The 56,342-nt window shown below is 71.9% G+C and carries 51 protein-coding genes, 3 tRNA genes and 1 pseudogene; 21 read left to right on the top strand and 34 right to left on the bottom strand.

Annotation, left to right across the window (positions count from 1 at the left end):
- Window positions 1-60: 60 nt before the first annotated feature.
- Window positions 61-228 (top strand): hypothetical protein, encoded by a 168-nt coding sequence (locus CLV28_RS15645; protein WP_170062633.1) that lies wholly within the window; start codon window positions 61-63, stop codon window positions 226-228.
- A 20-nt stretch (window positions 229-248) separates the two neighbouring features.
- On the top strand, window positions 249-1,154 hold the full coding sequence (locus CLV28_RS06365; RefSeq protein ID WP_203968303.1) for a PH domain-containing protein: 906 nt from the start codon (window positions 249-251) through the stop codon (window positions 1,152-1,154).
- Between the two features lie 332 nt (window positions 1,155-1,486).
- Here CLV28_RS06365 and CLV28_RS06360 read toward each other — a convergent pair.
- From CLV28_RS06360 to CLV28_RS06345, 4 genes are all read right to left on the bottom strand, one after another.
- Window positions 1,487-1,559 (bottom strand) — tRNA-Glu (locus tag CLV28_RS06360).
- A gap of 64 nt (window positions 1,560-1,623) precedes the next feature.
- Window positions 1,624-1,696, bottom strand: a tRNA-Glu gene (locus tag CLV28_RS06355).
- An 87-nt stretch (window positions 1,697-1,783) separates the two neighbouring features.
- Window positions 1,784-1,855, bottom strand: a tRNA-Gln gene (locus tag CLV28_RS06350).
- 170 nt (window positions 1,856-2,025) lie between these two features.
- A complete protein-coding gene (locus CLV28_RS06345; protein WP_100422496.1) occupies window positions 2,026-2,937 on the bottom strand; it encodes a LysR family transcriptional regulator in 912 nt (303 codons plus the stop codon).
- 69 nt (window positions 2,938-3,006) lie between these two features.
- On the opposite strand from CLV28_RS06345, the gene CLV28_RS06340 reads away from it, so the two are divergent.
- Window positions 3,007-4,119: a YeiH family protein gene (locus tag CLV28_RS06340; protein WP_100422495.1), complete on the top strand. Its 1,113-nt coding sequence runs from the start codon at window positions 3,007-3,009 to the stop codon at window positions 4,117-4,119.
- An 84-nt stretch (window positions 4,120-4,203) separates the two neighbouring features.
- Here CLV28_RS06340 and CLV28_RS06335 read toward each other — a convergent pair whose 3' ends face one another.
- From CLV28_RS06335 to CLV28_RS06320, 4 genes are read right to left on the bottom strand one after another with little or no spacing between them, the layout of a single operon-like run.
- Window positions 4,204-4,947 (bottom strand): HAD family hydrolase, encoded by a 744-nt coding sequence (locus tag CLV28_RS06335; RefSeq protein ID WP_100422494.1) that lies wholly within the window; start codon window positions 4,945-4,947, stop codon window positions 4,204-4,206.
- The gene (gltX, locus tag CLV28_RS06330; protein WP_203968321.1) at window positions 4,947-6,443 is read right to left on the bottom strand and encodes a glutamate--tRNA ligase; all 1,497 of its coding nucleotides are present in this window, start codon (window positions 6,441-6,443) and stop codon (window positions 4,947-4,949) included. The genes CLV28_RS06335 and gltX overlap by 1 nt, the downstream gene beginning before the upstream one ends.
- 45 nt (window positions 6,444-6,488) lie before the next feature.
- Entirely contained in the window at window positions 6,489-7,268 is a 780-nt protein-coding gene (locus tag CLV28_RS06325) for a fumarylacetoacetate hydrolase family protein (RefSeq protein WP_100422492.1), read from the bottom strand.
- A 34-nt stretch (window positions 7,269-7,302) separates the two neighbouring features.
- A complete protein-coding gene (locus tag CLV28_RS06320) occupies window positions 7,303-8,175 on the bottom strand; it encodes a methyltransferase domain-containing protein (RefSeq protein ID WP_100422491.1) in 873 nt (290 codons plus the stop codon).
- 139 nt (window positions 8,176-8,314) lie between these two features.
- On the opposite strand from CLV28_RS06320, the gene CLV28_RS06315 reads away from it, so the two are divergent.
- Entirely contained in the window at window positions 8,315-9,091 is a 777-nt protein-coding gene (locus CLV28_RS06315; protein WP_157802542.1) for a class I SAM-dependent methyltransferase, read from the top strand.
- Window positions 9,092-9,243: 152 nt separating this feature from the next.
- On the opposite strand, the gene CLV28_RS06310 is transcribed toward CLV28_RS06315, so the two are convergent.
- The 3 genes from CLV28_RS06310 to CLV28_RS15465 all read right to left on the bottom strand — a co-directional run bounded on the left by CLV28_RS06310 (window position 9,244) and on the right by CLV28_RS15465 (window position 11,696).
- Window positions 9,244-9,591, bottom strand: a complete 348-nt coding sequence (locus CLV28_RS06310) for a DUF6881 domain-containing protein (RefSeq protein ID WP_203968320.1) — start codon at window positions 9,589-9,591, stop codon at window positions 9,244-9,246.
- A 100-nt stretch (window positions 9,592-9,691) separates the two neighbouring features.
- Complete coding sequence (locus tag CLV28_RS15470; protein ID WP_157802541.1) at window positions 9,692-10,159, bottom strand: hypothetical protein; 468 nt, start codon at window positions 10,157-10,159, stop codon at window positions 9,692-9,694.
- 1,051 nt (window positions 10,160-11,210) lie between these two features.
- The gene (locus tag CLV28_RS15465; protein WP_157802540.1) at window positions 11,211-11,696 is read right to left on the bottom strand and encodes a hypothetical protein; all 486 of its coding nucleotides are present in this window, start codon (window positions 11,694-11,696) and stop codon (window positions 11,211-11,213) included.
- A 458-nt stretch (window positions 11,697-12,154) separates the two neighbouring features.
- Between CLV28_RS15465 and CLV28_RS06300 the strand changes: the two genes are divergently transcribed.
- Genes CLV28_RS06300 through CLV28_RS15805 form a run of 3 tightly spaced genes read left to right on the top strand, consistent with a single transcriptional unit; the run spans window position 12,155 to window position 14,306 of the window.
- Window positions 12,155-13,165, top strand: coding sequence for an aldo/keto reductase (locus CLV28_RS06300; protein ID WP_100422488.1), 1,011 nt, complete (start codon window positions 12,155-12,157; stop codon window positions 13,163-13,165).
- A 56-nt stretch (window positions 13,166-13,221) separates the two neighbouring features.
- Entirely contained in the window at window positions 13,222-13,566 is a 345-nt protein-coding gene (locus CLV28_RS06295; protein ID WP_239073385.1) for a CHY zinc finger protein, read from the top strand.
- Window positions 13,563-14,306: a DUF952 domain-containing protein gene (locus CLV28_RS15805; RefSeq protein ID WP_211281466.1), complete on the top strand. Its 744-nt coding sequence runs from the start codon at window positions 13,563-13,565 to the stop codon at window positions 14,304-14,306. Before CLV28_RS06295 ends, CLV28_RS15805 begins: the two co-directional genes overlap by 4 nt.
- Before the next feature lie 91 nt (window positions 14,307-14,397).
- On the opposite strand, the gene CLV28_RS06280 is transcribed toward CLV28_RS15805, so the two are convergent.
- On the bottom strand, window positions 14,398-14,940 hold the full coding sequence (locus tag CLV28_RS06280; RefSeq protein WP_157802539.1) for a hypothetical protein: 543 nt from the start codon (window positions 14,938-14,940) through the stop codon (window positions 14,398-14,400).
- Between the two features lie 682 nt (window positions 14,941-15,622).
- On the opposite strand from CLV28_RS06280, the gene CLV28_RS15800 reads away from it, so the two are divergent.
- The 3 genes from CLV28_RS15800 to CLV28_RS06265 are packed head-to-tail and all read left to right on the top strand — an operon-like array spanning window position 15,623 to window position 17,764.
- Window positions 15,623-15,877 (top strand): DUF952 domain-containing protein, encoded by a 255-nt coding sequence (locus CLV28_RS15800; protein WP_211281465.1) that lies wholly within the window; start codon window positions 15,623-15,625, stop codon window positions 15,875-15,877.
- A gap of 38 nt (window positions 15,878-15,915) precedes the next feature.
- Entirely contained in the window at window positions 15,916-16,881 is a 966-nt protein-coding gene (locus CLV28_RS06270; protein WP_100422485.1) for a 3-methyladenine DNA glycosylase, read from the top strand.
- Window positions 16,882-16,888: 7 nt separating this feature from the next.
- Window positions 16,889-17,764: an aminoglycoside 3'-phosphotransferase gene (locus CLV28_RS06265; RefSeq protein WP_239073379.1), complete on the top strand. Its 876-nt coding sequence runs from the start codon at window positions 16,889-16,891 to the stop codon at window positions 17,762-17,764.
- Here CLV28_RS06265 and CLV28_RS06260 read toward each other — a convergent pair.
- A complete protein-coding gene (locus tag CLV28_RS06260) occupies window positions 17,737-19,191 on the bottom strand; it encodes an alanine/glycine:cation symporter family protein (protein WP_100422484.1) in 1,455 nt (484 codons plus the stop codon). The genes CLV28_RS06265 and CLV28_RS06260 overlap by 28 nt on opposite strands.
- A gap of 178 nt (window positions 19,192-19,369) precedes the next feature.
- Between CLV28_RS06260 and CLV28_RS06255 the strand changes: the two genes are divergently transcribed.
- The 3 genes from CLV28_RS06255 to ybaK all read left to right on the top strand — a co-directional run bounded on the left by CLV28_RS06255 (window position 19,370) and on the right by ybaK (window position 23,531).
- On the top strand, window positions 19,370-20,278 hold the full coding sequence (locus tag CLV28_RS06255) for a YhjD/YihY/BrkB family envelope integrity protein (protein ID WP_157802538.1): 909 nt from the start codon (window positions 19,370-19,372) through the stop codon (window positions 20,276-20,278).
- On the top strand, window positions 20,265-22,937 hold the full coding sequence (locus tag CLV28_RS06250; protein WP_203968311.1) for a DEAD/DEAH box helicase: 2,673 nt from the start codon (window positions 20,265-20,267) through the stop codon (window positions 22,935-22,937). The genes CLV28_RS06255 and CLV28_RS06250 overlap by 14 nt, the downstream gene beginning before the upstream one ends.
- 93 nt (window positions 22,938-23,030) lie before the next feature.
- Window positions 23,031-23,531, top strand: coding sequence for a Cys-tRNA(Pro) deacylase (gene ybaK, locus CLV28_RS06245; RefSeq protein WP_100422483.1), 501 nt, complete (start codon window positions 23,031-23,033; stop codon window positions 23,529-23,531).
- 189 nt (window positions 23,532-23,720) lie between these two features.
- Here ybaK and CLV28_RS06240 read toward each other — a convergent pair.
- Window positions 23,721-24,116, bottom strand: a pseudogene (locus CLV28_RS06240) (YccF domain-containing protein); the annotation flags it as partial.
- Window positions 24,117-24,183: 67 nt separating this feature from the next.
- Between CLV28_RS06240 and CLV28_RS06235 the strand changes: the two are divergent.
- The 3 genes from CLV28_RS06235 (at window position 24,184) to CLV28_RS06225 (ending at window position 26,255) form a co-directional block, all read left to right on the top strand.
- A complete protein-coding gene (locus CLV28_RS06235; protein ID WP_100422481.1) occupies window positions 24,184-24,924 on the top strand; it encodes a YggS family pyridoxal phosphate-dependent enzyme in 741 nt (246 codons plus the stop codon).
- Window positions 24,925-25,038: 114 nt separating this feature from the next.
- On the top strand, window positions 25,039-25,566 hold the full coding sequence (locus CLV28_RS06230) for a GNAT family N-acetyltransferase (RefSeq protein WP_100422480.1): 528 nt from the start codon (window positions 25,039-25,041) through the stop codon (window positions 25,564-25,566).
- 131 nt (window positions 25,567-25,697) lie between these two features.
- Window positions 25,698-26,255, top strand: coding sequence for a GNAT family N-acetyltransferase (locus CLV28_RS06225; protein WP_100422479.1), 558 nt, complete (start codon window positions 25,698-25,700; stop codon window positions 26,253-26,255).
- 21 nt (window positions 26,256-26,276) lie between these two features.
- Here the strand turns inward: CLV28_RS06225 and lplAB are convergent, their stop codons facing one another.
- Window positions 26,277-27,326 (bottom strand): lipoate-protein ligase LplAB, encoded by a 1,050-nt coding sequence (lplAB, locus tag CLV28_RS06220; protein ID WP_100422478.1) that lies wholly within the window; start codon window positions 27,324-27,326, stop codon window positions 26,277-26,279.
- Between the two features lie 14 nt (window positions 27,327-27,340).
- Complete coding sequence (gene cimA, locus CLV28_RS06215; RefSeq protein ID WP_100422477.1) at window positions 27,341-28,948, bottom strand: citramalate synthase; 1,608 nt, start codon at window positions 28,946-28,948, stop codon at window positions 27,341-27,343.
- Between the two features lie 507 nt (window positions 28,949-29,455).
- Between cimA and CLV28_RS06210 the strand changes: the two genes are divergently transcribed.
- Window positions 29,456-29,998 carry a DUF6069 family protein gene (locus CLV28_RS06210; RefSeq protein WP_100422476.1) on the top strand — a complete coding sequence of 181 codons (543 nt, stop codon included), beginning with the start codon at window positions 29,456-29,458 and terminating at the stop codon, window positions 29,996-29,998.
- A 96-nt stretch (window positions 29,999-30,094) separates the two neighbouring features.
- Here CLV28_RS06210 and CLV28_RS06205 read toward each other — a convergent pair whose 3' ends face one another.
- Entirely contained in the window at window positions 30,095-31,231 is a 1,137-nt protein-coding gene (locus CLV28_RS06205) for a branched-chain amino acid aminotransferase (protein ID WP_100422475.1), read from the bottom strand.
- A gap of 185 nt (window positions 31,232-31,416) precedes the next feature.
- On the bottom strand, window positions 31,417-32,460 hold the full coding sequence (locus CLV28_RS06200) for a 3-isopropylmalate dehydrogenase (protein WP_100422474.1): 1,044 nt from the start codon (window positions 32,458-32,460) through the stop codon (window positions 31,417-31,419).
- Window positions 32,461-32,713: 253 nt separating this feature from the next.
- Between CLV28_RS06200 and CLV28_RS06195 the strand changes: the two genes are divergently transcribed.
- Window positions 32,714-33,874, top strand: a complete 1,161-nt coding sequence (locus CLV28_RS06195) for an ROK family transcriptional regulator (protein ID WP_157802537.1) — start codon at window positions 32,714-32,716, stop codon at window positions 33,872-33,874.
- Window positions 33,875-33,940: 66 nt separating this feature from the next.
- On the opposite strand, the gene CLV28_RS06190 is transcribed toward CLV28_RS06195, so the two are convergent.
- The 9 genes from CLV28_RS06190 to ilvD (CLV28_RS06150) all read right to left on the bottom strand — a co-directional run bounded on the left by CLV28_RS06190 (window position 33,941) and on the right by ilvD (CLV28_RS06150) (window position 43,738).
- Window positions 33,941-34,582 carry an ASCH domain-containing protein gene (locus tag CLV28_RS06190; protein ID WP_100422472.1) on the bottom strand — a complete coding sequence of 214 codons (642 nt, stop codon included), beginning with the start codon at window positions 34,580-34,582 and terminating at the stop codon, window positions 33,941-33,943.
- 7 nt (window positions 34,583-34,589) lie between these two features.
- Complete coding sequence (locus CLV28_RS06185) at window positions 34,590-35,129, bottom strand: GNAT family N-acetyltransferase (RefSeq protein WP_239073378.1); 540 nt, start codon at window positions 35,127-35,129, stop codon at window positions 34,590-34,592.
- 172 nt (window positions 35,130-35,301) lie between these two features.
- Entirely contained in the window at window positions 35,302-36,327 is a 1,026-nt protein-coding gene (gene ilvC, locus CLV28_RS06180) for a ketol-acid reductoisomerase (protein ID WP_100422470.1), read from the bottom strand.
- Window positions 36,328-36,420: 93 nt separating this feature from the next.
- Window positions 36,421-36,945 carry an acetolactate synthase small subunit gene (gene ilvN, locus CLV28_RS06175; protein WP_100422469.1) on the bottom strand — a complete coding sequence of 175 codons (525 nt, stop codon included), beginning with the start codon at window positions 36,943-36,945 and terminating at the stop codon, window positions 36,421-36,423.
- Window positions 36,946-36,965: 20 nt separating this feature from the next.
- Complete coding sequence (locus CLV28_RS06170; RefSeq protein WP_100422468.1) at window positions 36,966-38,861, bottom strand: acetolactate synthase large subunit; 1,896 nt, start codon at window positions 38,859-38,861, stop codon at window positions 36,966-36,968.
- 309 nt (window positions 38,862-39,170) lie between these two features.
- A complete protein-coding gene (locus tag CLV28_RS06165) occupies window positions 39,171-40,292 on the bottom strand; it encodes an ABC transporter permease subunit (protein ID WP_100422467.1) in 1,122 nt (373 codons plus the stop codon).
- On the bottom strand, window positions 40,289-41,284 hold the full coding sequence (locus CLV28_RS06160) for an ABC transporter ATP-binding protein (protein ID WP_100422466.1): 996 nt from the start codon (window positions 41,282-41,284) through the stop codon (window positions 40,289-40,291). Before CLV28_RS06160 ends, CLV28_RS06165 begins: the two co-directional genes overlap by 4 nt.
- 82 nt (window positions 41,285-41,366) lie before the next feature.
- Window positions 41,367-41,978 carry a pyridoxamine 5'-phosphate oxidase family protein gene (locus CLV28_RS06155; RefSeq protein WP_100422465.1) on the bottom strand — a complete coding sequence of 204 codons (612 nt, stop codon included), beginning with the start codon at window positions 41,976-41,978 and terminating at the stop codon, window positions 41,367-41,369.
- Between the two features lie 50 nt (window positions 41,979-42,028).
- Window positions 42,029-43,738: a dihydroxy-acid dehydratase gene (ilvD, locus tag CLV28_RS06150; protein WP_100422464.1), complete on the bottom strand. Its 1,710-nt coding sequence runs from the start codon at window positions 43,736-43,738 to the stop codon at window positions 42,029-42,031.
- A gap of 130 nt (window positions 43,739-43,868) precedes the next feature.
- On the opposite strand from ilvD (CLV28_RS06150), the gene CLV28_RS06145 reads away from it, so the two are divergent.
- The gene (locus CLV28_RS06145; RefSeq protein ID WP_203968310.1) at window positions 43,869-44,549 is read left to right on the top strand and encodes a TIGR00266 family protein; all 681 of its coding nucleotides are present in this window, start codon (window positions 43,869-43,871) and stop codon (window positions 44,547-44,549) included.
- A 120-nt stretch (window positions 44,550-44,669) separates the two neighbouring features.
- Here CLV28_RS06145 and ilvD (CLV28_RS06140) read toward each other — a convergent pair whose 3' ends face one another.
- Window positions 44,670-46,532: a dihydroxy-acid dehydratase gene (ilvD, locus tag CLV28_RS06140; RefSeq protein WP_100422462.1), complete on the bottom strand. Its 1,863-nt coding sequence runs from the start codon at window positions 46,530-46,532 to the stop codon at window positions 44,670-44,672.
- A 384-nt stretch (window positions 46,533-46,916) separates the two neighbouring features.
- Here ilvD (CLV28_RS06140) and CLV28_RS06135 point away from each other — a divergent pair, with 384 nt between their 5' ends.
- Window positions 46,917-47,534 carry a DoxX family membrane protein gene (locus CLV28_RS06135; protein WP_203968309.1) on the top strand — a complete coding sequence of 206 codons (618 nt, stop codon included), beginning with the start codon at window positions 46,917-46,919 and terminating at the stop codon, window positions 47,532-47,534.
- A gap of 4 nt (window positions 47,535-47,538) precedes the next feature.
- On the opposite strand, the gene CLV28_RS06130 is transcribed toward CLV28_RS06135, so the two are convergent.
- Complete coding sequence (locus tag CLV28_RS06130; protein ID WP_100422461.1) at window positions 47,539-49,158, bottom strand: peptide MFS transporter; 1,620 nt, start codon at window positions 49,156-49,158, stop codon at window positions 47,539-47,541.
- Window positions 49,159-49,268: 110 nt separating this feature from the next.
- Here CLV28_RS06130 and CLV28_RS06125 point away from each other — a divergent pair, with 110 nt between their 5' ends.
- Window positions 49,269-50,747, top strand: a complete 1,479-nt coding sequence (locus CLV28_RS06125) for a cryptochrome/photolyase family protein (protein ID WP_203968308.1) — start codon at window positions 49,269-49,271, stop codon at window positions 50,745-50,747.
- A 192-nt stretch (window positions 50,748-50,939) separates the two neighbouring features.
- Here the strand turns inward: CLV28_RS06125 and CLV28_RS06120 are convergent, their stop codons facing one another.
- Genes CLV28_RS06120 through CLV28_RS06100 form a run of 5 tightly spaced genes read right to left on the bottom strand, consistent with a single transcriptional unit; the run spans window position 50,940 to window position 55,998 of the window.
- Entirely contained in the window at window positions 50,940-51,515 is a 576-nt protein-coding gene (locus tag CLV28_RS06120; protein ID WP_100422460.1) for a GNAT family N-acetyltransferase, read from the bottom strand.
- A gap of 48 nt (window positions 51,516-51,563) precedes the next feature.
- Window positions 51,564-53,066 (bottom strand): Asp-tRNA(Asn)/Glu-tRNA(Gln) amidotransferase subunit GatB, encoded by a 1,503-nt coding sequence (gatB, locus tag CLV28_RS06115; RefSeq protein WP_100422459.1) that lies wholly within the window; start codon window positions 53,064-53,066, stop codon window positions 51,564-51,566.
- Window positions 53,063-54,580 (bottom strand): Asp-tRNA(Asn)/Glu-tRNA(Gln) amidotransferase subunit GatA, encoded by a 1,518-nt coding sequence (gene gatA, locus CLV28_RS06110; protein ID WP_100423042.1) that lies wholly within the window; start codon window positions 54,578-54,580, stop codon window positions 53,063-53,065. The genes gatB and gatA overlap by 4 nt, the downstream gene beginning before the upstream one ends.
- Window positions 54,580-54,876, bottom strand: coding sequence for an Asp-tRNA(Asn)/Glu-tRNA(Gln) amidotransferase subunit GatC (gatC, locus tag CLV28_RS06105; protein ID WP_100422458.1), 297 nt, complete (start codon window positions 54,874-54,876; stop codon window positions 54,580-54,582). Before gatC ends, gatA begins: the two co-directional genes overlap by 1 nt.
- 9 nt (window positions 54,877-54,885) lie before the next feature.
- On the bottom strand, window positions 54,886-55,998 hold the full coding sequence (locus CLV28_RS06100) for a DUF368 domain-containing protein (protein WP_239073377.1): 1,113 nt from the start codon (window positions 55,996-55,998) through the stop codon (window positions 54,886-54,888).
- Window positions 55,999-56,342 lie beyond the last annotated feature (344 nt).

Genomic DNA, 56,342 nt, shown 5'->3' with positions numbered 1-56,342 from the left:
GACGATGCACCCGGATGGGTACACTTCCAGCGCGCACCTACCCCCGAGCGAGGAGCTCACATGCCTCCCAAGGCCCGCTTGGCCCTGACGTGGATCGTGATCGGCTTCCTCGTCTACGCCGTCGTCAAGAGCCCGGACAAGTCCGCAGGTGTCATCAAGGGCATCTGGGACGTCATCGCGATGGCGTTCGCGAGCATCGGTACGTTCTTCCAGACCCTCATCAGCTGAGCCGAGGGGGCTGAGCGATCGTGCCCGAGACCGCCGAGAACGTCCGGCTGCACCGTCGCATCCTCACGCGCTACATCCTGCCCAACGAGCGCGTGGTGGTCGCCACGCGTCGGCACTGGGCCGTGATCCTCCCAGAGACCGCGCTCGTCGCGGTCTCGTTCGTCGTCGTCGGCCTCGCCGCGACCGCGCTCAGCGGGCCGACGGGCGGGCAGGGCGACGTCATCTGGTTCCTGTGGCTCGCGCTCGTGCTGCACTGGGTGTGGCGGATCTTCGAGTGGCGCACCGAGTGGTTCGTCGCGACCGACAAGCGCCTGCTGCTCGTGTTCGGCCTCATCACGCACAAGGTCGCGATGATGCCGCTCGGCAAGGTCACCGACATGAACTACTCGCGCTCGATCCTCGGGCGAGTGCTCGGCTACGGGCAGTTCCTGCTCGAGTCCGCCGGGCAGGACCAGGCGCTGCGCCAGATCGACTACGTGCGCGCCCCCGACGCGACCTACCAACTCCTGTGCGACACGCTCTTCAACCCCGGCGGATCGCGCAAGGACGACGCCCCCGACGACGAGGACGAGGGCCCGTCGGACCGCGACGAGCCCCGAGACCCCCCGGGCCCCGGCGGCCGCGGCCGGGCGTCCACCCCGGGAGCACCGACCGTGCGCCCCGTGCCCGTCGGCCCCGAGCCGGTCGTCGTGCCCGGACGCACCGGCGGCACACGCGTCGGACGCCGCGAGCCGACCGCCCCGGTCCCGCACGGACCCGTCCACCGGCCGGCGTCCGCCACCCCGCCCGCTCCGCCGCGCCCCGGGCGCCACGTCGGCTCGCCCGCGACCCAGCCCGTGACCGCGGACGACGACGCGCGGGGCTGGGACACGTCGTCCGAGTCCCGCTCGACCTACGTGCACCTGGGCGAGGACCCCCGGCCGTAGCGCGGCCGCCGCGCCCGCAGCTCCACCGCCGGCCCGCCGCCGAGCGCCGGTGCCCCACCGTCGGCAGCCGGTGCCCCACCGCCGACCGCGTCATCTGTCACGGTTTCGGCCGGAAATCCGTTACAGATCGCGCGGTCGGCGGCGGGTTGCGACAGATGGCGCGGTCGGCGGTGGAGCTGCGGTGACGAGCACCGAGAGCCAGGCACTGGGCACCGGGAGTCGGGAGTCGAGGCAGCGAGAGCCGGGGACGACGTCGAGGCAGCTTGAGCCGGGTACGACGAAGGCCCGGCACCTTCGGGTGCCGGGCCTTCGTGCCGCGCGTGCGGCGTACGTACCCCCAACGGGATTTGAACCCGTGTTACCGCCGTGAGAGGGCGGCGTCCTAGGCCGCTAGACGATGGGGGCCAGGACGTCCCGCAGCCGAGGCTGCCGAACGACATGCATCGCGCCACCGAGGTGGAGCGACTCGTACCCCCAACGGGATTTGAACCCGTGTTACCGCCGTGAGAGGGCGGCGTCCTAGGCCGCTAGACGATGGGGGCCTAAGCGCGAACATCCGAGGATGCCGTGCCGGTGAGAACTCTAGCGCAACCGCTCCGGCGGACCGGACGAATGCTCAGCGCTCTGCGCTGGGGTACCAGGACTCGAACCTAGACTAACTGGACCAGAACCAGTCGTGCTGCCAATTACACCATACCCCAATGGTCCGACCTGTCCGGTTCTGACCGCCAACTCGCGGCCGTTTCCGGTGGTCTCACCGAGCGAGAACATTACCGGGTCGGACGCCTGCCACCAAATGCGCGACCGGGGCTGTGACCAGCGACACCTGCCGCACCCTCCGCGGCGGCCGCACGGCACTTCGCTCGGGCGCTCACCGCATCGCCGCGGCCACGATCCGGCGCGCGGTCGCGCTGAGCTCGACGCCGTCACGCCACACGACGCGCAGGCGTCGCACGAGGTCCAGCCCGGGCACGGGCACGCGCACGAACGTGCCGTGCGTGACGTCGTCCGCGACCGTGAGGGACGACAGCACGGCGACCGCTCCCCCGTGCCGCACGGCGGTCTTGACCGCGGCGGTCGAGCCCAGGTACGGCAGGTGGGCGGGCAGCCGGTCACCCGTGGCGACCAGCGCGCGCTCGAGCGTCTCGCGCGTGCCCGACCCGCGCTCGCGCACCACGAGCCCGCCGGCCACGAGCTCGGCGGGCGTCACGGACCGCCGTCGCGCCCACGGGTGCTCGGCGGCCACGACGCACACGAGCTCGTCACGCGCGAACGTGCGCGACCTCAGCCCGCGGCGCACCGTGCCGCTCTCGACGAAGCCCAGCTCGACGTCGTCCGCCACGACGAGCTCCATGACCTCGCGCGAGTTGCGCACCACGAGCTCGACGTCGGGCCGGTCCCCGCCGGCGGCGAGCGACGCGAGCCAGCGGGGTGCGAGGTACTCGGCGATGGTGAGGCTCGCGGCGAGGCGCACGCGCGCGCTCGGCGCGCTGCGCAGGGCCTCGACGCTGTGCTCGAAGCGGTCCGAGGCGTCGATGACGTCGCGCGCCCAGGCCGCGGTCGCGTGCCCGGTCTCGGTCAGGTGGGTGCCGCGCGTCCCGCGCGCGAGCAGGTCGAGGCCGAGCGCTCGCTCGAGTCGGCGCAGGCCAGCCGAGGCGGTCGGCTGCGAGACGCCGAGCGCGCGGGCACCCGCCGAGATCGACCCGTGCAGGTCGGTCGCGACGAGCAGCTCGAGCGCGGCGAGACTGGTCCGCTCGGCACGGGACGACGCACGAGTCTCCATAGACCCAGACTATGGCTCCGAAGGGGATCCGGCCTACCGGACGCGGCGCGCGCCCGGCACGGTGGAACCATGACCGCCACCAGCACCCGCCCCACGACGGCGCCCGCCCACCAGGCGCCGCACCCCGTGCTCCGTCGCCGACTCCCCGGCGTGCTCGTCACCGTCGTCGCCGCGCTCGCCGTCCTGTGGGTCGCGCACCTGACCCCGACGATCTCGCCGCTCGTGCTCTCGCTGCTGCTGGGCGCGGTCATCGGGTCGCTGGTGGGCGCACGCTCGCAGCCGACCGGCCGTCGCGGTGCGTTCCTCGGCGCGACGCGCGCGGGCACCGACTGGGTCGCCTCGACCGTGCTGCGCGTCGCCGTGGTGCTGCTCGGTCTGCAGCTGTCGATCCCGCAGATGCTCGCGCTGGGGTGGCAGGGGCTCGTCGTCATCGTCGTCGCCGTCGGCGCGACGTTCAGCGCGACGCTGCTGATCGGTCGGTGGCTGCGCGTGCCGCGCGTCACGACGCTGCTGGTCGCGACCGGCTTCTCGATCTGCGGGGCCGCCGCGGTCTCGGCCATGAAGGGCGTGGTCGACGACGCTCCCGGCAGCACGGACGACGCCGCGTCGGTCGCCGAGCGCGACGACGCCCTCGCCGGAGCCCTCGCGCTCGTGACGATCTACGGCTCGCTCGCGATCTTCGTGGTGCCGTGGCTCGCCGGGCTGATCGGACTGGACGACCACCAGGCCGGGCTCTGGATCGGCGCGAGCACGCAGGAGGTCGCGCAGGTCGTCGCCGCGGCCGGGACGATCTCGGCGACCGCGCTCGCGACCGCGACGGTCGCCAAGCTCGCGCGCGTCGCGCTCCTCGCCCCGCTCGTCACGGGCGCCGGGATCGTCGCCGCGCGTCGCGCGCCCGTGGCGGACGACGGCGCAGCCCGCCCGCGCGCCCGTGTGCCGTGGTTCGTGGTCGGGTTCGTGGTCGCGGTGCTGGTGCGCAGCACGGGCGTACTGCCCGACGCCTGGGTCACGGGCGCGACGCACCTCGCGACGTGGCTGTTCGTCGCCGCGATGTTCGCGATGGGGCTCGGCGTCGACCTGCCGCACCTGGTGCGCACGGGGCGGCGGGTGCTCGCGCTGGGCGCGCTGTCGTGGCTCGTGATCCTCACGGTCTCACTCACGGGCGTGCTGCTGCTCACCTGAGGCCGACCACCGGCACGACGGCCCGCCCGCACGGCGGCCCGCCTCCCGGCACGATGCCGCCCGATCACGCCACGGCAGCGCTGCTCACAGCCCGAGCGCACCGCCCAGCTCGGCGAGCCCCTCGACGATCGGGATCCCGTCGGCCCGCGCGACCGCGGCGCTCTCGAGGTGCGGACCGCCGCGCCGCGTCCCGGGCCGGTCGAGCCACACGCCCACGAGGCCGGCGGCCCGCGCAGCGCGCGCGTCGACGTCGAGCTCGTCACCCACGTACGCCGTGCCCGCCGGGTCGGTGCCGAGCCGGCGGCAGCCCTCGACGAACACGCGCGGGTCGGGCTTGCCGAACCCCAGGGTGTCGACGCCCACGAGCACCGGCACGAGGTCGGCGAGCCCCGCGCGCGCGAGCTTACGTGTCTGCTGCTCGACGGGCGCGTTGGTCACCGCCCCGACACGCACGCCTGCGGCGAGAAGGTCGCGCACGGCGTCCGCGGCGTCGTCGAAGGCGCGCCACGACGCCTCGAACGTGCCCCAGAACAGGTCGTTCCACGCGGCGTACCCGTCGGCGCCGAGCGGTGCGCCGCCGAACGCGGCCTGGAGCTCCTCCGCGCGTGCCGCGCGCTGCTCGTGCGCCGTGACCTCGCCGCGCGTGTACGCGCGGTAGTGCCCGTGCGGGTCGGCGCGCCACAGCGCGAGCACCTCGCCGTACCGCTCGTGCGGCAGGGCGCGCAGGTGCACGCGGGCGACCGCGTCGATCGCGTGCGCGAACGCCGCGCGGGTGTCGACGAGCGTGTCGTCGACGTCGAGCAGGACGCCGACGACGCGGGCGGGCATCAGAGAGTCGCGCGCAGCGCCGCGAGGCGGGCGAGCGTCGAGGCCTTGCCCAGCAGCTCCATCGACTCGAACAGCGGCGGCGAGACGCGGCGGCCCGAGACCGCCACGCGCAGCGGCGTGAACGCGAACCGCGGCTTGATCTCCATGCCCTCGACGATCGCGGCGCTCAGCGCGGCCTGGATCGGCTCGGCCGTGAAGTCGTCGAGCGCGTCGAGCGCGGCCGCGGCGGCGTCGAGCACCGCGGGCGACTCCTCGCGCAGGGCCTTGCGGGCGTCGTCCTCGACGGTCAGCGCGTCGTCAGCGGTGAACAGGAACCCGAGCATCCCGGTGACCTCGCCGAGCAGCACCATGCGCTCCTGGACCAGGGGCGCGGACGCCGTCAGCAGCGCCTGCGTCGGCGCGTCGAGGTCGGCGAACGACGTCGCGGGCACGAACCCGCCCGCGTGCAGGTAGGGCACGAGCCGGTCGCGGAAGTCCTCGGGCGCGAGGCGGCGCACGTGCGTCGCGTTGATCGCCTCGGCCTTCTTGAGGTCGAACCGCGCCGGGTTCGGCAGCACGTCGGCGACGTCGAACGCCTCGACGAGCTCGTCGACCGTGAAGATGTCGTTGTCGGGCGAGATCGACCAGCCGAGCAGCGACAGGTAGTTGAGCAGCCCCTCGGGGGTGAACCCGCGCTCCCGGTGCAGGAACAGGTTCGACTCGGGGTCGCGCTTGGAGAGCTTCTTGTTGCCCTCGCCCATGACGTACGGCATGTGGCCGAACTCGGGCACCTCGGAGCCGACACCGATCTCGACGAGCGCGCGGTAGAGCGCGATCTGGCGCGGGGTCGAGCTCAGGAGGTCCTCGCCGCGGAGCACGTGCGTGATGCCCATGAGCGCGTCGTCGACGGGGTTGACGAGCGTGTACAGCGGCTGGCCGTTGGCGCGCACGATCGCGTAGTCGGGCACCGTGCCGACCTTGAACGTGATCTCGCCGCGGATCAGGTCGGTGAACGTGACGTCCTCGTCGGGCATGCGCAGGCGCAGCACGGGCTCGCGGCCCTCGGCCCGGAACGCCGCACGCTGCTCGTCGGTGAGCGTGCGGTCGAAGTTGTCGTAGCCCTTGGTCTTGATCCCGGCCGCGGCGTTGCGCGCGTCGGACTCCTCGGGCGTCGAGAACGACTCGTACACGAACCCGCCGGCCACGAGCTTCGCGATGACGTCCTGGTAGAGGTCGGCACGCTCCGACTGGCGGTAGGGCGCGTGCGGGCCGCCGACCTCGGGCCCCTCGTCCCAGTCGAGGCCGAGCCAGCGCAGCGCGTCGAGGAGCTGGTCGTAGCTCTCCTGCGAGTCGCGCGCGGCGTCGGTGTCCTCGATGCGGAACACGAACGACCCGCCCGTGTGGCGCGCGTAGGCCCAGTTGAACAGGGCCGTGCGGATCAGCCCGACGTGCGGCGTCCCGGTCGGGGACGGGCAGAAGCGGACGCGGACGGGCGAGGTGCCGGGTGCAGGGATCACGCCGTGCAGTCTAGCGAGGGCCGCGGACCGCGACGTCCGCGTGCGTCAGCGGCGCACGACCGGGTTGCTGAGCACCCCGAGCCCCTCGACCTCGCACTCGACGCGGTCGCCCGCGTCGATGCGCCCCACGCCCGCGGGCGTGCCCGTGAGGATCACGTCGCCCGGGAGCAGCGTGAACGCCTCCGAGATGTACGACACGAGGAACGGGATATCGAAGATCATGTCGGCCGTGCGGCCGTCCTGCTTGGTCTCGCCGTTGACGCGCGAGCGGACCGCGACGTCCTCGACGTCGAGCTCGGTCTCGATCCACGGGCCGAGCGGGCACGACGAGTCGAAGCCCTTGGCGCGGGCCCACTGCCCGTCGGTGCGCTGCGCGTCGCGCGCGGTCACGTCGTTGGCGACCGTGTAGCCCAGGATGTACGCGGGCGCGGCCTCGGGCGTGACGTCCTTGGTGAGGCGGCCGATCACGATCGCGAGCTCGGCCTCGTAGCTCGCCTCCTGCGTGAAGTCGGGCAGGACGATCGGGTCGTCCGGGCCGACCACCGACGTGTTGGGCTTGAAGAACAGCAGCGGCGACGTCGGGACGTCGTTGCCCATCTCCTTGGCGTGGTCCGCGTAGTTGCGGCCCACGGCCACGACCTTCGAGCGCGGGATCACGGGGGCCAGGAGTCGGACGCCGTCCCCGAGCTCGATCCGCTCGCCCGTCGGCATGGCCGGCTGGTAGAGCGGGTCGCCGCTGAGCACGGCCAGGAACGTGCGGTCCCCCTCGTCCTGGACGAAGGCGTAGCGGGGGTCGTCTCCGGTGGTAAATCTCGCGATGCGCACGGGGTCAGCCTACCGACCCCGTGCGCGTCGGGGCTCAGACCCGCGCGAGCACCTCGCCGTGCAGCACCGCGAACCAGCCCGCGGGCTCGGCCGCCCAGCGCAGCCAGTCCTGCGCGAGCTGCTCGAGCGCGACGTCGTCCGCGAGCGCCGACTCCTTGGCCTGGACGGCGAAGTTCGAGGCGATGCAGCGCTCGGCCCAGAGCCCGCCCCACCACTGGCGGTCGGCGGGGGTCGAGTAGCACCACACGCCCGCGGAGGGGGTGATCTGCTCGGGCGCGAAGCCCGCGTCCTGCGTCCAGGCCAGCAGGCGGCGTCCGGCGTCCGCCTCGAAGCCGTACGCGCGCGTGACCTCGTGGTAGAGCTCGTTCCACTCGGTGAGTCCGTGCGAGTCGGGGTACCACGTCATCGCGGAGTAGTCGGACTCGCGGCACGCGACGACGCCGCCGGGCTTGGCGACGCGCTTCATCTCGCGCAGGGCCGCGACGGGGTCGGACAGGTGCTGGAGCACCTGGTGGGCGAAGACGACGTCGAACGTGTCGTCGGCGAAGGGAAGCTCGTACGCGTTGGCCTGCTGGAACTCGACGTTCGTCACGCCCTTGGTCGTCGCGAGCTCGCGGGCGCTCTCGAGCACCTTCGCGGACGCGTCCACGCCGATCACGCGGCCCCCGCCGACGTGCCCGGCGAGGTCGACGGTGACCGTCCCGGGGCCGCAGCCGACGTCGAGCAGGGTGGCGCCGTCATGCAGCGACGACAGGAGGAACGCGGCCGAGTTCTCGGCGGTCCTCCAGCGGTGCGAGCGCAGGACCGACTCGTGGTGGCCGTGCGTGTAGGACTCGGACTCCTTGGAGGGTGTGCTGCCGTGGGCCCCGGTGGGGGCGTCGAACGGCTCGGTGGGGGAATCGGTCATACCTGAAAGGTAGGTCGCCGGGGCCGTGGGAACGATCTCGTTCTCACATGGTGGCCGGTCGGACGACGCATGGCGGCCCTGGGCGAGGCTCGTGGCGCACGATTCCGCCGACCCGGGCGACGAACGAGACGAGGACGCCGTGCAGGGAACCGACCCGACCGCGTACGACGCGAGCTTCGCGCACCTGTGCGCCGGGACGCACGCCCACCTGCTGGACCGGGTCAGGGAAGTCGTCCGACCGCCCGGGGCGCTGCTCGACGTCGGGACCGGCACGGGGATGCTGGCGCGGCGGGCCTCGGAGGCCGGGTTCCTGGTCACGGGCGTCGACCACGACCCGGGGATGCTGGCCGCCGCGACGGCGCGTGCGCCCGGGGCGCGGTTCGCTCTCGGCACGCTGCCAGCGCTCGCCGTCGCCGACGGGGCGTTCGACGCCGCGGTCGCGAACTTCGTGATCAACCACGTGGCCGACCCGCGCGCGAGCGTCGCCGAGATGCATCGCTGCGTGCGGCCCGGAGGCGTGGCCGCGACCGCGATCTGGGGCACGTTCCCCAACCCGCTGGCGGTCGTGTGGGACGCGATGATCGAGCTGTCCGGGGCGTACCGTCCCGCTCCCGCGACGCTCGACCCGGCGCTCGAGTTCGAGCGCACGCCCGAGGGGCTCGCCGGTCTGCACCGTGCCGCGGGCGCGAGCGACGTCGACGCGGGCGAGCTCTCGTGGACCTGGACCGTCGTGCCCGCGGACGTCTGGCGGGCCGTCGCCGGCGGTGTCGCCGGGATCGGCGCCGTGTACCGCGCGAACACGGCCGGGACGCAGGAGGCCATGCGGGTCGCGTTCGACGCGATCACGAGCGGGCTCGCCGTCGACGGCGCGCTGCACCTGGAGAGCCGGGCGGTCTGGGCGATCGCAACAGCCTGACTGAGGCACTTTCAGCTGTGACATCTCCGGAGCCCTCTCGGCGAGGAACTCGTGTCGAGGGGCGACACGACCCGTGTTCAGCTTCGTCATCGAGCACCTCAAGTTGCCGGAGCAACTCGATCGAAAGAGGCTCATCGCAGATGAGCCACCATTCATTCCATCGAACGATCCTTTACCCATTCCCGTTCGAACTCTTCCGGAGCTATCTCTGCAGCCGAGAACCCCGGCTGGTCAGAGATTTCTCGAAGATCGAGCGGGAAAGCGACTTCAGAGAGACCGACACTTGCTGTCTCATGAAATTTGTCCGCCCACTCGACCTTGCCGTCGCGGAAGAATTGAATCTTCCTATTCTCGCACCCGTCTTCGCCGAGCTCGCTCAGATAGAGGACCGGCTCATCTTCGAGCTCATGGCTCCATGCCACCTTGACGTACCTCACACTCATTCCTTCCAGACCCCACGATGCGGCCTGCCAGATCAAGAGGATCGCTATTTCGAACATTGAGGACCCCTCCCCCTCCCCTCGGAGCGGACTTCGGGACACTTCATTCCCACGAGCCCTCAGAAATGCCCCAATCAAACAATTTGGCGAAGGCGGACGATCAGACCATTTCCTGAGAAACAATCACGCCACTCGGGAGCCTTCTCGACACCAGTCCCCAGATTGGCCCCGACCCGATTTCATCGAGCCATGAGTCGAGCGAGGTGCCGCTCCCCGGGAACCACCAACTCACCCCGCCTCCGACTGCCTCCAGATCGGCATCCATCGGAAATCGATACTCAATCCCAGCCTGCGAGAAGCACTCGTGATCGCCGTCTTGACCAACAATCTCGAACTGTCGAACAAACCCAAATACGAAGGCTGAACCAGGAAGCCACCCCGCGCGGCCATACTGGAAGAGCAGGCCATCGGCATCGTCAGTCGCGGGCACATCAAAGGAAATTTCTGCGAACTTCCGGATCGTACCAATCAGCTCCTCGAATGGAAGATCCCCTCGCCCACCGCTCGCGGACTGCACCAGCCCCCTCAGGGCACCTCCAGCTGCTTCGATGGGCAATCCGTGGCTCATTCTCTGTCCTCCGAGGTACACGGGCCGCCGCGGTGCCGGTTGGGACACAACAGCGGCCATCGTCGAATCATCCAGGTCGTGTGCGATCCGACCGGCTTGCACCGCCGCGGCCATCGTCCTGCTCCACCTACAACGCGGCGGCCGATGAGAGCACTGGTGAGAATACCCCTCAACTCATCTGCCGCGTCACGAGCTACGCCCTCGTAGTCGGACGTCCAAGACGTGATTTCACTGTTCGTCATCCTCCGCTGAAGTTGCCATCGGCGCCGCCGTCAAACGGCGCTACGGAGGACTCTGGGAATCCTCGCCCACAGGAACACGGGCCACAGTCACTACGCCATCGAACGAGTTCTCCACGACTATGCGATCGCGGGGAGAGTATATCCAGAACTCCGGTAAGGATTCGGTTATTTCGGGCAGGAGAGAGATGGACAATTCGTATTCCATCTCTACACTCGGAACCGCCAGGCTCGCCCAGAAGAAGACCAGGCTGCCAGGTCCCGAGGCGAACTGTTGGATTACGGCGGTCAGATCGGCGGAACCCGATTCCATCGAAATGATCACCAAACCATCAGCAACAGCGCTCCACGCGACTGTACCGTCAGATCTCCGCGGGTACCGACTGAGGCTTTCACGCTCGTACTGGAGATGCAGATCCAGGTTCATCAACTGCACGCCCGGCCGCCCGACCCGAGTCACCAGTCTGGCACCCTGCTGACCTGCCCGAACCACTCGAACCATAGAGCCAGGCAGGTGGTCGGGCCTGGTTCCGTATACACCGTCGAGCGTCACGAACTACCGCCAAACATTCTCGCAGGATCTCTCGATGTACCACTCCAAGGCACTGCCCACTCACGTGCAGCGCCACCTTTGTCGATCTTCACGTTAGCATGGTGACCCTTCATCGCCTCGCAATCCATCTCCAACTCCTTGAATTCGCCGATCGCCATGGCGACCCGCCTGCAGAACCCGCCTCCCGCCGACGTTGACATCACCGTTGCCGTCAAGACTCCCTCCATTGCCATTGCGGCTTTCGATGAACGCTTCTTTGCTATGCCCGTGGAGTCAGAAGAACGTTCTTGGCGTGACCTTCCGAGAGCCACTCCTCGGATTCATGAAACTCAACAAGTTCACGGACCGAGACGCGAACGTCCGGATCGGCGGCTCGAATAGCTTCATTGAAGGACTTCACTGCCGCAGGACCAGAACGGATCAGGATTAGCAGGACGTTCCCACTCTGGTCCTGGGGTATGGAAAGGAGTTCTCTGGATGCATCGGCCACTCCCTGACCGAGGTCCGAATGAGGGAAGCGACCCAAAGCCGCATGCGCTGCCTGGTACGCCCCGTAATCCTCCTCAGCTCTCAGGGAGGAAACGATCGCAGCGACGCCGGAGGACCCCTCGCTTCCATTCACAGAATCGGCCAGATCGACGTACCGATTCCAGCGGCGCTCAGCCTCGCCGGGCGGCGTGACCTCGTCGTCGTCTTGCACGAGGTCACCACACTCCACAATCTCTGCTCTCCAGTCTGACGACATGCGAGTCCCATCTCGTTCGTACGAATTCCTACCAAGGGGTCTTGCCCCGACACCTACTTTCAACGAGCCTTGTTCGGGACTGCCCCAAATCTAGTTGACTCGCAGGGTTGAGTGGTTCAGGCCGCGAGGGCCAGGGAGTCGGCCGAGTCGTTCGCGGCGTCGGCGTCGGCGGTAGGTCTTCCCGATCCACGTCCCGATCGCGAGGCGCGGGTCGTCGCGGGTGGTCCGACGCGGACGCAACTTTCCCCTGTACACCTTTGCTCCATCCGTCTCGCGCTCGCGGGCGGACGCCCGGCGGAAGATCGTGGGCGAGCGGAACCCTCGTCATCGGGACGAATCCAGCACGCCAGCAAGATGTAACTATATGACGGATATTTGGTGAAGGACGGTCTCATTCCACAATCTGTCTCGCATAAGTCTGAAATCGTGCGCCCGCACCCAGGTCTACGATCGCTGTCATGCCCACCGCCTCCGTACCCACGCCAGCTCCCCGCCGCGACCTGCGCCGGCTCGGCCGCTCGGGCCTGGCCGTCACGACGGTCGGCCTCGGGTGCAACAACCTGGGCCGGTCCAACGCGGTCACGTCGACGTTCGAGGGCTCGCGCGAGGTCGTGCACGCGGCGCTCGACGCGGGCGTCACGTTCTTCGACACCGCCGACAACTACGGTGCACGGCCGGGCCTGAGCGAGGAGTTCCTCGGGCGCGCGCTGGGCTCGCGCCGCGACGAGGTCGTGATCGCGACCAAGTTCGGCATGCCGGTGCGCGGGCTCAACGGCCCGGACTACCGGGCGCGCGGGTCGCGCCGCTACGTCATGAAGGCGGTCGAGGGATCGCTGCAGCGCATGGGCACGGACCACATCGACCTGTACCAGTTCCACACGCCAGACGACGAGACCCCGATCGACGAGACCCTCGCGGCGCTCGACGACCTCGTGCGTCAGGGCAAGGTCCGGTACGTGGGCCACTCGAACCGGTCGGGCTGGCAGATCGCGGACGCCGAGCACGTGGCCCGCGCGGCCGGCACCACCCGGTTCGTCTCGTCGCAGTCGCACTACAACCTGGTCGACCGTCGGGCCGAGCTCGAGGTGCTGCCCGCCGCCGCGGCGTACGGGCTGGGCGTGCTGCCCTACTTCCCTCTCGCGAACGGCCTGCTGACGGGCAAGTACACGGGCGACGTCCGACCGCAGGACTCGCGTCTGGTGCGCAACAAGCCCGAGCTGCTCGAGACCGCGCCGTGGGAGGCGCTCGCCCGCCTGCACACGTTCTGCCTCGAGCGGGGCGTCACCGAGCTGCAGGTCGCGTTCGGCTGGCTCCTGTCGCACCCGCAGGTCACGAGCGTCATCGCCGGGGCGACGCGCCCCGAGCAGATCGCGCAGAACGCGGACGCCGCGACCTGGGTGCCGTCGTCCGACGACCTCGCCGCGCTCGACGAGATCTTCCCCCCGGCCCCGAAGGTCGCGCTGTTCTGATGGCGGACGACGGTGGGCGCGGTCCCGGCGGCCCCCGCGGTCCCGGCGGACCCGCCGTGCACGGGCCGACCGTCGACGACCAGACCCGGTGCGTGCACTACGCGACCGTGCTCGACGTCGTCGCGCTGCGCTTCTGGTGCTGCGACCGGTACTTCCCGTGCCACCTGTGCCACGCGACGTCGTCCGACCACGAGGCCGTGCCGTGGCCGGTCGCCGAGCGCGCGCGACCCGCGGTGCTGTGCGGCGTGTGCCGGGGCGAGCTGAGCGTCGACGAGTACCTCGGCTGCGGGTCGACGTGCCCGCGCTGCGGCGCCGCGTTCAACCCCGGGTGCGCCCGCCACGCCGACCTCTACTTCGAGCCCGCGCCCACGCCGTGGCCCGCCGGGAGGAGTGTCCTGTGAACACGTGGACCGACGTCGAACGCATCGCGCTGTCCCTGCCCGCGACGAGCGCGCGCACCGAGCACGCGTGGACGGTCCACGGTGCGGTGTTCGTGCGCGAACGGCCGCTGCGCCCCGCCGACCGTGCCGCGCTGGGCGACGCCGCACCCGACGGACCCGTGCTCGCCGCCTGGGTCGCGGACGAGGAGACCAAGCACGAGCTCGTCGCGGCCGACCCTGCCGTCTACCTCACGACCCCGCACTTCGACGGCTACGCGATCGTGCTCGCGCGGCTCGACACGATCGGCACGGCAGAGCTCGCCGAGCTGGTCCTCGACGCGTGGGCCGCCCGCGCTCCGGCGCGGCTCGTCGCGAAGCACACCCCACCGACCCTGTGGCACCTCGCGCTCGCGCACGAGTGGGACGACGCCCTCGACGCCGGGACGTACGCGCGCTCGACACGAGGGCTCAGCCTCGACGAGGTCGGGTTCGTGCACCTGTCGTACCGGCACCAGGTCACCGCTGTCGCCGGGTTCGTCCTCGCCGACGAGACCCGCCCGCTGACGCTCCTGGAGGTCTCGCGCCCGGAGCTCGCCGTCGCGGGCGTCGACGTGCGCGAGGAGCCCGGCGACCCCGCCGACCCGGCGAGCGAGAGGTACCCGCACGCGTTCGGACCGCTCCCGACGTCCGCCGTCGTCACGGCCACGCCCGCCCGCATGGTCGACGGCACGCTCGTGGTCGACGGCGACGTCCTGGCCTGACGTCGTCGGCGCCCGCGCGTGACACCAACCTCACCGTGGCCTCAGGCCGACGCCGATGCCCTCGTCTGCGACGAGCCACTGTGCAGTGACCCTAGCTATCGGGCCGATCAAACGTCTCGATCGACAACCGATACTTCAGATTCGCAGGCGCCGGTGCGATGGAAACAACGAAGTCAGGCAGGGCATCGGGGGCAGGAGCGCCGTCGACCTCAGCACCCGGCTCGCTCATCCAATCGATCAGGCAGACCCGAACTTGATACGCACCGGGAGCGACCGGGACAATCATCAGGTCTTCACCGCCACCGATTCCGATGGAGTCGATTGCGCCCAGACGGAGCTCACCCTTGGAGAGCACGCGATAGGGATCGGATTGGAACGCAGCAAATTTGCGCTCCCTTTCGCTCAAGCTCGCGATGTCATCACAAACCCGAACCACAAACTTGAAGGCACCATCGATCCCGAGGTTGATCGGAACAAGGATCCCCTCTCGGATGCTCGCTTCCAACGCCCCTGGTTCGTTGAAGTCCTCTTCCCAGAGTTTGGCATCTGCTTCCGAAGCGAACGCTCCAGCCTGCCAAAGCGCGAACATCCCGGCATCAGTCCGAGCAACCATCGCACCTTCAAAACTCAACACAGGCCATCCCCCAACATCGACTTGAAGTCACCATCGAAAAAACAACATCGCCAGGCGTGAGTCCCGTGGGTAGGGCCTGAGCTTGAACCTGGCGCCCCAAACTCCGACTCACCGAACGATCGAGCGGGCTCATGCTCGAAGGATCGTCAATGCCCCCCGAGTTGCAGGTCATAAGCGTGATCAATATCCGCAGAAGAGACGCGACCACTCCCCCTGAAATCCAGGCCCTTAGCGCATTCCCGCTCTCTCGAACCGGAGTCGCGACCATTATAGACCCATTGAGCGCCGCAAACCCTACCATCAGCCGCCGCCCGCTGAGCGGGAGTCCATCCCTCAATGCATTTCACGCTCATCGCGACTCCATCGCAATGGTGAACCACCATTGCCAATGCAAGCATCTGCGGCTGTGTCAATCTCCCCTCGCCCGCCAGCAACAACGTCTTACGTGTGCAGGTCTGCAACCGTGAGATTGTCAGCAGTCCCATACGTGCCAGTGGCAGGCTCGGTCGCGTCAACGACGGCGACAGCTCTGCGGTCGGCACTTGCTCACCGGGCGAGAGCTGGTCCGCACGCTCGAGCTCCTGATCCGGCCACTGCAGCACTACTCACTCGCGACGAGACCGCACGCGTCGCCTTCGGAGCATCCGTCCTGGCTGCCGCACTCAGCGATCTTTTCAAGCTCTTGAGCGCCGGTGCGGCGATCTTCCCGAGGGGCTTCGCCGACGAGACCCGCCCGCTGACGCTCCTGGAGGTCTCGCGCCCGGAGCTCGCCGTCGCGGGCGTCGACGTGCGCGAGGAGCCCGGCGACCCCACCGACCCGGCGAGCGAGAGGTACCCGCACGCGTTCGGACCGCTCCCGACGTCCGCCGTCGTCACGGCCACGCCCGCCCGCATGGTCGACGGCTCGCTCGTGGTCGACGGCGACGTCCTGGCCTGACGTCGTCGGCGCCCGGCCGTGGCGCCTACGCTTGAAGCATGCCCCTGCCCGTCGCCCCAGGTCTCCGTGCGCTCGACGCACGCGCATGGACCGAGCACGCGCGGGACCACGCCGACCGGGCCGACGCACTGACCGCCGTCCGCCGCGCCGCCCAGGCCCGCGGCGAGAAGCACGCCATCGAGGACTTCCTCTACACCTACTACCCGACCCGCGTCGCGCAGCTGCGCCGCTGGCACCCGGGCGCGGGCGTCGTCCTGACCGCCGACCCGTCCGACCTCGCAGCGACCGAGGAGATCGCCGAACGCGCACGCTCGCGCTGGCACCGCCAGGTCGAGACGGCGGACGGCGGCACCGGCGTCACGCTCGACGTCGAGGCGTTCCTCGCCGACCGGGGCGACGCCGTGCGGTTCGTGGGTGCGCTCGTGAGCGCGACCGCCGGTCGGCCAGCACAGCTCGGCTGCTTCGGGCTGCACGAGTGGGCGATGGTCTACCAGGACGCCCGGCGCGGGCGCGACCAGCGGCACGCGCTCCCGCTGCGACTCGGGCACGAGGGCACCGACACCGTGGTCGAGTCGCACCGCATCGGCTGCTCGCACTTCGACGCGTTCCGGTTCTTCACGCCCGAGGCGCGCGAGCTCAACCGGCTGCAGCCGACGCGCGCGACGCAGCCCGCGATGGAGCAGCCCGGCTGCCTGCACGCGACCATGGACCTGTACAAGTGGGCGCTCAAGCTCGGGCCCGCCGTGCCGGGCGATCTGCTGCTCGACTGCTTCGAGCTCGCGCGCGACGTCCGCTACCTCGACATGCGGGCCTCGCCCTACGACGTCTCGTCGTACGACGAGCCCGCGGTGCGGATCGAGACTCCCGAGGGCAAGGCCGAGTACGTGCGCCACCAGCGGTCGTTCGCCGAGCGCGGGCAGGCGCTGCGCGCGCGGCTCGTCGCGGCGTGCGACGCGGTCACGAGCACCGGGGCCGGCCATCTCGGCGGCGGCGCCGACGCATAATCGACCGGTGACCTCCGACCTGCCGACCCGTCCCCCGTTCGCCTCCGCCCCGCGCACGCCCGTGCCGCTGCCCGACCCGTTGGCCGAGGTGCTGCGCTCGTGCGACGTCGACCCGGCGGGCGCGACCGCGGTGTGGCGCAACGGCCTGGGCGGCCTGACGTTCCGTGTCGAGGGTCACCACCTCAAGTGGTCGCCCGACCTCGCGGGGGTCGACCTCGACGACGAGGCCCAGCGGCTGGTCTGGGCCGGACGCTGGACCCCGGTCCCCCGCGTCGTCCGCCACGGCCGCGTCGAGGCCGTGCCGGGAATCACGCTGCCCGCGCCCGCCGCGAGCCTTCCCGGGTCGGACGGCGGCACCTGGCTCCTGACCGAGACGATCCCGGGCCGGTCCGCGGTCGAGCCACGGTGGTCGGCCGCGCCGGACGTCGCCGCGCGCGCCGTCGGGGCCGGTCTGCGCGCGCTGCACGACGCGCTGCCGCTGCTCGACTGCCCGTACTCGTGGGCCGCCCCGCAGCGGGCCGCGAACGCGCGCGACCGCATCGACGCGGGCGACGGCCCGGACTCGTGGCACCCCGAGCACCGTGACCTGACGCCGGCCGACGTGCTCGCACGCCTCGCGGACGTGCCCGACCCGGACCTCGTCGTCTGCCACGGCGACGCGTGCGCGCCCAACACCCTGCTGCACGACGACGGGTCGTGGGCCGCGCACGTCGACCTCGGTGCGCTCGGGGTCGCGGACCGCTGGGCCGACCTCGCGGTCGCCGCGTGGAGCACCGAGTGGAACTACGGACCGGGCTACGAGCACCTCGTGTACGACGCGTACGGGATCGCGCCCGACCCCGCGAAGATCGCGTACTACCGGCTGCTGTGGGACGTCTCCTGACCCGACCACACGTCGCCGGGCAGGTCGCCCGGCAGGTGCGGGTTGCCCACCCCGACGAACGGGTCGTCGCGCCCCGCCCGCCGCATCGCCTCGAAGTCGCGCAGTGCGCCGAACGCCCAGCGCCCCAGGAGCGCGATCGCGACGAGGTTGACGATCGCCATGAGGGCCATCGCGACGTCCGCGAGCGCCCAAGCAGCCTCGAGCGCGACGAGCGACCCGACGCCTACCGCGGCGAGCACGAGGGTCCGCAGCGCGGTCAGGGCCTTGCCGTGGATCCCGAGGAACGTGAGGTTGACCTCGGCGTACGAGTAGTTGCCGACGACCGACGAGAACGCGAACACCGCGATGAGGATCGTCATGGGCCAGGTGGTCCAGGTGCCGAGCTCGGCGGCGACCGCGGCCTGGGTGAGCGACGCCCCGGCGGCCTCGGTCGTGGCGCCCGGGTCGTACACGCTCGGGCCGGCGACCAGGATGATGAACGCGGTCGCGGAGCACACGACGATGGTGTCGACGAACACGCCGAGCGACTGGATGAGGCCCTGCTTGGCGGGGTGCGAGACGGTCGCGGTCGCGGCGGCGTTGGGGGCGCTGCCCATGCCGGCCTCGTTGGAGAACAGTCCGCGCTTGACGCCGTTGAGCAGCGCGGCGAGGATCCCGCCCGCGGTGCCCGCGAGCGCCTCGTCGAGCCCGAACGCGCCCTCGACGATCTGGCGCAGCACGTCGGGCACGGCGCCGAGGTTCAGGACGATGATCACGAGCGCGAGCCCGACGTACACGAGCGCCATGACGGGCAGGACGACGCCCGCGAACGTCGCGACGCGACGCACCCCGCCGTAGAGGATGGGCGCGGCCAGGACCATGAGCAGCACCGCCGTCCACCCGGACGAGACGCCGTGGCTCGTGGACAGCACGTCGGAGATCGTGTTGGCCTGCACCATGTTGAACGCGAACCCGAACGCGAAGATGAGCAGCAGCGCGAACACCACGCCCCAGCGTCGTGAGCGCAGGCCCCGCTGGATGTAGTAGGCGGGCCCGCCGCGGAAGCTGCCGTCCTCGGCACGCACCTTGAACATCTGCGCGAGCGTCGACTCGACGAACGCGGTCGCCATGCCGACGAGCGCGACGACCCACATCCAGAAGATCGCGCCGGGCCCGCCGAGGGTCAGGGCGATCGCGACCCCTGCGATGTTGCCGGTGCCGATGCGTGAGGCGAGCCCGACGCAGAACGCCTGGAACGAGGAGATCCCACCCTTGGCCTCGCCGCGCGAGCCGCCGACGAGGCGGAGCATCGTGCCGAACAGCCGCACCTGGACCGCGCGCGTGCGCAGCGTGAAGTACAGGCCCGCGCCGATGAGCAGGTAGATGAGCACGTACGAGTACAGGATGGTGCTCAGGGGGTCGATCACGTGCTCCTGCAGCTGGTCCACGGGCGGGTCTCCTCGTCGTCGGGCCGGGCCCGGGTCTCGGGCGTCCCGACAACCTACGGTCCCGGCGGACCGCGCGCGCGGCAGAGGCCCGGTTCAGGACCGGGCGGCGACTCCACATGCAGCGAGCTCGCGCGCGCCCGCCGTGACACGCGGCGGGCGCGCCTGTCACGCTTGCGCGATGACGACCACGACCTCGCCCGGCAGCGCCGCACGCCAGGGCACCCCGGGCAGCACGCTGCTGCGTCGGGCGCTGCGCACCTGGCCGGGACGCGTCGGGATGCGCACCGCCCGTCAGCTCCAGGAGCTCGAGGTCTTCGACCGTGCGATGACGCTCGCCGCGCAGGCGTTCACGTCGATCGTCCCGGTCCTGATCGCGATCGGCGCGATCCTTCCCCGCGACAGCACCGCGGGGGCCGCGCTCGCCGACCTCCTCGGTCTCGACGACGCCACGCGCGAGACCCTGACCCGGTCCCTCCCGAGCGGTGCGTCGGCGCAGAGCGCCTTCGGGGTCGTCGGCGTCCTCGTCGTCCTCGTCTCGGCGACGAGCTTCTCGCGCGCGCTCAGCCGGACCTACGCCCGCGCGTGGGACCTCCCGCGCCCGTCGGGGCTCGGGATGGCCTGGCGGTGGCTCGCGGTGCTGCTGTCGATCTGCCTCGTGTGCTGGGGCGTCTTCGGGGTGCGGCGGGCCCTCGCGGACGGCGGGCTCGAGTACGTCGAGCCGGTCGTCGTCCTCGCGGTCCACGCGGTGGTCTGGACGTGGGTCCCGTACCTGCTGTTCGCCGGACGCCGGCCCGTCCGCTCGTTCGTCCCCGGAGGCGTGCTCATGGGCGTCGCCGTGGCGGTGCTCTCGGTCGCGGCGAGCATCTACCTCCCGCGAGCGCTCGCGAGCGCGGCGCAGCAGTTCGGATCGCTGGGCATCGCGTTCACGTACCTGTCGTGGCTGTTCGTGCTCTCGTTCGCGCTCGTCCTGACGACGGCGCTGGGCCGTGTCCTGCACGGCGACCCGGGACGTCTCGGGCGGGCCCTGCGCGGGCCCGACCCGGCGCCCGTCGGCACCTGGGACACTGGTGCCGATGACCACCGTTAGCACCCCCGCGCGCGCACCCCGCCTCCTCGACCACCTGCCCGAGTCGGTGCTGGGCATGAAGCCCGACCCGGACGCCCTGTACGAGGGCTTCACGGCATGGGCCGAGGCGCGCGGACTGCCGCTGTACCCGCACCAGGACGAGGCCGTCATGGAGCTCGTCTCGGGCTCGCACGTGATCCTCGCGACGCCCACGGGCTCGGGCAAGTCGCTCGTGGCGATGGCCGCGCACTTCGCGGCGCTCGCGGCGCACCGCAACGCGCGCGGCGGCCGCACGTTCTACACCGCGCCGCTCAAGGCGCTCGTGAGCGAGAAGTTCTTCTCGTTGGTCGAGGCGTTCGGCTCCGAGAACGTGGGCATGATGACGGGCGACTCGTCGGTCAACCCGGGCGCGCCGATCATCTGCTGCACCGCGGAGATCCTCGCGAACATCGCGCTGCGCGACGGCGCCGAGGCTGACGCCGCGCAGGTCGTGATGGACGAGTTCCACTTCTACGCCGACCCGCAGCGGGGATGGGCGTGGCAGGTGCCGCTGCTCGAGCTGCCGCGCACGCAGTTCATCCTGATGTCCGCGACCCTCGGCGACACGTCGCTGTTCGTGGACGACCTGACCGAGCGCACCGGTCGTCCCGTCGCGGAGGTCACGAGCGCCGAGCGCCCGATCCCGCTGACGTTCAGCTACGTCGTCGACCCGCTCAACGAGGTCATCGACGAGCTCGTGCAGACGCACCGCGCGCCCGTGTACGTCGTGCACTTCACGCAGAAGGACGCGATCGACCGGGCGCAGTCGCTGCTGAGCACGACCGTCGCGACCAAGGCCGAGAAGGAGGCGATCGTCGCCGAGCTGGGCGACTTCCGGTTCGGGACCGGGTTCGGCCGGACGCTCAGCAAGTTCCTGCGCCACGGCGTCGGGGTGCACCACGCGGGCATGCTGCCCAAGTACCGCCGCGTCGTGGAGCGCCTCACGCAGGCGGGCCTGCTCAAGGTCGTGTGCGGCACCGACACGCTCGGGGTGGGCATCAACGTGCCGATCCGCACCGTGCTCATGACGTCGCTCGTGAAGTTCGACGGCGAGCGCATGCGGCACCTGACGGCACGCGAGTTCCACCAGATCGCAGGCCGGGCGGGCCGCGCCGGGTACGACACGCTCGGCGAGGTGCTCGTGATGGCCCCCGAGCACGTGATCGAGAACCGCAAGCTGCTCGCGAAGGCCGGCGACGACCCGAAGAAGCTCAAGAAGATCGTCCGCAAGAAGGCCCCGCAGGGCGCGGTCAACTGGACGGACGCGACGTTCGAGCGCCTGCGCGACGCCGACCCGGAGCCCCTGACGAGCCACTTCACCGTGAGCCACTCGATGGTGCTCAACGTGCTAGCGCGCGGCGTCGAGGACAGGTTCACGGGCCGCCCCGCGCAGGACCCGATCGCGGCGATGCGGCACCTGCTGCTCGCGAACCACGACACCGAGGCGCAGCGCGCGCAGCACGTGCGCCAGGTGTTCCGGATCTACCGCTCGCTGCGCGTGGCGGGCATCGTCGAGAAGTACCGCGAGACCGACCCGACGCACCCGCGGGGCGAGCGTTCCGCCGTCCGCCTCGTGGTCGACCTGCCGCGCGACTTCGCGCTCAACCAGCCCCTGTCGCCGTTCGCGCTCGCCGCGCTCGACCTGCTCGACGTCGACTCCCCCACGCACGCCCTCGACGTCGTCTCGGTGCTCGAGGCGACGCTCAGCGACCCGCGCCAGGTGCTCGTCGCGCAGCAGCACAAGGCGCGCGGCGAGGCGATCGGCGCGATGAAGGCCGAGGGCATCGAGTACGACGAGCGCATGGAGCTGCTCGAGACCGTGACGTGGCCCAAGCCGCTCGAGGACCTCCTCGAGCCCGCGTTCGTGCAGTACAAGCGCACCAACCCGTGGGTCGCGGACGCCGAGCTGTCGCCCAAGTCCGTGGTGCGCGACATGCTCGAGTCCGCGATGACGTTCACCGAGTTCGTCTCGACGTACGGGCTGGAGCGCACCGAGGGCGTCGTGCTGCGGTACCTCGCGGACGCGTACCGGGCGATCCGGCAGACCGTCTCGGAGGAGCACCGCACCGAGGACGTGCACGAGGTCACCGAGTGGCTCGGCGAGGTGGTGCGCGGCACCGACTCCTCGCTCCTGGACGAGTGGGAGCGGCTGTCGAACCCCGTCGACGACGACGCGGACGGCGTCGGCGGCGACGGCCCGCTGTCGGGCACGGCCGAGAGCGAGCCCGTGCGCCCCGTGACGGGCAACGTGCGCGCGTTCCGCCGGCTGGTGCGCAACGCGATGTTCCGACGCGTCGAGCTCGCCGCGCAGGAGCGCTACGAGCCGCTCGGGGCGCTCGACGGCGCGTCCGGGTGGGACGCCGACGCGTGGGGCGACGCCCTCGACCCGCTGTTCGAGGCGCAGGGCGACGACGCGATCGGGTACGGGGCGGCCGCGCGGTCGTCGGCGCTCGTGCAGATCCACGAGTCGGGGACCCTGCCCGACGGCACCACGGTCGCACCGGGCACGTGGTTCGTGCGCCAGGTGCTCGACGACGCGGACGGCGACCACGACTGGGCGATCAGCGCCGTCGTGGACCACGCGGCGAGCGACGAGGCGGGCGAGGTCGTGCTGCGGGTCGTGGGCGTCGGGCCGATGTGACCCCCGGCCCCGTGGGGCGCGCCGCGGGCCCGGGGTGGCACGGCGCGCGTCCGGGGTGGCACGGCGTGCGCCCGGTGCGGCAGGATCGTCGTTGTGAGCAAGAAGCCGTCGCATTCCCACGCGGGCACGCCCGCCGTCGCCGCGCTCGAGGCCTCGGGCGTCGCGCACACCCTGCACCCGTACGAGCACGACCCGGCGAGCGACCTCGGCTACGGCCTCGAGGCGGCCGCCGCGATCGGCGTCGGGCCCGAGCAGGTGTTCAAGACGCTGCTCGCGAGCGTCGAGGGTCGGCTCGTGGTCGGCGTCGTGCCGGTCGCCGGGATGCTCGACCTCAAGGCGCTCGCGCACGCCGTCGGCGCCAAGAAGGCGACCATGGCCGACCCCGCCGCGGCCGAGCGCGCGACCGGCTACGTCGTCGGCGGTATCTCGCCGCTCGGCCAGCGGCGCCGGCTGAGCACCGTCGTCGACGCGAGCGCGCTCGAGCACCCGACCGTGTACGTCTCGGGCGGTCGGCGCGGGCTCGACGTGGGCCTCGCGCCGGACGACCTCGTGCGGCTCACCGACGCGGGCACCGCCCCGATCGCGAAGCGCTGAGGCGCGCCGCGCCAGGGACCCCTCGCGCCGAGGTAGAACCCTGCGGCGGAGAGAGAACCCCGCGGCCTCTATCTCGGCCGCTCAGTTCTACTTCGGCGGAACGGGCCCCTGGCCGGGGTACTGCTGGCCGGGGTACTGCTGAGTCGCGTAGCCCTGCTGGGCGGGGTAGGCCTGGCCGGGGTACTGCCCGTACGCCGCGTACCCCCGGGCCGCGTCGACCGGCACGATGTCCTTGCCGAGCGGCAGCAGCGAGACCGGGATCATCTTGAGGTTGGCGATGCCGAGCGGGATCCCGATGATCGACAGGAACAGCGGGATCGACGTCAGCACGTGCCCGATCGCGAGCCAGATGCCGGCGACGACGAACCAGATGACGTTCCCGATCGTCGACCACGCCCCGGCGGTGGGCTTGTCGACCACGGTGCGCCCGAACGGCCACAGCGCGTACCCCGCGATGCGGAACGACGCGATCCCGAACGGGATGGTCACGATCAGCACGCAGCACACGATCCCCGCGAAGACGTACCCGAGGGCGAGCCAGAAGCCCGCGAAGACGAGCCAGATGATGTTCAGCAGGGTCCGCATGCGTCCATGATCGCACCGAGCACCGACACCGGCGGCCCAGCCCTCCCCCGGCTCCTAGAATCGTCGGGTGCCAGCTTCCGCGACGTCTCCCTCCCCCCGCACGATCGCCGACCGGTACGCCGAGGTCGTCGCCCGCGTGTCGGACGCCGCGCACGCCGCGGGCCGTGACCCGGCCGAGGTCCGTGTCCTGGTCGCGACCAAGACGCAGGACGCGGACGCCGTCCGCGAGGTCGTGGCCGCGGGCGCGACCCTGATCGGCGAGAACCGCGTCCAGGAGCTCACCGCGAAGGCCGACGCGATCGCCGACCTCGTCGCCGCCGGCGCCGTCACCGTGCACCTGATCGGCCCGCTCCAGCGCAACAAGGTCAACCCGGTGCTCGCGACCGCGACCGGCGTCGAGTCGGTCGACTCGCTCGCGCTCGCCCAGGCGCTGTCGTCGCGCTGCGTGCGCGACGCCCGCACGCTCGACGTCATGGTCCAGGTCAACGTCTCGGGCGAGGCCACGAAGTCCGGCACGACGCCCGACGACGCCCCCGACCTGGCGCTCGCCGTGGCCACGCTGCCGGGGCTGCGTCTGACCGGGTTCATGACGATCGGCGCGCACACGCGCGACGCGGCGACGGTCCGCGCCGGGTTCGCGCGCCTGCGGGGCGTGCGCGACGCGGTGGCTGCCTCGGGCGCACCGGGCACCGAGCACGCGCGCGAGCTGTCGATGGGCATGTCGAGCGACCTCGAGCTCGCGGTGGGCGAGGGCGCGACGGTCGTGCGCGTCGGCACCGCGGTGTTCGGCGCCCGCCCGCCCGCCTGACCGCGCGCCCCCGCCGTCCGCCCGCCTGACCGCGCCCCCGTCGTCCGCCCCCGCGCGGCCGGCCCCGAACCTCAGCGACAGACCACGAGCCAGCACCAGCACCAGGAGACTCCCGTGACCGACCCGAGCCCCGTCGTCCTGCGCCCCGCGACGCCCGACGACGTCCCCGCGCTCGTCGCCCTCAACGACGCCGCCCACCCCGCCGTCCCGATCACGAGCGAGGCCGAGATGGCGGCGCTGCTCGCGGGTGCCGAGCTCCCGGTCGTGGCGGTCGACCCGGAGCGCCCCGACGTGCCGCTCGCGATGATCCTCGCGTTCGGCCCGGGCGCGGACTACGCGAGCGAGAACTATGCGTGGTTCGAGTCGCGCGGGTACGACCACCTGTACGTCGACCGCATCGTCGTGGGCGAGGGCTCACGCGACCGGGGCCTCGGCCGCCTGCTGTACGCGCACGTGTTCTCCGCGGCCCGTCTCACCCAGCGGGCGGTCGTGACGTGTGAGGTGAATCTCGATCCGCCGAACCCGGGGTCGCTCCGGTTCCACACGCGACTCGGTTTCGCGGCGCAGGGCGAACAGGCCACGAAGGGCGGCAGCGTGCGGGTCGTGATGCTCTCGGCCCCCGCGACGACGACCATCTCCTGACGCTCGGGGCGCGCGGCCACACCATTTCATGACCGAATGCGGGGGTTTCGGTCTCGGAACCATCCGCGTACGGTGGACGACCGTGCCCGCTTCCCCAGGGGCACCGCCCTGTCCCCGACGAGAGGTACCCGATGCCGTGCACGACCGCAGACCTTGCTGACACCGACACCCTGGTCCTTCGACCAGCACGCAGCGAGGACATCGAGCGGATCGTCGAGCTCAACAACGCGTCGACCCCGGCCGTGCCCATGACTCCCCTGGAGGACATGCGCGAGCTGGTCGAGGAGTCGACCCTCACCCTGGTCGCCGCCGAGCCCACGACCGACGAGCCCGTCGGCTTCGTGGTGACCTTCGACTCCGGCGCCGACTTCGACGCCGAGAACTACGCCTGGTTCGAGGAGCGCGACTTCGACCACTACTACGTCGACCGCATCGTGGTCGGCGCGGAGGCCCGCGACCAGGGCCTCGGTCAGCGCTTCTACGAGGAGGTCATCGAGATCGCCCGCCGCGAGGGCCGCGCCGAGGTGACGTGCGAGGTCAACGTCGAGCCCGTCAACCCGGGCTCGCTGCGCTTCCACGGCCGCCTCGGGTTCGAGGACCAGGGCGAGCAGCTGACCAAGGGCGGCGACGTCGTCGTCAAGAAGTTCGCACTCCCCCTCGCGCACGTCGACGCGCTCCAGCCCGCCTGACGCCGCCGGACGGCGTGCGACCTACGGGACGCGCGCCGTCCACTCGGGCGTCGAGAACTTCTCCGCCGCGAGCTGCTCGGCCCGGGCCCGCTCGGTCGGCGAGACCGTGCTCTCCGCTGTGCGGTAGCGGCCCCGGAAGTGCGTCAGGAACGCCTCGATCACGGCCTCGCGCGCCATGCCCGTCTGCGAGCGCAGCGGGTCGACACGCTTGTTGGCGCTCTTGGTGCCCTTGTCGCTCATCTTCTCGCGGCCGATGCGCAGCACCTCGAGCATCTTGTCGGCGTCGATGTCGTACGCCATCGTCACGTGGTGCAGGACGGCGCCCCCGCGCAGCCGCTTCTGCGCGGCCCCCGCGATCTTGCCGGCGGGCGACGCGATGTCGTTGAGCGGCTGGTAGGTGGCCTGGACGCCGACCTCGGCGAGCGCGCCGAGCACCCAGTCGTCCAGGAACGCGTACGAGCGCTCGAAGCTCAGGCCCTCGACGAGCGAGCCGGGCACCGTGAGCGAGTACGTGATCGTGTTGCCGGGCTCGATGAACATCGCGCCGCCGCCCGAGACGCGCCGCACCACGGTGATGCCGTGCTTCTCGGCGCCCTCCGGGTCGACCTCGTTGCGCAGCGACTGGAACGAGCCGATGACGACGGTCGGGTCGGCCCACTCCCAGATGCGCAGCGTCGGGCCGCGGCGGCCCTCGTCGAGCTCCTCCGCGAGCACCTGGTCGATCGCCATCTGCATGGCCGGGCTCTCGGGGCCGTCGTGGATGACCTCGAACACGTGGTCGTCCCAGCCCGTGGCGTGCCCGAGCGCGCGCCGGACGGCGATCGCGACCGCCTCGGGCGTGAACCCGACCATCGTCACGTGGTCCCCGAGGACCGACTCGACGGCGCCCGCGAGCTGCGCCACGTTCGCGGACTCGGGCATCCCCAGCAGGGCGCCGTCGATGTCCTCGAGCGCGTCGTCGGGCTCGAGGAAGAAGTCGCCGCTGACCGCGACGCGCGAGAGCCGCCCGTCCTCGGTCTCGACGTCGACCGCCACGAGCTTGCCACCAGGAACCTTGTACTCACCGCGCATGCGGCAAGCCTACGTCAGCGCGGCGAGACTCCCGCGTGGATGAGCCCGTAGATCGCGGAGTCCGTCAGCGCCTCCCACGACGCCTCGATCAGGTTCGGACCCACCCCGACGGTCGACCACGAGCGCTGCCCGTCGGTCGTCTCGATGAGCACGCGGGTCGTCGCGTCGGTGCCGTGCATCGTGTCGAGGATGCGCACCTTGAAGTCGATGAGCTCGAACTCCTGGATCTCCGGGTAGACGCGCACGAGGGCCTGGCGCAGCGCGTGGTCGAGCGCGTTGACGGGGCCGTTGCCCTCCCCCGTGCTCACGTGCCGCTCGCCGCCCGCGTGCAGCTTGACGGTCGCCTCGGCCGTCGCCTCGGTGCCGCGCGAGCCCGCACGCTCGACGATCGTGCGCCAGCTCTCGACGCTGAAGTACTCCTGCCGCTCGCCGCTGATCTCCTCGCGCAGCAGCAGCTCGAACGACGCGTCGGCCGCGTCGTACGTGTAGCCGTTCGCCTCGGCGTCCTTGACGCGGGTCGTCACGCGCGTCAGCAGCTCGCCCTGCCCGGTCAGGTCGAAGCCCAGCTCGCGGCCCTTGAGCTCGATCGACGCACGCCCCGCCATGTCGGAGATCAGCATGCGCATGTCGTTGCCGACCGCGCGCGGGTCGATGTGCTGGTAGAGGTCCGGGTCGACCTTGATCGCGGAGGCGTGCAGGCCGCCCTTGTGCGCGAACGCGCTCGCACCCACGTACGGCTGGCGCCCGTAGGGCGAGATGTTCGTGATCTCGCTGACGGCGTGCGCGATCCGGCTCGCCTCGGCGAGCCCGCCGTCCGCGAGGAGCGTGCGCCCGCCCTTGATCTCGAGGTTCGCGACGACGGTCAGCAGGTCGGCGTTGCCCGTGCGCTCGCCGTAGCCGTTGATCGTGCCCTGCACGTGCGCGCAGCCCGCGTCGACCGCGGCGAGCGAGTTCGCGACCGCGCAGCCCGAGTCGTTGTGCGCGTGCATGCCGAGGCGGTACGACGAGTCGGCGGTGTGCCCGAGGGCCTCGCGCAGCTCGCCCACGACGTCCGTGACCCAGTGCGGGAGCATGCCGCCGTTGGTGTCGCACAGCGCGACGACCTCGGCGCCCGCCTCGATCGCGGTCTCGACCGCGGCGAGGGTGTAGGCGGGGTCGTACCGGTACCCGTCGAAGAAGTGCTCGGCGTCGAGCACCACGCGGCGCCCCTCGGCGACGAGGAACCGCACGGTGTCGCCGATCATCGCGAGGTTCTCGGGGCCGTCGGTACGCAGGGCGCGCTCGACGTGCCGGATGTCCGCCTTGGCGACCAGGGTCAGCACCGGGGCCTGGGAGTCGAGCAGCCCGCGGACCTGCTTGTCCTCGGACGCCGCGACGCCGGCCTTGCGGGTCGAGCCGAACGCCGCGAGCACGGCGTTCTTGAGCGTGAGCTCGCGCGCCGCGCGCGCGAAGAAGTCCGTGTCCTTCGGGATCGCGCCCGGCCAGCCGCCCTCGATGTAGCCCACGCCCAGCTCGTCGAGCAGGGGGGCGATCGCGAGCTTGTCCGCGACGGAGAGGTTCATGCCCTCCTGCTGCGCGCCGTCGCGCAGCGTCGTGTCGTAGACGTCGAAGGTCGGGTTCATCGTGGTCTCTCTCTGGCGGGAGCTGACTGAGGCGGGCGGAGGCTGCAGGGTCCGACGTGCAGGTCCGACAGCACTCTAGGGGGTGGGGTGCGGCGCGACGGACGGTCGTCCGGCCGTGCCCGGTCGCCCCGGGCGCTGCCGCACGCCGTCCGCCGACGCCGCGCCCGGCGTCGTCCCGCTCGTTCCGTGTCGCTCGCGGACCCGGTGCCCTCGTGAGGACCGGACCGTTCGCCCGCCGCCGGACGGAGGTGATGCCCGGCAACAAAAAAACCCCCCGGGGTGCGGGAGGTTGGCGCGTTCGGTGGTGTACCGAACGCGCTACGTGAGAATGAGCGAGAAGACGTTGTGTGTCACGAGCCACATGTTGCCACACGCCCGCGCCTCGGGCGAGGACCGTCCACCTGATGAACGGGCGGGCCACTGACCTCGCACGAGGCCCTCGTGCAGCGTCGGGATCCCGCACGCGTACCGCGTGCGAGAGCGCGGCCGATGCACTGGGATGGGGCCATGACCGACCCGAACGCTGACGCGCGCCCGCCGTCGTTCCTCCCGGAGGACGGCCCCGACACCCGCTCCGACTTCGTCGAGGCCACCGAACGACCCTACGACCCGCGCCTCACCGTGGCGCCCGGCAGGTTCCTCGGCGGCGCGCTCGCGACCGCGATCGTCGCCGCGCTCGCGGGCCTCGTCGGGGTCATCGTCCTCGAGGACGTCGTCGGGCTCGACCTCGTCCCCCCGCCGGACGCGTTCGCGACCGGGTCGCACGGCGCGGCGTTCGCGGTCGCCGGGGCCCTGCTCGCGTTCCTCGCGGCCGGCGTGCTCGTGCTGCTCATCGTCTCGACACCGCGCCCGCGCCTGTTCTTCGGCTGGCTCATGGCGCTGACGACCGTGGTCGTCACGGTGCTGCCGTTCTCGTGGACCGACGACGTGGGCGCCGCGATCGCGTCGGCCGCGGTCAACCTGCTCATCGGCTCGGCCGTGTGGTCGCTGCTGACGGGCGTCGCGGGCCGCACCATCGAGGTGCGGCCCGCGGAGCCCGGCGTCCGTTAGGCCGGAGCACAGCAGGCCGGGGCACAGCAGGCCGGGGCACAGCAGGCCGGGGCACAGCAGGCCGGCGCGCAGCGGGCCTGCGGTCGGTGGACCGGCTCAGGCCAGGCGGCGCAGCCAGCCGTGGCGGTCCGCGACGCGGCCCGTCTGGATGCCCGTGAGCTCCTCACGCACCGCCATGGTCACGGCCCCGGGGCCGCCGTCCGCGATCGTGTGGTCGAACGCCGTGCCCGCGAGCCGGCCGATGGGCGTGACCACGGCCGCGGTGCCGCACGCGAACACCTCGGTCACGGCGCCGGACTCGATGTCGGCCAGGAGGTCGGCAAGCGGGATGCGCCGCTCGGTCACGGTGCGGCCCGCGTCGCCCAGCAGCGCGATGATCGACGAGCGCGTGACGCCCTCGAGGATCGACCCGGTCAGCTCCGGGGTCTCGACCGAGCCGTCGGCGCGCACGACGAACACGTTCATGCCGCCGAGCTCCTCGAGGAACGTGCCGGTCCCGGCGTCGAGGAAGCACACCTGCTCGCAGCCGTGCTTCTGCGCCTCGACCTGGGGCAGCAGGGACGACGCGTAGTTCCCGCCGCACTTGGCCGCGCCCGTCCCGCCGGCGCCCGCACGCGAGTACTGCGTGTCGACCCAGATCGACACGGGCTTGACCCCGCCCGAGAAGTACGCGCCCACGGGCGAGGCGATCACGAGGAACTCGGCCTCGAGGCTCGGGCGCACGCCCAGGAACGCCTCCGAGGCGTACATGAAGGGGCGCAGGTAGAGGCTCGACTCCTCCGCCGTCGGCACCCAGGCCTCGTCGGTGCGCACGAGCGCGGCGATCGACGCGACGAAGTCGTCGACGCTCAGCGCGGGCAGCGCGAGCCGGTGCGCGGAGCGCGCGAAGCGGTCGGCGTTCGCCTCGGGGCGGAACGTCCAGACCGACCCGTCGGCGTGCCGGTAGGCCTTGAGCCCCTCGAAGATCTCCTGCGCGTAGTGCAGGACGGCGGTCGCGGGGTCGAGCTGGAGGGGTCCGTAGGGCTCGACGCGCCGGTCGCGCCAACCGTCGGCCGCGGTCCACGACACGCGCGCCATGTGGTCCGTGAAGACCGTGCCGAACTTCGGCGACGACGCGACGAGCGCGTCACGCTCGGCCGCGGGCAGCGCGGAGTCCGAGGGGCGCACGTCGAACAGCGTGACGAGGTCCTCGAGCGAGGACGAGAGGATCTGGGGTGCAAGCGGGGTGCTCATGTGGGTGGCCTTTCACCTGGCGACCCCTGTAGTTTTCCACGCCGCACGGTGAGGTTCGACCCGCACCCGGCGGGGCCGTCGTCCGGCGTGCCTACAGCGGTCTGGACGAACGGATCGAACAGGACCGGCACGGACGGCCGACGTGGTGCGGACGGCGGCCGGGCCCCGCGGGGCCCGGCCGTCCGTCAGCGGGCGACGCGCTGCGCGAGCTCGCGTCCCACCTCGGCCGTCGACCGTACTCGGTCGCCGCGCTCGAGCAGGTCGGCGGCGACGGCGGCCTCGACGCGGCGCGCCTCGTCGGCGAGCCCGAGGTGGTCGAGCAGCATCGCGACCGACATGACCGTCGCGGTCGGGTCGGCCTTGCCCTGGCCCGCGATGTCGGGGGCCGAGCCGTGGACCGGCTCGAACATCGACGGCGCGGTGCGGTCGGGGTTGATGTTGGCGGACGCCGCGAGGCCGATGCCGCCGCAGATCGCCGCGGCCTGGTCGGTGATGATGTCGCCGAACAGGTTGTCGGTGACGATCACGTCGAAGCGCGACGGGTTCGTGGTGAGGAAGATCGTCGCCGCGTCGACGTGCAGGTAGTCGGTCGTGACGTCGGGGAACTCCGCGTTGACGGCCTCGACCGTCCGACGCCACAGGTGACCGGCGTGCACGAGCACGTTGTGCTTGTGCACGAGCGTGAGGTGCTTGCGGGGGCGCGCCTGGGCACGGGCGAACGCGTCGCGCACCACGCGCTCGACGCCGAACGCGGTGTTGACCGACACCTCGGTCGCGATCTCGGCGGGGGTGCCGACGCGCAGCGCGCCGCCGTTGCCGACGTACGGGCCCTCGGTGCCCTCGCGCACGACGACGAAGTCGACGTCGCCGGGCTCGGCGAGCGGGGACTTGACGCCCGGGTACAGCTTGCCGGGGCGGAGGTTGACGTAGTGGTCGAGCGCGAAGCGCAGCTTGAGCAGCAGGCCGCGCTCGAGCACGCCCGAGGGCACGGTCGGGTCGCCGATCGCGCCCAGCAGGATCGCGTCGTGCGTGCGGATCGCCTCGAGGTCGGCGTCCGTGAGCGTCTCGCCCGTCGCGTGCCAGCGGCGGGCGCCGAGGTCGAACGGCGTCGTCGATACCTTCACGTCGGAGCCCGAGAGCACCGCCTCGAGGACCGCGAGGCCCTGGTCGACGACCTCGGTTCCGATGCCGTCTCCGGCGACCACTGCCAGTTCGATGTTGCGCGTCATGGGTGCCATGCTACGCGCGGGTGGTCATTCCTCGGGACGGCGGTCCCGCATCGTGGGACTCGCGGACCCGACCCGCCGACGCCCCGGCGGGCCCGTCGATACCGTTTCGCAACCTTCGCGTTTGTGCTTTGCCCCACGGTCAGGAATCTTTGACCCTTGCGACCCACCGGGTCGCCGCGCCGGGGCACCCTCCCCGCTCGAGGACGCGTCCCGGACACCCGGCCCGGGACGCCCGTGACACAGCAGGTGCGACGTGAGCAGTGACCACCAGCCCGGAATGCCGGGAGTCGTGCGCAGCATCAACGACCGCGCGGCGCTCGAGCTGCTGCTCGACGAGGGCCCGCGCACGCGCGCCTCGATCGGCGAGATCACGAAGGTCTCGCGCCCCACGGCCTCCCAGGTCGTCTCACGCCTCGAAGCTGCGGGCCTGATCGAGCCGACCGGTCTCGTGCAGGGCAACCGCGGGCCGCAGGCGATCACCTACGCCGCCCGGACCGACGTCCTCGTCGGCCTCGCGCTCGACGTCACTCCCGACGGCGTGCGCGCGAGCCTCGTCGACGCCCGCGGCGAGGTGCTCGCCGACGTGCACGTCGCCGCCGGGCCGGACCGCACCGCGACGGACGACCTGCTGCGCGCGCGCAGCGCGGCGTGCACGGCAGCCGACGTCCCCGAGTCGCGCGTGGGCATCGCGGTCGCGGGCGTGCAGGCGGCCGCCGACCTCGCGACGGGCGACCTCGACCTCGTGGGCGACCTGCCCGGCTGGCCGCACCGGGGCGCGCGCGCGACCCTCGAGGACGCCCTCGGCTGCACCGTGCTCGTCGAGAACGACGCCAACCTCGCCGCGATCGCCGAGCGCGACCATCTGACCGACGTCCCCCGCTCGTTCAGCCTGCTCTGGCTCGGCCAGGGCGTCGGTCTCGGCAGCTGGGCCGAGGGCGCCCTGCAGCGGGGCGCGCGCGGGGCGGCCGGCGAGATCGGCTACCTGCCCGTCCCTGCGAGCCTCGCCGGCCTCGACGACTCCCAGACCTTCCAGGACCTCGTCGGCGGACGCCGCGTGACCCGTCTCGCGGTCGAGTCCGGCCTCGTCGCGCCGGACCTCTGGTCGGCCGTCGCCGCCGTCGCCGGCGCGCGCGGCACGCCCGCCGCGGCGACGCTCAACGAGGAGCTCGCGATGCGGGTCGCGGCGGTGCTGCAGCCCGTGGTCGCCGTGACGCAGCCCGGCGTCGTGGTGCTCGGCGGCCCGTTCGGCATCGCGTGCGGAGCCCCCCTCGCCGAGGCGACCCAGGCGCACCTCGACCGCTCCGACTACACGGTCACCGTCCTGGCGAGCGCCGTGCCCGACGCCCCCGTGCTGCGCGGGGCGCGGTCGGTCGCGGCCGCCGAGGTCCGGGCGCAGCTGCTCGCCCTCGTCTGACGCACCGGCGGCCGGTGCGGCTCGGCGTCTCGGGCCGCAGCTCGCGGCGGGCTCGACCCGGGCGAGTCAGGACCCGGGCGCGGGCTCGGGCTCGGGACCGGCGGCGAACCGCACCTCGAGCCGCTCGCACACCACGAGGACGTCGTCGCCGCCCAGGTCGGCGTGCGCGGCGCGCCACGCGGCGACCGCGTCCTCGTCACCGACCGAATCGCCGCCGACTGCGTCCTCGCCGACCGAAGCGCCGCCGATCGAATCGTCGTCGCCGACCGAATCGTCACCGCCGACCGTCGGCCGCGCGGTCTCCCCGCCCAGGTCGGCGCGCGCGAACTCCGCACCGACCTCGGCGAACGGCACGACGTCGACCGCGACGGTCCGCACGAGCGCGCGCGGGGCGCCCGCGGCGTCGAGCAGGATCGCGAGGTCGCCCACGGCCGGGAGCTCGTCGTCCGAGGCGTAGTCGGTGCGTGCCGACGAGAGCCCCGTGCGGCGGCCGTCGACCACCGCGTCGAGCATCGCGTCCGCAGCGGCGTCGTCCCCGAAGCTCCACGCCTCGGGCGGGATCGTCTCGGTCACGCCGTAGCCGGTGAGCACCGCGATCGTCCCGAGACGGGCGCGCGAGCGGGCGGCCTCCCAGAACGCCAGGATGGACTCGGCCTGCTGCTGGTCGCCCGCGACGTCGCCGTCGGGTCCGCTCGTCTCGTCGGTCATGCCCGCATCATGCCAGAGCGCGTCGCGGCAGGTCCGCGCGGAGCAGGATCCCCTCGCCGCCGTCGAACAGGACCCCACGGAACCCGGCCCCGCGGGCGACCTCGACGAACCCGAACCGGGCGTGCAGCGCGAGCGACGCGAGGTTGCGGGCGTTCACGACGTACCACGCGACGTCCGCCCGCTCGGCGACCCAGTCCAGCCGGGCCTGCGTCAGTGCGTGCCCGGCACCCCGACGTCGGGCCGCGGGGTGCACCGTGACGCCGCCGAGGTAGTGCCCCCCGGGCGCCACGGGGTCGGGGTCCGTGTACCGGTGGGTCTTCGCCCAGCCGACCAGCGCGCCGTCCACGACCGCGACCACCAGACAACGGTCCGGGTCGTCGATCACGGCCGCGAGCGCGTCGGCGTGCACCTCCTCGCGCTGCGCGGCCTCCTGCACCTCGCGGATCGCGTCGAGGTCACCCGTGGTCGCGGCGCGCACCATGACCGGGCCGCTCGGCCGCGCGCGCGGCGGGTCCGGCTCGAACCGAGCGAATCCCGGGGGTGTCATGCCCTCGACCGTAGCCGCCACGACGGGGCGCACGCAGGCGGGCGCGCGCTCCGGGGAGGACGCAGACGCGCGGACGCCGACGGGCGGGCGACCCGCAGGTCGCCCGCCCGTCAGAGGTGGTGCTCGGTCGTACCGTTCGGTCGTGCCGACCGGCGCGGCCGGTCGAGGCAGGTCAGCGCGCGACCGAGCCCTCGGTGTAGTCGTCGCCCGACTTCGCCCACGAGAACATCTTGCGCAGCTCGCGGCCCGTGGCCTCGATCGGGTGCGCCTCGCCCTTGGCGCGCAGCGCCTTGAACTCGGGCGCGCCGGCGTCCTGGTCCTCGATGAAGCGCGTCGCGAACGCCCCCGACTGGATGTCGGCGAGCACGGCCGCCATGTTCTGCTTGACGCTCGGGTCGATCACGCGCGGGCCCGAGACGTAGTCGCCGTACTCGGCGGTGTCGGAGACCGACCAGCGCTGCTTGGCGATGCCGCCCTCCCACATGAGGTCGACGATGAGCTTGAGCTCGTGGAGCACCTCGAAGTAGGCGATCTCGGGCTGGTAGCCCGCCTCGCTCAGCGTCTCGAACCCGTACTGGACGAGCTGCGACACGCCGCCGCAGAGCACGGCCTGCTCGCCGAACAGGTCGGTCTCGGTCTCCTCGGTGAAGGTCGTCTTGATGACGCCCGCACGCGTGCCGCCGATCGCCTTGGCGTACGAGAGCGCGATGTCCCAGGCCTGGCCCGAGGCGTCCTTCTCGACCGCGATGATGTCGGGGATGCCGCGGCCGGCGACGAACTCGCGGCGCACCGTGTGGCCCGGGGCCTTGGGGGCGACGAGGATCACGTCGACGCCCTCGGGCGCCTCGATGTAGCCGAAGCGGATGTTGAAGCCGTGCGCGAACGCGAGCGTCTTGCCGGCGGCGAGGTGCGGCTTGACCTCGTCGTTGTAGATCGAGCGCTGGTGCTGGTCCGGCGCGAGGATCATGATCAGGTCGGCCCACTCGGCCGCGTCGGCGACGGTCTTGACCTCGAAGCCGTCCTCCTCGGCCTTGGCGATCGACTTCGAGCCCGCCTTGAGGGCGATGACGACGTTCACGCCCGAGTCGCGCAGGTTCTGCGCGTGCGCGTGCCCCTGGCTGCCGTATCCGACGATCGCGACCTTGCGCGCCTGGACGAGGGACAGGTCGGCGTTGTCGTCGTAGAACAGCTCTGCCACGATGTTTCTCCTTGTGCTCAGTGGGTGTCATCGAAGGATGCCACCCTCGGTGCTGCGGTGGGGGTGTGTCTCAGCGGGCGCGGGGCGCCCGTGTCATGCGGTGCGCGCGACGCGCTCGAGGGCCCGGTCGGTGATCGAGCGGGCGCCGCGGCCGATGGCCACGGTCCCCGACTTCACGATCTCACGGACGCCGTAGGGCTCGAGCGCCACGAGCAGCGCCGCGAGCTTCTCGGGGTTCCCGGTCGCCTCGATCGTCACGGCGTCGGGGACGACGTCGACGACCTTGGCCCGGAACAGCTCGACGACCTCGAGCACGCCCGTGCGGTTGGCGCCGTCGGCGCGGACCTTGACGAGCATGAGCTCGCGCTGGACCGAGGTCGGCTGCTCGAGCTCGACGATCTTGATCACGTTGACGAGCTTGTTGAGCTGCTTGGTGACCTGCTCGAGCGGGTTCTGCTCGACGTCGACCACGACCGTGATGCGCGAGAGCTCCTCGTGCTCGGTCGGCCCGACGGCGAGCGAGTGGATGTTGAACGCGCGACGGGCGAACAGGCCGGCGACGCGCGTGAGCACGCCGGGCTTGTTCTCCACGAGCACGGAGAGGGTGTGACGGGACATGGCTGGATCTCTCCCCGGTCTCAGTCTTCGCGGTCCCACGCGGGCGAGATGCCGCGTGCGTACTGGATGTCGTCGTTGCTCACGCCGGCGGCGACCATGGGCCACACCATCGCGTCGCGCGAGACGTTGAAGTCGATGACGACGGGTCGGTCGTCGATCTCCATGGCGCGCTTGATCGCGGCGTCGACGTCGCCCTCGTGCTCGACCCGGATGCCCTCGGCGCCGTAGGCGTCGGCGAGCTTGACGAAGTCGGGCACGCGCTGCGTGCCGCGGCCCGTGTGCAGGTCGGTGTTCGAGTAGCGCTTGTCGTAGAACAGCGTCTGCCACTGGCGCACCATGCCGAGCGACGAGTTGTTGATCAGCGCGACCTTGATCGGGATCTCGTTGATCGTGCAGGTCGCGAGCTCCTGGTTGGTCATCTGGAAGCAGCCGTCGCCGTCGATCGCCCACACGGTCTTGTCGGGCATGCCGACCTTGGCGCCCATGGCCGCGGGGATCGAGTAGCCCATGGTGCCGAGGCCGCCCGAGTTGAGCCAGGTGCGCGGGTGCTCGTAGCGGATGAACTGCGCGGCCCACATCTGGTGCTGGCCGACGCCCGCGACGTAGATCGACTCGGGCCCCGAGATCTCGCCGAGGCGCTGGATCACGTGGTGCGGCGACAGGTGGCCGTCGTCGGGCTCGGCGTACCCGAGCGGGTAGGTCTCGCGCCAGTCGTCGATCTGTCGCCACCAGGCCCCGAGGTCGGGCTTGCCCTGCACCGCGTGCTCGCGCTCGAGCTCGGGCAGCAGGTCGGCGATGACCTCCTTGAGGTCGCCGACGATCGGCACGTCGACCTCGCGGTTCTTGCCGATCTCGGCGGGGTCGATGTCGGCGTGGATCGTCGCGGCGTGGGGCGCGAACGACGAGAGCAGGCCGGTCACGCGGTCGTCGAAGCGCGCGCCGAGCGCGACCACGAGGTCGGCCTTCTGCAGCGCCGCGACCGCGGGGACCGTGCCGTGCATGCCGGGCATCCCGAGGTTCTGCGGGTGCGAGTCGGGCAGCGCGCCGCGGGCCATGAGCGTCGTGACGACGGCCGCGCCCGAGGCGTCCACGAGGCGGCGCAGCTCGGCCGAGGCGTTCGCCCGGATCGTGCCGCCGCCCACGTAGAGCACGGGCCGCTTGGCCGACGCGATGAGGCGAGCGGCCTCCTTGATCTGCTTGCTGTGCGGCTTGGTCACCGGGTGGTAGCCGGGCAGCTGGAGCTCCTGCGGCCACGAGAACGTGGTCGTGGCCTGCATGGCGGACTTCGCGATGTCGACCAGCACGGGGCCGGGGCGGCCCGACGCCGCGACGTGGAACGCCTCGGCGATCACGCGCGGGATCTCGGCCGGGTCGGTCACGAGGTAGTTGTGCTTGGTGATCGGCAGAGTGATGCCGACGATGTCGGCCTCCTGGAACGCGTCCGTGCCGATGAGCGAGGCGCCGACCTGGCCCGTGATCGCGACGAGCGGGATCGAGTCCATGTTCGCGTCGGCGATCGGGGTCACGAGGTTGGTCGCGCCGGGGCCCGAGGTCGCCATGGTCACGCCGACCTTGCCGGTCGCGTGCGCGTAGCCGGACGCCGCGTGGCCGCCACCCTGCTCGTGGCGCACGAGGATGTGCCGCAGGCGGGTCGAGTCCATGAGCGGGTCGTACGTGGGCAGGATAGCGCCGCCGGGGATGCCGAAGACCGTGTCGACCCCGACCTCCTCGAGCGAGCGGACGATCGACTGCGCGCCCGTGACCTGCTCGGTGGGGACGTGCGCTCCGCCGCTCGTGCGGGGGGCCGCGGCCGTGCGGCCGCGCGGGCTCGCGGTCGCGGGCGACGGCTTCGCCGCGAGCGACGAGGGCGTCGGTGCGCCGGGCCGTGCCGGAGCCGGGGAAGGACCCTGGACCATCGGTATCTCCTTGGTAGGGGTCGTGCTGACCGTGCTGTGTGCTGACATGAAAAAACCCCGGGAACCCAGGTCAGGGTTCTTCGGGGTGAGCGCGCTGACGAGACCTGACGGGCTTGGCCTCAGCCGGCGCGCTCAGGAAGTACTACGAGGAGGATCGTCTGCACGCTGCTCACAGTACGCCGATCCCCGGCGCGTGTCATCCTTCGGGAGCGCGGTCCCATCAGGTGAGACCGTCGGACGACGCAGGGCCGGGATCGCGCGGATCCCGGCCCTGCGTCGTCCGCCAGGGTGCGGCTCAGCCGGCGGCGGTCACCCGACGTCTCGGCGGCGGAACACGAGCACCGCGAAGAGCGTCACGACCACCGCGACCGCGCCGAGGACGATGCCGCCGTGGGCCGTCGACACCGCGTAGTTCACGCCCTCGCAGATCTCGCCCTGCGTGTCGTCGACGACGCAGCGGGTGACCTGGTAGTTCGTCCCGCCCTGGATCCACGCGACCAGGTTGGTCGAGAGCAGGTAGGGCGTGAGCGCCGAGACCTGCATGGCCAGCCCGAGGATGAACTCGGCGACCACGAACCAACCGACCACGACGCCCGCGACGATCGCGGTGTGCCGCAGGAGGATGCCGAGCGACGCCCCGACCACGGCCGCGACGACCGCGGCGACGAGGGCACGGGCCATGCCGCCCGCGAAGTAGCCCCACTGCTCGGAGCCCATGGTGCCGTAGGCGTCGTGCAGGCCGTAGGCCGCGTACGACCCGAGGCCCGCGACCGCGATCCCGACCAGGGCGATCGGCAGCGTGCCGAGCGCGGCACCGGACGCCTTGGACCAGAACACCCGCCGGCGGCGCGGCTCGAACGTGAGCCAGTTCGAGATCGCGCCCGAGCTCATCTCCGCCGCAGTGAAGGTCACGCCCGTGACGAGACCGAGGAGCACGAAGACCGGCAGCAGCGTCAGCACGTTCCCGACACCGGACCACGACGCGCCCTCGACGGCCTCCATGCCGACGAGCGGCTCGGACCGCAGCTCGGCGGGGAGGTCCTCGACCGGCGTCCCGTTGTACGGCGAGAGCTCCGGCCCCTCGACCGCCTCGGGCTCGTCCCACCCGAACTCCGACGGCGGGCCGATCCAGTCCTCGAAGTCGCCCACGGAGTAGGCCTCCTCGGTGCAGCCCCATTCCTCGTCGCTCAGCCCCTGCTCCTCGGCCTGGGCCCTGCAGTCCTCGAGGTACTGCGCGCCGTTCTCCGCGTAGTCGGCGACCGTGGCGTCGTAGTCGGCACGCATCATGGCGACCTGGTCCTCGGGCATCGGCGCGCTCTGGACGTACGCGCCGACCGCGACGAGCCCCGCGATCACCAGGGTCCCGACGGCGATCCAGCGGATCAGCAGGCGCGAACGGAAGCGCCACAGCTCTGCACGCAGGAGCCTCATGCTGCCTCCCCTCCCTGGTCGCCGGGCTGTCGGGCGCCGGCGCCCGCGAACGCGATCTCGTGGCTCGCGCCCGGGCCGTCGTCGCCCGTGAGCTCGAGGAACACCGACTCGAGGTCGGCCCGCACGGGAACGAGCTCGCTCAGGTAGAGGCCGCGGTCGGCGAGCACGCGTGTGACGTGCGACGACTCCGCGACCCCGTCGACCACGAGCACGCCCGCGTCGTCGCGCACCGCGTAGCCGGCCTCGACGAGAGCGAACGTCGCAGCCGAGGTGTCGGTGATGCACAGGCGCACGCTCTGCGTGCTCGCCCCGATGAGGTCGGCCACGCGCCCCTGCGCGACGAGCGTGCCGCGCGAGACGATCGACACCGTGTCGGCGACCTGCTCGACCTCGCCGAGGATGTGGCTGCTCACGAGCACGGTCTTGCCACGGTCGGCGAGCGAGCGCATGGTGCTGCGGATCTCCTTGATCCCCGCCGGGTCGAGCCCGTTGGTGGGCTCGTCGAAGATCAGCAGATCAGGGTCCTTGAGCAGCGTCGCGGCGATCGCGAGCCGCTGCTTCATGCCGAGCGAGTACCCGCGGAACTTGTCCTTCGCGCGCTCGGTCAGCCCGACCTCGGCCAGCACGCGGTCGACCTCGGTGCGCGGGGCGCCGATCCCGGTCGCGAGCAGCTCGAGGTTCCGTCGCCCGCTGAACGCGGGGTAGAACTTGGGCGACTCGACGATCGCGCCCACGCGGTCGATCACCGCGGGCAGGTCCCGGGGCACCTCGTGCCCGAAGATCTGCGCCGAGCCGGAGTCGGGGCGGATCAGCCCCAGCAGCATCCGGATCGTCGTCGTCTTGCCCGAGCCGTTGGGCCCGAGGAACCCGTGCACTCCCCCGACCGGCACGTCGAGGTCGAGGCCCTGGACCCCGACCGACCTCCCCTGCCGCGTGCGGTAGGTCTTGCGCAACCCCCGCGTGGAAATCGCGAGCTGGTGCTCGTCCCCCATCGATCCTCCTGATGTCGTGCGCACCGATTCGTCCGGTGCGTCACGCATCCTAGGGTCCGGGGTGCGCCGGCCACGTCATCCCTCAGGTGGACCTCGGCGCGGGCCGACTCATTCCGTCGTCGGGGGTCTCGACCGCCGGGAGAGGGTCGTCGTCGAACGCCCGCAGCCCGTCGATGCTCGTGCGGTTCTTGCGGCTGCGGTACTCGGCCTGCCCCTGCGCGCCCTTGCGCTCCATGAACGCCGGCAGCAGCTCGCGCTCGCCGACGTGCGCGTAGACGGGAACGCCGTACCCGCAGGAGTCCGAGACGCGGTCGACGTCGACCACGATCACCGCACGCGCACCCCGCAGCTCGTCGAACCGGGGCGTCCAGTGCGCGAACTCGGCGTCGTGCAGCGAGACCACGCGCCCGCGCCCGTGCAGCCGCACGATGTTCGGCGGCCCCTCGAACGCGCAGAACATGAGGGTGATGCGCCCGTTCTGGCGCAGGTGCGCGATCGTCTCGGCCCCGCTCGCGGTGACGTCGAGGTACGCGACCGTGCGCTCGTCGACGACGACGAACGTGCCCGCGATGCCCTTGGGCGAGAGGTTCACGTGTCCGCCGTCGCCGCTCGGAGCGGTCGCGACGAAGAACATGTGCTGGGCCTCGACGAACTCCCGGACCCCCGGGTCGATGCACGCGTGGACGGTCGACATGGCAGCACGCTGCTCCTGCGCCGCGGGCGCGTCAACCCCGTCTCACGCGGCTACTCGAGGATCGCGCCGCGCGAGGCCGACGTGACGAGCTTCGAGTACTTGGCGAGCACGCCGCGCGTGTACCCGTGCCCGAGCGGCGCCCAGCCCTCGCGACGGCGCGCGAGCTCGGCGTCGTCCACCAGGAGGTCGAGCGTCTTGGCCGCGACGTCGAGGCGGATCCGGTCGCCGTCGCGCACGAACGCGACCGGGCCGCCGTCGACCGCCTCAGGGGCCACGTGGCCCACGCACAGGCCCGTCGTGCCGCCCGAGAAGCGACCGTCGGTGAGCAGCAGCACGGTCTTGCCGAGGCCCGCGCCCTTGATCGCTCCGGTGATCGCGAGCATCTCGCGCATCCCGGGGCCGCCCTTGGGGCCCTCGTACCGGATCACGACGACGTCGCCGTCCGTGATCGTGCCGTCCTCGAGCGCGTCGAGCGCGGCCCGCTCACGCTCGAACACGCGCGCGGTGCCCTCGAACACGTCCTCGTCGAACCCCGCGGACTTGACGACCGCGCCCTCCGGGGCGAGCGACCCGCCCAGGATCGTGATCCCGCCCGTGCGGTGGATCGGGTCGTCGAGCGCGCGCAGGATCTTGCCGTCCGGGTCGGGCGGGTCGATGTCCGCGAGGTTCTCTGCCACCGTCCGGCCCGTGACGGTGAGGCAGTCGCCGTGCAGCAGGCCCGCGTCCAGGAGGGCCTTCATGACGACGGGCACCCCGCCGATCCGGTCGACGTCGTACATCACGTAGCGGCCGAACGGCTTGAGGTCGCCCAGGTGCGGCACCCGGCCGGCGATCCGGTCGAAGTCGTCGAGCGTGAGGTCGACCTCGGCCTCGTGCGCGATCGCGAGCAGGTGCAGCACCGCGTTGGTCGAGCCGCCGAACGCCATGACGACCGCGATCGCGTTCTCGAACGCCTCCTTGGTCATGATGTCGCGGGCCGTGATCCCGCGGCGCAGCAGCTCGACGACCGCCTCGCCCGAGCGCTGGGCGAACATGTCGCGGCGGCGGTCGGCCGAGGGTGGCGCGGCCGAGCCCGGCAGCGACATGCCCATGGCCTCGGCGACCGACGCCATGGTGTTCGCGGTGTACATCCCGCCGCACGCCCCCTCCCCCGGGCAGATCGCCCGCTCGATCCGGTCGAGGTCGCCCGTGCTCATGAGGCCGCGCGCGCACGCGCCGACGGCCTCGAACGCGTCGATGAGCGTGACGTCCTTCTCGGTGCCGTCCTCGAGCTTGACCCAGCCCGGCATGATCGAGCCCGCGTAGAGGAACACCGACGCGAGATCGAGCCGCGCCGCGGCCATGAGCATGCCCGGCAGCGACTTGTCGCAGCCCGCGAGCAGCACCGAGCCGTCGAGCCGCTCGGCCTGCATCACGGTCTCGACCGAGTCGGCGATCACGTCGCGGCTCACGAGCGAGAAGTGCATGCCCTCGTGACCCATCGAGATGCCGTCAGAGACCGAGATCGTGCCGAACTCGAGCGGGAACCCGCCGCCGGCGTGCACGCCGTTCTTGACGGCCTTCGCGAGCCGGTCGAGCGACAGGTTGCAGGGCGTGATCTCGTTCCACGAGCTCGCGACCCCGATCTGCGGCTTGGCGAAGTCGGCGTCGCCCAGGCCCACGGCGCGCAGCATGCCGCGCGAGGCCGTCGCCTCGATGCCGTCGGTCACCTGGCGTGAGCGGGGCTTGATGTCCGGGGTGCGTGCCGCGTCGGTCGTCATGCCGCCAGGCTATGACCGGGCGCACCTCCCGGCTCGTCGGGCGACCGTCCGCGGCGCGCACGCGCACGAGCGCTGCCATAGTGGACGCCAGCCCGCCCGAGCGTGGCGGGCACGACCCCCGGGAGGACACGTGCAGGTGCAGATCGAGGGCGGGCCGGCGTTCGCCTTCGCCCAGGTGAGCCTCCCCCCGGCCGGGTCGGTCCGCGTCGAGGCCGGCGCGATGGCGACCACGCGCGGCGACGTGCAGGTCACGACGTCGACGCGCGGCGGGTTCATGAAGGGACTGCGACGCTCCCTCGGCGGCGAGAGCTTCTTCGTCAACGACTTCACGTCGTCGACCGGCGGGACGGTCGGCGTCGCCGCGGCGCTGCCGGGCGACGCGACGCTGGTGCCGCTCGCGGGCGACGAGATCCTGGTCCAGTCGGGCGGCTGGCTCGCGTCCGACCCCGGCGTCGAGGTCGACTCCCGGTGGGGAGGCGCGAAGGGTTTCTTCTCGGGCGCCGGGCTCGTCCTCCTGCGCTGCTCGGGCCAGGGAGACCTGCTCGTCGCCGCGTACGGCGGGATCCTCGTGCACACGCTCGCGCCGGGCGAGTCGATGACGGTCGACACCGGTCACGTCGTCGCGTTCGACGCGACGGTCCGCTACACGATCCGCAAGGCCGGCTCCTGGAAGACCACGCTGCTCGGCGGCGAGGGGCTCGTCGGCGAGTTCACCGGCCCGGGGCGCGTGTGGATCCAGACGCGCAGCACGTCCGACCTCATCGGCTGGCTCGACGCCCGGCTCCCGCGGCACAACGGCTCGTCGTCCTGAGGACGACGGCCGGGCCGTGACCGGCGGGGCCCGAGCACGCCCCGCCGGTCACGGCACCGCCGGTCACCGCACCGCTGGTCACCGCCCCGACGTCTGCTGCACAGCCGGTCGCGCCCGGCGTCAGCGCCGCGTGATGAGCGAGACGTCGCGCACCGCGCCGCGGTCGGCCGACGTCGCCATGGCGGCGTACGCCTGCAGCGCGGGCGAGACGTAGCGGTCGCGGTCGACGGGCTGCCACGGGTTCTCGCGGGCCTCCATCTTGGCGCGACGCTCGGCGAGCACCTCGTCGCTCACGTTGATGCGGATGAGCCGGGTGTCGACGTCGATCTCGATCTCGTCGCCGTCCTCGACCAGACCGATCGTGCCGCCCGCGGCGGCCTCGGGCGAGACGTGCCCGACCGAGATACCGCTCGACCCGCCCGAGAACCGGCCGTCGGTGATGAGCGCGCACACCTTGCCGAGCCCGCGGCCCTTGATGAACGACGTCGGGTAGAGCATCTCCTGCATGCCCGGCCCGCCCGCAGGGCCCTCGTAGCGCACGACGACGACGTGGCCGGGCTGGACCTGCTTGGTCAGGATCTTCTCGACGGCCTCGTCCTGCGACTCGCACACGAGGGCCGTGCCCACGAAGTGGAAGACGTCGGGGTCGACGCCCGCGGTCTTGAACACCGCGCCGTCCTCGGCGAGGTTGCCGCGCAGCACGGCGAGCCCGCCCTCGACCGTGTAGGCGTGCGCGAGGTCGCGGATGCACCCCTCGGCCGCGTCGGTGTCGAGCGACTCCCAGCGGTTCGACGTCGAGAACGCCTGCGTGGTGCGCACGCCGCCCGGGGCCGCGTGGAACAGCTCGACCGCACGGTCCGTGGCCTTGCCGCCGCGCACGTCCCAGTCGTCGAGCCAGGCGCGCAACGTCGGGGTGTGCACCGAGGTCACGTCGTGGTCGAGCAGCCCGGCACGGTCGAGCTCGCCCAGCAGCGCGGGGATCCCGCCCGCCCGGTGCACGTCCTCCATGTGGTAGTCCGGGTGGTTGGGGGCGACCTTCGACAGGCACGGCACCTGGCGGCTGATCCGCTCGATGTCGGTCAGGTCGAAGTCGATCTCGCCCTCCTGCGCGGCGGCGAGCACGTGCAGCACGGTGTTGGTCGAGCCGCCCATCGCGACGTCGAGCGCCATGGCGTTGCTGAACGCGGCCTTGGTCGCGATGTTCCGCGGCGCGGCGGAGTCGTCCTCGTCGTCGTAGTAGCGGCGCGCGAGGTCGACGATCGTGCGGCCTGCCTCGAGGAACAGCTCGCGGCGCGCGGAGTGCGTCGCGAGGGTCGAGCCGTTGCCGGGCAGCGACAGGCCGAGCGCCTCGGTCAGGCAGTTCATCGAGTTGGCGGTGAACATCCCGGAGCACGAGCCGCACGTGGGGCACGCGTTCTCCTCGACCTGCGCGAGCGCGGCGTCCGAGACGTTGTCGTCGGCCGCGTAGTTGATCGCGTTGATGAGGTTGAGGCTGGTCTTGGCGACGCCGTCCGCCACGATCGCCTTGCCGGCCTCCATGGGCCCGCCCGAGACGAAGATGACGGGGATGTTGAGGCGCAGCGCGGCGTTGAGCATGCCCGGCGTGATCTTGTCGCAGTTGGAGATGCAGACCAGGGCGTCGGCGCAGTGCGCGTTGACCATGTACTCGACCGAGTCGGCGATCAGGTCGCGGCTCGGCAGGGAGTAGAGCATGCCGGCGTGGCCCATCGCGATGCCGTCGTCGACCGCGATGGTGTTGAACTCCTTGGAGACGCCGCCGGCCTCGCGGATCGCCGACGCGACGAGGTCGCCCATGTCCTTGAGGTGCACGTGCCCCGGGACGAACTGCGTGTACGAGTTCGCGATCGCGATGATCGGCTTGCCGAAGTCCTCCGAGCCCATGCCGGTCGCGCGCCACAGGGCGCGCGCTCCCGACATGTTGCGACCGTGGGTGGACGTCCTGGAGCGCAGGGGGCGGCTCATGGTGACTGCTCCTTCGACAAGCGGTTCCTCCGCCACGGCACGACCGTGGCGAGCGTGGCTCGGGTCGGACGCCGCAGGGCGGGCCTGGAGCGTCCGGCACCACCGCGCGTGGCGCGGCCCCGACAGCCTACGTCCGCCCGACGGGTGCTCGGGCGGACGTCCGCCATCCGACCCGGGGTGCCCGGGCGCCGTCGTCCGACCTAGGCGAAACCCCGCATGCGGGGACTCCGCCGACTGCGTGCGTGAAAACACTGCAACCGGCATGAATGCCTTGAAAGGGATGGATCGCCGTGCGACGGTGACGCGACCCCTGCGGCACGCACCACCCGGCGACCGTCCGGGACCTGCGTGCCGCGGGACGCCCACCCACGGAACGAGGAGCACATGAGCGACGAGACCCTGACCGGCCGCCAGACGCCCGCCCCGGCCACCGACCGCCCGGCACCCGCCACCGCCACGGCCCCGCAGGACGACCCGACGGGCCGGACCGTGCACGCCGCCGAGCCCGGGACGACCGCGCTCCCGCCACGCTCGGTCGCGCTGCTGCGCATCGCGCTCGCGGTCGTGTTCCTGTGGCCCGTGGCCGACAAGACCTTCGGGCTCGGGTACGCCACGCCGTCCGAGCGCGCCTGGGTCGCCGGCGCACCGCCCACCCAGGGCTACCTCGCGAACGTCTCGGGCCCCGCGGCCGACGTCTTCGCGTCGATGGCGGGACCCGTGACCGACTGGGCGTTCATGCTCGGCATGCTCGCGACCGGTCTCGCCCTGCTCCTCGGGATCGGCCTGCGCGTCGCCGCGTGCTCGGGCGTCGCGCTCATGGCACTGCTGTGGGTCACGGCGTGGCCCGTCGCGCCGGGCTCGCACAACCCGATCGTCGACGAGCACGTGCTCGTGGCGATCGCGGTCGTCGCCATGGCGGCGACGCGCGCGGGCGACCGCTGGGGCCTGGGCCGCGCGTGGGCCGGCTCCGGGATCCCCGGCGCGCGCGGCTGGATGCGCTGACCGCTCAGGCCTTCGGGCCCGCAGGACCGCCGGGGCCCGTCGAGCCCTGGCCGCCCTCGCTGCCGCCGAAGCCCTCGTCGCCGGCCGCCCCCTCGGGGGCGGCCGACGCCGCGGCCCGCTCGAGCTCGTCGGCGTGCTTGATGTGCCGCGTGACCCACGGCGCGAGCAGCAGCAGGATCCCCGCGAAGACCATCGCCACGACACCGATCCAGCCGAAGTAGGCGGTGTCCGACACGCCCTCGGTCGCCTCGATCGTCTGCGCCGTGATCGCCTGGCCGGCAGCCGACGCGAGGAACCACAGCGCCATGGCCTGGCCGCGGAAAGCCTTGGGCGCGAGCAACGTCGTCGCGGCCAGGCCCACGGGCGACAGGCACAGCTCGCCGAGGGTCTGGATCACGTAGACGGTCACGAGCACCCACGGCGGGGCGAGCGTGCCCGAGAAGTGGGCCGACGCCGCGGAGAGGAACAGGAACGACGTCGCGGCGAGCGCGAGGCCGATCACGAACTTGTAGGCCGTCGGCGGCCGGTCGCCCGTCCTGGTCCAGATCCACGCGAACACGGGCGCCAGGAGGATGATCGACGCGGGGTTGATCGACTGGAAGAACGACGGCGAGAGCTCGATCCCCCACAGGTCCAGGTCGGTGCGCTCCTTCGCGAACGTCGCGAGCGTCGTCGCGGCCTGCTCGAAGATCATCCAGAAGAGCATCGCCGCGACGAACAGCGGGATGTACGCGAGCACGCGCGGGCGCTCGATGTCGGTCACGCGCTTCGAGCGGTACATGACCGTGAGCAGCACGACCGGCACCGCGAGCGCGAGGTACGACGTCGCGTCGATGAAGACGTCGACCCCGAACCCGCCCGCGACGACCACCGCGATCGCGGTCGCGACGAGGATCGCCCCGACCACGACCAGGCCCAGGCGGATCACCGCGGGCCGCTCCTCGGGCGTGATCGGGTTCGGCACGTCGGTGCCCGCGTCGCCCAGGTAGCGACCTCCCAGCACGAAGAACACGAGCGCGATCCCCATGCCGACCGCCGCGACCGAGAAGCCCGCGTGGTAGCCGCCCCATCGCTCGGCGATCCCGACGAGGAACGGCGCCGTGAACGAGCCGATGTTGATGCCCATGTAGAAGATCGAGAACGCGGGGTCGCGGCGCTCGTCGTCGCGCGCGTACAGCTCGCCGACCATCGACGACACGTTGGGCTTGAGCAGGCCGGTGCCGAGCGCGACGCACGCGATGCCGGACATCGAGAACCCGTAGCCGGGGATCGTCAGCAGCACGTGCCCCGCCGCGATGATCAACCCGCCCCACAGCACTGACCGGCGTGCGCCGATCACGCGGTCGGCGAGCCACCCGCCGACGATCGACAGCAGGTACACCGACGTGCCGTAGACCGCGACGAACGCCTCGCCCGTGGTCGTGTCGAACCCGAGCCCGCCGTTGGCCGCCGTGTCGGTCAGGTAGTACAGCAGGATCGCGCGCATGCCGTAGTAGCTGAACCGTTCCCACATCTCGGTGGTGAACAGCGTCATGAGACCGCGCGGGTGCCCGAAGAACCCCCGGTCGTCGTCGTGGACGGGTCGCCCCGCGGGCTCTGCGGGCACGGCGCCTGAGTGCGTCATAGGGGAACTCTGGCACCGGGCCCGCCCTCGTGCGACCGGACACGCACCCCGCCCCGGGGTTCGTCCGCCGTCGGACGGCGACCGGCCGGGCGACGTCCTACCGTGTCGGGGTGTCGATCCTCTGGTTCCGTCGTGACCTGCGCCTGGACGACCACCCCGCGCTCGTCGCGGCGGTGGCGGACGGCGCCCCCGTCGTCCCGCTCTACGTGCTCGACGACGCGCTGTGGCCGGCGGCGTCGGCCAACCGGCGCTCGCACCTCGCCCGGTCGCTCGCCGCGCTCGACGACGCGACGGGCGGGCGGCTCGTGGTGCGCCGGGGCGACCCCCGCGAGGTCGTGCCCGCGCTCGCGCGCGAGGTCGGGGCGAGCGAGGTGCACGTCTCGGCCGGCCACGAGCCCGCCGGGCGGCGGCGGGACCGTGACGTCGCGGCACGACTCGCCGAGCTGGACGTGCGGCTCGTGGCGACCGGGTCGCCGTACGCGGTCTCCCCCGGCCGCGTGCGCACGGGCGGCGGGACGCCGTACCAGGTGTTCACGCCCTTCCGTCGGGCGTGGCTCGACCACGGCTGGCGCGCGCCCGCACCCCGGCCCGAGGTCACGTGGGCCGACGTCCGCTCCGACGGCCTGCCCGCGGTCCCGGCGACGTCGGCCGACCTGCCCGAGGCGGGCGAGGCCGCGGCCCTCGCCCGCTGGCGGGAGTTCCTCGACGACGGGCTCGCCGGGTACGGCGAGGCCCGGGACCGCGCCGACCTCGACGGGACCTCGATGCTCTCGGTCCACCTCAAGTGGGGCGAGATCCACGCCCGCACGCTCCTCGCCGACCTCGCCGCGGCCCAGGCCGACGGCGCTCCCGCGGACGACGTCGCGACGTTCCGCTCGGAGCTGGCCTGGCGCGAGTTCCACGCCGACGTGCTGCACCACCATCCCGAGGCGTCCTCGGAGTCGCTGCGCGCCGTCGTGCCCGACGACGCGTGGGCCGACGGGCCCGACGCCGACGCCGCGTTCGAGGCCTGGGCGCGCGGGCGCACCGGCTACCCGTTCGTCGACGCCGGCATGCGGCAGCTGCTCGCCACGGGATGGATGCACAACCGCGTGCGCATGGTCGTCGCGTCGTTCCTCGTCAAGGACCTGCACCTGCCGTGGCAGCGCGGCGCGGCGCACTTCATGGCGCACCTCGTCGACGGCGACGTGCCGCAGAACCAGCTCAACTGGCAGTGGGTCGCCGGGACCGGACGCGATGCCGCACCGTACTTCCGGGTGTTCAACCCGGTGGCGCAGGGCCTGCGGTTCGACCCCGACGGCGACTACGTGCGCCGCTGGGTGCCCGAGCTGCGGGCGCTGCGAGGCAAGGCCGTGCACGAACCCTGGAAGCACCGCGCCGACGACGCACCCGACGACCTGTTCGCGGCCGCGGACCGCTCGGTCGAGGACGACGACCCGGGCCCGCGCCGTGACGCCGACGGCTCGCCGGCGTCGGGTCCGCGCCACCCTGACCCGTACCCGGCACCGATCGTGGACCACGCGCACGAGCGGCGCGTCGCGCTCGACGACTTCCACCGCGCGCGAGGGTCGGCGGACCCGGACCGCTGAGGTGCCCTGCGGGACTTGGGTGCGCGGCTCCGGGCTCCGGGCTCCGGGCTCCGGGCTCCGGGCTCCGGACCCGAGGTACTGGACGCCAGATACTGCACGCCAGATACCGCACGCCAGGCGCGGGAAGCGGAGTGCTGGACGCGGAGCGGTCCGGCTCGCCAGGTCAGGCGCTCGGGGGCGGGACGAGCGCGGTCAGAGCCCTGCGCGGAACTCGTCCTCGAGGATGCTCATCATGACGGCGTCGCAGAACCCGTCGCCGTCGCGGTAGGCGTCACGACGACGCCCCTCCTCGCGGAACCCGAGCGACTCGTAGAGCATGCGGGCGCGGGGGTTGATGCTCAGCACGTCGAGCTCGACCCGGTGCAGCCCGAGCCCGTCGGGCGCCGGGGCGAACGCGAACCCCAGCACCCGGTGGATCGCCTCGCGGCCGTAGCCGCGGCCCCGGTAGTTGGGCAGCAGCTGCAGGCGCAGGTTCGCCGAGCGCAGCGTCTCGTCGACCTCGTTGAGCACGATCTCGCCGATGAGCTCGTCGCTCAGCGGCTCGCCGTCGCGCAGCGCGCCGGGCGTGATCGCCCAGTCGTAGCGCCCCTCGCGGTCGGAGACCGTCGCCGCCCAGGCGTCGATCTCCGACCGCTCGAACGAGCGGGTCGTCCCGGTCTGCCACATGCCCTCGGGGTCCTGCAGGGACTCCCAGAGCCTGTCGGCGTCACGCGCCTCCATGGGTCGCAGGCGCATCATCTCGCCCTGGACCACGGGTCCACGCGTCATCGGGGTACCGCCCTCGTTCTCTCGCTGCTGGCTCGGTGCGCGGACGCGTCAGCCGAGTCGTTCCATGACGAGCTCGCGCACGCGGCCGGCGTCCGCCTGACCGCGCGTCGCCTTCATGACCGCACCGATGATCGCACCGACCGGGCCCATGTTGCCGCCCTTGATCTTCTCGACCAGGTCGGGCTGCGCCACGAGCGCCGCGTCGATCGCCTCGAGCAGAGGACCGTCGTCCGAGACGACCTCGAGCCCGCGTGCCACGACGACCTGCTCCGGGTCGCCCTCGCCCGCCAGGACGCCCTCGAGCGCCTGGCGCGCGAGCTTGTCGTTGATGCGGCCCGAGTCGACCAGACCCTGGAGCTGCGCGATCTGCTCGGGCGTCACGGGGAGGTCCGCGAGCTCGAGCTCGTCGGTCTTCGCCTTGCGCGCGAGCTCGCCCATCCACCACTTGCGCGCCCCGGCGGCGCTCGACCCGGCCGCGACCGTGGCCTCGATGATCTCGACGGCCCCGGCGTTGACGACGTCGCGCATCTCCGCGTCCGCGTAGCCCCACTCCCCCTGCAGCCGACGACGACGGTCGGCCGGCATCTCGGGCAGCGACGCGCGGATCTCCTCGACCCATGCACGGCTGGGGGCGACCGGCACGAGGTCCGGCTCGGGGAAGTAGCGGTAGTCCTCGGCGTCCGACTTCACGCGGCCCGAGGTCGTGATCCCGGTGTCCTCGTGCCAGTGGCGCGTCTCCTGGATCACGGTGCCCGCGCCGTCGAGCACCGCGGCCTGCCGCGAGACCTCGTAGCGCACCGCACGCTCGACCGAACGGAACGAGTTCACGTTCTTGGTCTCGGTGCGCGTGCCGAGGGGCGCGTCAGGCGTCGCGCGCAGGGACAGGTTGACGTCGGCGCGCACGTTGCCGCGCTCCATGCGGGCCTCGGACACGTCGAGGGCGCGGAAGATGTCGCGCAGCGCGCGCACGTACGCGCGCGCCACCTCGGGCGCACGCGCCCCGGCGCCCTCGATGGGACGCGTGACGATCTCGACCAGGGGGATGCCCGCACGGTTGTAGTCGACCAGCGAGTACGCGGCGCCGTGGATGCGACCGCCCGAACCACCCACGTGGGTGTTCTTGCCGGCGTCCTCCTCCATGTGCGCGCGCTCGATCTCGACGCGGAAGATCTCGCCGTCGTCGAGCTCGACGTCGAGGTAGCCGTCGAACGCGATCGGCTCGTCGTACTGCGACGTCTGGAAGTTCTTCGGGACGTCCGGGTAGAAGTAGTTCTTGCGGGCGAACCGGCAGGACTCCGCGATCTGGCAGTTGAGCGCGAGACCGATCTTGATGGCCGACTCGACCGCCTTGCCGTTGACGACGGGCAGCGCACCGGGGAGCCCGAGCGACACGGGCGTCGTCTGCGTGTTCGGCTCGCCACCGAACTCGACCTCGGCCGCGCAGAACATCTTGGTGCGCGTCCCGAGCTCGACGTGCACCTCGATCCCGATCACGGGGTCGTAGCGTCGCACCGCCTCGTCGTACCCGACGAGATCCACCGCCGCGCTCATCGCTTCTCCTCCAGCTCGGGGGCCTTGGCCAGGATGGGCCCGCCCCACGTCGTCTCCAGCGCGTTCTCGAGCGCCGCGCCCACGCGGTACATCCGGTGGTCCTGCTTGGCCGGGGCCAGGATCTGGAACCCGACCGGCAGGCCGTCGTCCGACACGCCGTTCGGGACCGACAGCCCTGGGACGCCCGCGAGGTTCGCGGGGATCGTCGCGACGTCGTTGAGGTACATCGCGAGCGGGTCGTCGAGCTTGGACCCGAGCTCGAACGCCGTGGTCGGCGCGGTCGGCGAGACGAGCACGTCGACCTTCTCGAAGGCCGCGTCGAAGTCGCGCTGGATGAGCGTGCGGACCTTCTGCGCGCTGCCGTAGTAGGCGTCGTAGTAGCCCGCCGAGAGCGCGTACGTGCCGAGGATGACGCGGCGCTTGACCTCGTCACCGAAGCCGGCGCCACGCGTGGCCGACATGACACGCTCGGCGGTCACGGGGCCCTCCTCGGGCTCGACCCGCAGACCGAAGCGCATGCCGTCGAACTTCGCGAGGTTGCTCGAGGCCTCGCTCGGCATGATCAGGTAGTAGGCGCCGAGCGCGTACTCGAAGTGGGGGCACGAGACCTCGACGATCTCGGCGCCCAGCCCGCGCAGCACGTCGAGCGACTCCTCGAACCGAGCGCTGACGCCCGGCTGGTAGCCCTCGCCGCTGAGCTCGGTCACGACGCCGATCCTGACGCCCGCGAGGTCGCCCGCGGCGCCCTGCCGTGCGGCGTCGACGACCGGCGGCACGTCCTCGTCGATCGACGTCGAGTCGCGCGGGTCGTGCCCGCCCATGAGCTCGTGCAGCAGCGCCGAGTCGAGCACGGTCCGCGTGACAGGGCCTGCCTGGTCGAGCGACGACGCCATGGCGATGAGGCCGTAGCGCGAGATGCCGCCGTACGTCGGCTTGACGCCGACGGTGCCCGTGACGGCACCGGGCTGACGGATCGACCCGCCCGTGTCGGTCCCGACCGCGAGCGGCGCCTCGAAGGCCGCGACGGCGGCCGCCGAGCCACCGCCCGAGCCGCCGGGGATGCGCCCGAGGTCCCAGGGGTTGCGCGTCACGCCGTACGCGGAGTGCTCGGTCGACGAGCCCATCGCGAACTCGTCCATGTTGGTCTTGCCCAGGATCGGCATGCCCGCGGCGCGGATCTTCTCGACGAGCGTCGCGTCGTACGGCGGCACCCAGCCCTCGAGGATCTTCGAGCCTGCGGTCGTCGGCATCCCCTTGGTGACGACGACGTCCTTGATCGCGATCGGCACGCCCGCGAGCGGGTGGAGGTCCTCGCCCGCGGCGCGACGCGCGTCGACGTCGGCAGCGGTCGCGAGGGCTTCCTCGCCGTTGACGTGCAGGAACGCGTGGACGTCGGCCTCGACTGCGGCGATCCGGTCCAGGTGCGCCTGCGTGAGCTCGACGCTCGTGATCTCGCCCGCCGTCAGGCGCGCGGCCATCTCCGCGGCGCTGAGCCGCGTCAGGTCGTGGGTCATCATTCCTCCCCGAGGATCTGCGGGACGAGGAACCGACCGTCCTCGGACGCCGGGGCGCCGGCCATCACGTCGGCGACCGGAAGCGGCTCGGCGGGGACGTCGTCACGGTAGACGTTGGTCAGGGGCAGCGGGTGGCTCGTGGCGGGCACGTCGGGAGTGGCGACCTCGCTGACCTGGGCGATGGCGTCGACGATCACGTCGAGCTCGCCGGCCAGGCGGTCGACCTCGTCCGGAGCCAGGTCGATACGAGCGAGCGCCGCGACGCGCGCGACCTCGTCACGGGAGATGGTGGACATGCCAGCAGTCTAGAGGTTCTCGTCGCCGGGCCGACGACCGGCCTCCCCCGGACCCTGCGCGACGCCCCCGGACCCCGGGCCTCCCTCGACGCGGGCGCTCTCGGCACCGGTGGCGTGCTCGTGCGTCGCGGCGTGCTCGAGCGTCGGGTCGAGCGCCTCGCCGATCGGCTCGCCCGTGATCCTGCGCTCGAGGACGATCCCCGCGGCCACGACACCGAAGCCCACGAGGAACAGCACGACCGAGATCCCGAGGTGGTCGCCCGGTGCGAGAAGCCCCCGGTCGTCGTCCTGCCACGGCCACAGAGCCCGCAGGCTGCCGGCCATGATGCCGGTGAGAACCACGAGGGTCACGCGCCGGCGGTTCTCCAGGAGCCACTGCAGGAGCTTGACGATCGACGCGAGGCCGATGAGCGCCCCCACCGCGAACAGCCCGAGGTACCCGAGGTCCCGGTCGTTGACGGCGGCGAGCGTCGGCTCGTAGAGGCCGAAGGTCAGCAGCAGGAACGAGCCCGAGAGCCCCGGCAGGACGAGCGCCGACACAGCGATCGCGGCAGCCACGACGATCACGACGGGGGTGGCCTCGACGTGCGAGGGCGGGAGGCTCACGATGATGGCAGCCCCGACGGCCGAGACCAGCGCGACGCCGTAGTCGCCCAGGTGCCAGCCGTCACGGTCGTGGCGCGGCGAGCGGGCCTGTGCTGCCATCGACGCCGGAACCCAGAGCGAGGCGAGGACGAGCCCGAAGAACAGCGCACGCATCTGGACGGGGTACTCGTCGACCCACTGCTCCATGAAGTGCGACATGACCAGGAGCGCGGCGACCATGCCGATCGCGAGGGGGATCAGGACCTTCCAGGCCACGCGCGAGAGATCGGGGCGGGCCCGGTCGACACCACGTCCACGCACGATGTCGCTCACCGCGATGCGCACGCCGGACAGGAGGTGCCCGGCGGACGTCAGGACCGTCTCGTAGACGCCCGTCATGAGCGCGATCGTTCCGCCGCTGACACCGGGGACCGTCTCGGCCGTGCCGATGAGCGCACCGCGCACGACGTCCACGCCGTACCCGATCGGTCCGGAACGACGTTCCCCTGCGGTCGATCGTGCGTGCTTCACGCTCACCTCTGACTCTCCTGCCGGGCCTGCGCCCGTGTCGACGCGCCGAGCAGGAACGCTCGACGCAGGAACTCTATGCGGACGCGGATCGCCGCGAGCCTGCGCGGTGTGAAAGGTGTGTGCACATGACCGGCTCCAGGCAGAACAGCTCCGTCCAGGCAGAGCGAATCGTTCAGGCAGACAGGCCGTCGAGGCACGAGAGTTCTTCCGCCCGGACCGCCCGGGGGCCGGCGTGCAACACGCACGGGGGTATGACCAAAGGCCCACCCCGTGTGGGGTGGGCCTTTGGTGAATGGTTGTCCGGCGGCGTCCTACTCTCCCACCCCGTCTCCAGGGCAGTACCATCGGCG

Source organism: Sediminihabitans luteus (genome assembly GCF_002797595.1).
Classification (GTDB): domain Bacteria; phylum Actinomycetota; class Actinomycetes; order Actinomycetales; family Cellulomonadaceae; genus Paraoerskovia; species Paraoerskovia lutea.
Note: the sequence above shows the minus strand (reverse complement) of the source record. Positions and strands in the feature narration are given on the sequence as shown.

Bases quoted from the DNA above. Each gene is read 5' to 3' on its own strand.
- CLV28_RS15645 (WP_170062633.1), top strand. From the start codon at position 61: ATGCCTCCCAAGGCCCGCTTGGCCCTGACGTGGATCGTGATCGGCTTC.
- CLV28_RS06345 (WP_100422496.1), bottom strand. From the start codon at position 2,937: ATGGAGACTCGTGCGTCGTCCCGTGCCGAGCGGACCAGTCTCGCCGCG.
- CLV28_RS06340 (WP_100422495.1), top strand. From the start codon at position 3,007: ATGACCGCCACCAGCACCCGCCCCACGACGGCGCCCGCCCACCAGGCG.
- CLV28_RS06335 (WP_100422494.1), bottom strand. From the start codon at position 4,947: ATGCCCGCCCGCGTCGTCGGCGTCCTGCTCGACGTCGACGACACGCTC.
- CLV28_RS06320 (WP_100422491.1), bottom strand. From the start codon at position 8,175: ATGACCGATTCCCCCACCGAGCCGTTCGACGCCCCCACCGGGGCCCAC.
- CLV28_RS06310 (WP_203968320.1), bottom strand. From the start codon at position 9,591: ATGTTCGAAATAGCGATCCTCTTGATCTGGCAGGCCGCATCGTGGGGT.
- CLV28_RS15470 (WP_157802541.1), bottom strand. From the start codon at position 10,159: ATGAGCCACGGATTGCCCATCGAAGCAGCTGGAGGTGCCCTGAGGGGG.
- CLV28_RS15465 (WP_157802540.1), bottom strand. From the start codon at position 11,696: ATGTCGTCAGACTGGAGAGCAGAGATTGTGGAGTGTGGTGACCTCGTG.
- CLV28_RS06300 (WP_100422488.1), top strand. From the start codon at position 12,155: ATGCCCACCGCCTCCGTACCCACGCCAGCTCCCCGCCGCGACCTGCGC.
- CLV28_RS06270 (WP_100422485.1), top strand. From the start codon at position 15,916: ATGCCCCTGCCCGTCGCCCCAGGTCTCCGTGCGCTCGACGCACGCGCA.
- CLV28_RS06255 (WP_157802538.1), top strand. From the start codon at position 19,370: ATGACGACCACGACCTCGCCCGGCAGCGCCGCACGCCAGGGCACCCCG.
- CLV28_RS06250 (WP_203968311.1), top strand. From the start codon at position 20,265: ATGACCACCGTTAGCACCCCCGCGCGCGCACCCCGCCTCCTCGACCAC.
- CLV28_RS06225 (WP_100422479.1), top strand. From the start codon at position 25,698: ATGCCGTGCACGACCGCAGACCTTGCTGACACCGACACCCTGGTCCTT.
- lplAB (WP_100422478.1), bottom strand. From the start codon at position 27,326: ATGCGCGGTGAGTACAAGGTTCCTGGTGGCAAGCTCGTGGCGGTCGAC.
- cimA (WP_100422477.1), bottom strand. From the start codon at position 28,948: ATGAACCCGACCTTCGACGTCTACGACACGACGCTGCGCGACGGCGCG.
- CLV28_RS06210 (WP_100422476.1), top strand. From the start codon at position 29,456: ATGACCGACCCGAACGCTGACGCGCGCCCGCCGTCGTTCCTCCCGGAG.
- CLV28_RS06205 (WP_100422475.1), bottom strand. From the start codon at position 31,231: ATGAGCACCCCGCTTGCACCCCAGATCCTCTCGTCCTCGCTCGAGGAC.
- CLV28_RS06200 (WP_100422474.1), bottom strand. From the start codon at position 32,460: ATGACGCGCAACATCGAACTGGCAGTGGTCGCCGGAGACGGCATCGGA.
- CLV28_RS06190 (WP_100422472.1), bottom strand. From the start codon at position 34,582: ATGACCGACGAGACGAGCGGACCCGACGGCGACGTCGCGGGCGACCAG.
- CLV28_RS06185 (WP_239073378.1), bottom strand. From the start codon at position 35,129: ATGACACCCCCGGGATTCGCTCGGTTCGAGCCGGACCCGCCGCGCGCG.
- ilvN (WP_100422469.1), bottom strand. From the start codon at position 36,945: ATGTCCCGTCACACCCTCTCCGTGCTCGTGGAGAACAAGCCCGGCGTG.
- CLV28_RS06170 (WP_100422468.1), bottom strand. From the start codon at position 38,861: ATGGTCCAGGGTCCTTCCCCGGCTCCGGCACGGCCCGGCGCACCGACG.
- CLV28_RS06165 (WP_100422467.1), bottom strand. From the start codon at position 40,292: ATGAGGCTCCTGCGTGCAGAGCTGTGGCGCTTCCGTTCGCGCCTGCTG.
- CLV28_RS06160 (WP_100422466.1), bottom strand. From the start codon at position 41,284: ATGGGGGACGAGCACCAGCTCGCGATTTCCACGCGGGGGTTGCGCAAG.
- CLV28_RS06155 (WP_100422465.1), bottom strand. From the start codon at position 41,978: ATGTCGACCGTCCACGCGTGCATCGACCCGGGGGTCCGGGAGTTCGTC.
- ilvD (WP_100422464.1), bottom strand. From the start codon at position 43,738: ATGACGACCGACGCGGCACGCACCCCGGACATCAAGCCCCGCTCACGC.
- ilvD (WP_100422462.1), bottom strand. From the start codon at position 46,532: ATGAGCCGCCCCCTGCGCTCCAGGACGTCCACCCACGGTCGCAACATG.
- CLV28_RS06135 (WP_203968309.1), top strand. From the start codon at position 46,917: ATGAGCGACGAGACCCTGACCGGCCGCCAGACGCCCGCCCCGGCCACC.
- CLV28_RS06130 (WP_100422461.1), bottom strand. From the start codon at position 49,158: ATGACGCACTCAGGCGCCGTGCCCGCAGAGCCCGCGGGGCGACCCGTC.
- CLV28_RS06120 (WP_100422460.1), bottom strand. From the start codon at position 51,515: ATGACGCGTGGACCCGTGGTCCAGGGCGAGATGATGCGCCTGCGACCC.
- gatB (WP_100422459.1), bottom strand. From the start codon at position 53,066: ATGAGCGCGGCGGTGGATCTCGTCGGGTACGACGAGGCGGTGCGACGC.
- gatA (WP_100423042.1), bottom strand. From the start codon at position 54,580: ATGACCCACGACCTGACGCGGCTCAGCGCCGCGGAGATGGCCGCGCGC.
- gatC (WP_100422458.1), bottom strand. From the start codon at position 54,876: ATGTCCACCATCTCCCGTGACGAGGTCGCGCGCGTCGCGGCGCTCGCT.